The organism is Gemmatimonadaceae bacterium (genome assembly GCA_016720905.1).
In the GTDB taxonomy this organism is placed as follows: domain Bacteria; phylum Gemmatimonadota; class Gemmatimonadetes; order Gemmatimonadales; family Gemmatimonadaceae; genus Gemmatimonas.
In genome coordinates this window covers 1-57671 of sequence record JADKJT010000020.1, presented here as the reverse complement: position 1 = coordinate 57671, position 57671 = coordinate 1, and the positions used below count along the sequence as shown (strand labels likewise).

53 protein-coding genes and 1 pseudogene (1 of these 54 running past the window's edge) are annotated in these 57671 nt (G+C 64.9%); 23 read left to right on the top strand and 31 right to left on the bottom strand.

Annotation, left to right across the window (positions count from 1 at the left end; genetic code table 11):
- From IPP90_15350 to IPP90_15340, 3 genes are all read left to right on the top strand, one after another.
- Positions 1-185 carry the 3' end of a diacylglycerol kinase gene (locus IPP90_15350; GenBank protein ID MBL0172067.1) on the top strand. It extends 244 nt beyond the left edge of the window, so 185 of the gene's 429 nt are visible here — the last part of the coding sequence; its start codon lies off the left edge, out of view; its stop codon occupies positions 183-185.
- A 33-nt stretch (positions 186-218) separates the two neighbouring features.
- On the top strand, positions 219-1463 hold the full coding sequence (locus tag IPP90_15345) for a DUF3472 domain-containing protein (GenBank protein ID MBL0172066.1): 1245 nt from the start codon (positions 219-221) through the stop codon (positions 1461-1463).
- A gap of 157 nt (positions 1464-1620) precedes the next feature.
- Complete coding sequence (locus IPP90_15340; protein MBL0172065.1) at positions 1621-2886, top strand: FecR domain-containing protein; 1266 nt, start codon at positions 1621-1623, stop codon at positions 2884-2886.
- Positions 2887-2980: 94 nt separating this feature from the next.
- Here IPP90_15340 and hypE read toward each other — a convergent pair whose 3' ends face one another.
- The 24 genes and pseudogenes from hypE to IPP90_15220 form a co-directional block, all read right to left on the bottom strand.
- Positions 2981-4060, bottom strand: a complete 1080-nt coding sequence (gene hypE / locus IPP90_15335; GenBank protein MBL0172064.1) for a hydrogenase expression/formation protein HypE — start codon at positions 4058-4060, stop codon at positions 2981-2983.
- A complete protein-coding gene (gene hypD / locus IPP90_15330) occupies positions 4057-5199 on the bottom strand; it encodes a hydrogenase formation protein HypD (protein MBL0172063.1) in 1143 nt (380 codons plus the stop codon). The genes hypE and hypD overlap by 4 nt, the downstream gene beginning before the upstream one ends.
- Positions 5196-5519: a HypC/HybG/HupF family hydrogenase formation chaperone gene (locus IPP90_15325; GenBank protein ID MBL0172062.1), complete on the bottom strand. Its 324-nt coding sequence runs from the start codon at positions 5517-5519 to the stop codon at positions 5196-5198. The genes hypD and IPP90_15325 overlap by 4 nt, the downstream gene beginning before the upstream one ends.
- Positions 5520-5521: 2 nt before the next feature.
- Complete coding sequence (hypF, locus tag IPP90_15320; GenBank protein ID MBL0172061.1) at positions 5522-7927, bottom strand: carbamoyltransferase HypF; 2406 nt, start codon at positions 7925-7927, stop codon at positions 5522-5524.
- A 2-nt stretch (positions 7928-7929) separates the two neighbouring features.
- The gene (hypB, locus tag IPP90_15315; protein ID MBL0172060.1) at positions 7930-8622 is read right to left on the bottom strand and encodes a hydrogenase nickel incorporation protein HypB; all 693 of its coding nucleotides are present in this window, start codon (positions 8620-8622) and stop codon (positions 7930-7932) included.
- A complete protein-coding gene (locus IPP90_15310; protein MBL0172059.1) occupies positions 8603-8863 on the bottom strand; it encodes a hydrogenase maturation nickel metallochaperone HypA in 261 nt (86 codons plus the stop codon). Before IPP90_15310 ends, hypB begins: the two co-directional genes overlap by 20 nt.
- Positions 8851-9429 (bottom strand): HyaD/HybD family hydrogenase maturation endopeptidase, encoded by a 579-nt coding sequence (locus IPP90_15305; GenBank protein ID MBL0172058.1) that lies wholly within the window; start codon positions 9427-9429, stop codon positions 8851-8853. The genes IPP90_15310 and IPP90_15305 overlap by 13 nt, the downstream gene beginning before the upstream one ends.
- Positions 9416-10231 carry a Ni/Fe-hydrogenase, b-type cytochrome subunit gene (gene cybH, locus IPP90_15300; GenBank protein MBL0172057.1) on the bottom strand — a complete coding sequence of 272 codons (816 nt, stop codon included), beginning with the start codon at positions 10229-10231 and terminating at the stop codon, positions 9416-9418. The genes IPP90_15305 and cybH overlap by 14 nt, the downstream gene beginning before the upstream one ends.
- Positions 10228-11937 carry a nickel-dependent hydrogenase large subunit gene (locus tag IPP90_15295; GenBank protein MBL0172056.1) on the bottom strand — a complete coding sequence of 570 codons (1710 nt, stop codon included), beginning with the start codon at positions 11935-11937 and terminating at the stop codon, positions 10228-10230. The genes cybH and IPP90_15295 overlap by 4 nt, the downstream gene beginning before the upstream one ends.
- Positions 11938-11955: 18 nt before the next feature.
- Positions 11956-13110: a hydrogenase small subunit gene (locus IPP90_15290; GenBank protein ID MBL0172055.1), complete on the bottom strand. Its 1155-nt coding sequence runs from the start codon at positions 13108-13110 to the stop codon at positions 11956-11958.
- A gap of 211 nt (positions 13111-13321) precedes the next feature.
- A complete protein-coding gene (locus IPP90_15285; protein ID MBL0172054.1) occupies positions 13322-13909 on the bottom strand; it encodes a hypothetical protein in 588 nt (195 codons plus the stop codon).
- A 38-nt stretch (positions 13910-13947) separates the two neighbouring features.
- Positions 13948-15510 carry a cytochrome c3 family protein gene (locus IPP90_15280; GenBank protein MBL0172053.1) on the bottom strand — a complete coding sequence of 521 codons (1563 nt, stop codon included), beginning with the start codon at positions 15508-15510 and terminating at the stop codon, positions 13948-13950.
- Positions 15507-17087: a hypothetical protein gene (locus tag IPP90_15275; GenBank protein MBL0172052.1), complete on the bottom strand. Its 1581-nt coding sequence runs from the start codon at positions 17085-17087 to the stop codon at positions 15507-15509. The genes IPP90_15280 and IPP90_15275 overlap by 4 nt, the downstream gene beginning before the upstream one ends.
- 1 nt (position 17088) lies before the next feature.
- Positions 17089-19056, bottom strand: a complete 1968-nt coding sequence (locus tag IPP90_15270) for a hypothetical protein (GenBank protein ID MBL0172051.1) — start codon at positions 19054-19056, stop codon at positions 17089-17091.
- Positions 19057-19156: 100 nt separating this feature from the next.
- Entirely contained in the window at positions 19157-20653 is a 1497-nt protein-coding gene (locus IPP90_15265) for a hypothetical protein (GenBank protein ID MBL0172050.1), read from the bottom strand.
- A gap of 370 nt (positions 20654-21023) precedes the next feature.
- Entirely contained in the window at positions 21024-21554 is a 531-nt protein-coding gene (locus IPP90_15260) for a cytochrome c-type biogenesis protein CcmH (GenBank protein MBL0172049.1), read from the bottom strand.
- Positions 21551-22186, bottom strand: coding sequence for a redoxin domain-containing protein (locus IPP90_15255; GenBank protein MBL0172048.1), 636 nt, complete (start codon positions 22184-22186; stop codon positions 21551-21553). The genes IPP90_15260 and IPP90_15255 overlap by 4 nt, the downstream gene beginning before the upstream one ends.
- 10 nt (positions 22187-22196) lie before the next feature.
- Complete coding sequence (locus IPP90_15250; GenBank protein MBL0172047.1) at positions 22197-24263, bottom strand: heme lyase CcmF/NrfE family subunit; 2067 nt, start codon at positions 24261-24263, stop codon at positions 22197-22199.
- Positions 24260-24767, bottom strand: a pseudogene (locus tag IPP90_15245) (cytochrome c maturation protein CcmE). Before IPP90_15245 ends, IPP90_15250 begins: the two are co-directional and overlap by 4 nt.
- Positions 24764-24910, bottom strand: a complete 147-nt coding sequence (locus tag IPP90_15240) for a CcmD family protein (GenBank protein ID MBL0172046.1) — start codon at positions 24908-24910, stop codon at positions 24764-24766. The pseudogene IPP90_15245 and the gene IPP90_15240 overlap by 4 nt, the downstream one beginning before the upstream one ends.
- Positions 24907-25662 carry a cytochrome c biogenesis protein CcsA gene (gene ccsA, locus IPP90_15235; protein MBL0172045.1) on the bottom strand — a complete coding sequence of 252 codons (756 nt, stop codon included), beginning with the start codon at positions 25660-25662 and terminating at the stop codon, positions 24907-24909. Before ccsA ends, IPP90_15240 begins: the two co-directional genes overlap by 4 nt.
- 12 nt (positions 25663-25674) lie before the next feature.
- The gene (locus tag IPP90_15230; protein MBL0172044.1) at positions 25675-26382 is read right to left on the bottom strand and encodes a heme exporter protein CcmB; all 708 of its coding nucleotides are present in this window, start codon (positions 26380-26382) and stop codon (positions 25675-25677) included.
- Positions 26382-26570, bottom strand: coding sequence for a hypothetical protein (locus IPP90_15225; protein MBL0172043.1), 189 nt, complete (start codon positions 26568-26570; stop codon positions 26382-26384). The genes IPP90_15230 and IPP90_15225 overlap by 1 nt, the downstream gene beginning before the upstream one ends.
- A 72-nt stretch (positions 26571-26642) precedes the next feature.
- Positions 26643-27032, bottom strand: coding sequence for an ATP-binding cassette domain-containing protein (locus IPP90_15220; protein MBL0172042.1), 390 nt, complete (start codon positions 27030-27032; stop codon positions 26643-26645).
- A 175-nt stretch (positions 27033-27207) separates the two neighbouring features.
- Between IPP90_15220 and IPP90_15215 the strand changes: the two genes are divergently transcribed.
- Positions 27208-27834 carry a hypothetical protein gene (locus tag IPP90_15215; GenBank protein ID MBL0172041.1) on the top strand — a complete coding sequence of 209 codons (627 nt, stop codon included), beginning with the start codon at positions 27208-27210 and terminating at the stop codon, positions 27832-27834.
- 121 nt (positions 27835-27955) lie between these two features.
- Here the strand turns inward: IPP90_15215 and IPP90_15210 are convergent, their stop codons facing one another.
- The gene (locus IPP90_15210) at positions 27956-30343 is read right to left on the bottom strand and encodes a TonB-dependent receptor (protein ID MBL0172040.1); all 2388 of its coding nucleotides are present in this window, start codon (positions 30341-30343) and stop codon (positions 27956-27958) included.
- A gap of 67 nt (positions 30344-30410) precedes the next feature.
- Positions 30411-31373 (bottom strand): prenyltransferase, encoded by a 963-nt coding sequence (locus IPP90_15205; GenBank protein MBL0172039.1) that lies wholly within the window; start codon positions 31371-31373, stop codon positions 30411-30413.
- A gap of 198 nt (positions 31374-31571) precedes the next feature.
- On the opposite strand from IPP90_15205, the gene IPP90_15200 reads away from it, so the two are divergent.
- The 10 genes from IPP90_15200 to IPP90_15155 all read left to right on the top strand — a co-directional run bounded on the left by IPP90_15200 (position 31572) and on the right by IPP90_15155 (position 40635).
- A complete protein-coding gene (locus tag IPP90_15200; protein ID MBL0172038.1) occupies positions 31572-31952 on the top strand; it encodes a hypothetical protein in 381 nt (126 codons plus the stop codon).
- Positions 31949-33832: a hypothetical protein gene (locus IPP90_15195; GenBank protein MBL0172037.1), complete on the top strand. Its 1884-nt coding sequence runs from the start codon at positions 31949-31951 to the stop codon at positions 33830-33832. Before IPP90_15200 ends, IPP90_15195 begins: the two co-directional genes overlap by 4 nt.
- A 15-nt stretch (positions 33833-33847) precedes the next feature.
- On the top strand, positions 33848-34072 hold the full coding sequence (locus IPP90_15190) for an ATPase (GenBank protein MBL0172036.1): 225 nt from the start codon (positions 33848-33850) through the stop codon (positions 34070-34072).
- Positions 34069-34671, top strand: a complete 603-nt coding sequence (locus IPP90_15185) for a hypothetical protein (protein MBL0172035.1) — start codon at positions 34069-34071, stop codon at positions 34669-34671. The genes IPP90_15190 and IPP90_15185 overlap by 4 nt, the downstream gene beginning before the upstream one ends.
- Positions 34668-35690, top strand: coding sequence for a V-type ATPase subunit (locus IPP90_15180; protein MBL0172034.1), 1023 nt, complete (start codon positions 34668-34670; stop codon positions 35688-35690). Before IPP90_15185 ends, IPP90_15180 begins: the two co-directional genes overlap by 4 nt.
- Positions 35687-36025: a V-type ATP synthase subunit F gene (locus IPP90_15175; protein MBL0172033.1), complete on the top strand. Its 339-nt coding sequence runs from the start codon at positions 35687-35689 to the stop codon at positions 36023-36025. The genes IPP90_15180 and IPP90_15175 overlap by 4 nt, the downstream gene beginning before the upstream one ends.
- Positions 36022-37722: a V-type ATP synthase subunit A gene (locus IPP90_15170; GenBank protein MBL0172032.1), complete on the top strand. Its 1701-nt coding sequence runs from the start codon at positions 36022-36024 to the stop codon at positions 37720-37722. Before IPP90_15175 ends, IPP90_15170 begins: the two co-directional genes overlap by 4 nt.
- Before the next feature lie 2 nt (positions 37723-37724).
- The gene (locus IPP90_15165; GenBank protein ID MBL0172031.1) at positions 37725-39131 is read left to right on the top strand and encodes a V-type ATP synthase subunit B; all 1407 of its coding nucleotides are present in this window, start codon (positions 37725-37727) and stop codon (positions 39129-39131) included.
- Complete coding sequence (locus IPP90_15160) at positions 39128-39751, top strand: V-type ATP synthase subunit D (GenBank protein ID MBL0172030.1); 624 nt, start codon at positions 39128-39130, stop codon at positions 39749-39751. Before IPP90_15165 ends, IPP90_15160 begins: the two co-directional genes overlap by 4 nt.
- A gap of 62 nt (positions 39752-39813) precedes the next feature.
- Positions 39814-40635 carry a zinc ribbon domain-containing protein gene (locus IPP90_15155; protein MBL0172029.1) on the top strand — a complete coding sequence of 274 codons (822 nt, stop codon included), beginning with the start codon at positions 39814-39816 and terminating at the stop codon, positions 40633-40635.
- 28 nt (positions 40636-40663) lie between these two features.
- Here the strand turns inward: IPP90_15155 and IPP90_15150 are convergent, their stop codons facing one another.
- Complete coding sequence (locus tag IPP90_15150; GenBank protein ID MBL0172028.1) at positions 40664-40885, bottom strand: DNA-binding protein; 222 nt, start codon at positions 40883-40885, stop codon at positions 40664-40666.
- Between the two features lie 180 nt (positions 40886-41065).
- Here IPP90_15150 and IPP90_15145 point away from each other — a divergent pair, with 180 nt between their 5' ends.
- From IPP90_15145 to IPP90_15120, 6 genes are all read left to right on the top strand, one after another.
- Positions 41066-43717, top strand: a complete 2652-nt coding sequence (locus tag IPP90_15145) for a hypothetical protein (protein ID MBL0172027.1) — start codon at positions 41066-41068, stop codon at positions 43715-43717.
- Positions 43714-44577 (top strand): flap endonuclease, encoded by an 864-nt coding sequence (locus IPP90_15140; GenBank protein ID MBL0172026.1) that lies wholly within the window; start codon positions 43714-43716, stop codon positions 44575-44577. Before IPP90_15145 ends, IPP90_15140 begins: the two co-directional genes overlap by 4 nt.
- 73 nt (positions 44578-44650) lie before the next feature.
- Positions 44651-45217, top strand: coding sequence for a hypothetical protein (locus IPP90_15135; GenBank protein ID MBL0172025.1), 567 nt, complete (start codon positions 44651-44653; stop codon positions 45215-45217).
- On the top strand, positions 45144-46169 hold the full coding sequence (locus IPP90_15130; protein ID MBL0172024.1) for a hypothetical protein: 1026 nt from the start codon (positions 45144-45146) through the stop codon (positions 46167-46169). The genes IPP90_15135 and IPP90_15130 overlap by 74 nt, the downstream gene beginning before the upstream one ends.
- 61 nt (positions 46170-46230) lie before the next feature.
- On the top strand, positions 46231-48360 hold the full coding sequence (locus tag IPP90_15125; protein MBL0172023.1) for a S9 family peptidase: 2130 nt from the start codon (positions 46231-46233) through the stop codon (positions 48358-48360).
- An 11-nt stretch (positions 48361-48371) separates the two neighbouring features.
- Positions 48372-49358, top strand: coding sequence for an ankyrin repeat domain-containing protein (locus IPP90_15120; GenBank protein MBL0172022.1), 987 nt, complete (start codon positions 48372-48374; stop codon positions 49356-49358).
- Between the two features lie 25 nt (positions 49359-49383).
- On the opposite strand, the gene IPP90_15115 is transcribed toward IPP90_15120, so the two are convergent.
- From IPP90_15115 to IPP90_15105, 3 genes are all read right to left on the bottom strand, one after another.
- A complete protein-coding gene (locus IPP90_15115) occupies positions 49384-50796 on the bottom strand; it encodes an aspartate aminotransferase family protein (GenBank protein MBL0172021.1) in 1413 nt (470 codons plus the stop codon).
- Between the two features lie 9 nt (positions 50797-50805).
- Positions 50806-51978 carry an aminotransferase class I/II-fold pyridoxal phosphate-dependent enzyme gene (locus IPP90_15110; protein MBL0172020.1) on the bottom strand — a complete coding sequence of 391 codons (1173 nt, stop codon included), beginning with the start codon at positions 51976-51978 and terminating at the stop codon, positions 50806-50808.
- Between the two features lie 150 nt (positions 51979-52128).
- Entirely contained in the window at positions 52129-52734 is a 606-nt protein-coding gene (locus IPP90_15105; GenBank protein ID MBL0172019.1) for an MBL fold metallo-hydrolase, read from the bottom strand.
- 63 nt (positions 52735-52797) lie between these two features.
- Here IPP90_15105 and trxA point away from each other — a divergent pair, with 63 nt between their 5' ends.
- Entirely contained in the window at positions 52798-53607 is an 810-nt protein-coding gene (gene trxA, locus IPP90_15100; GenBank protein ID MBL0172018.1) for a thioredoxin, read from the top strand.
- A 57-nt stretch (positions 53608-53664) separates the two neighbouring features.
- Here trxA and IPP90_15095 read toward each other — a convergent pair whose 3' ends face one another.
- On the bottom strand, positions 53665-54930 hold the full coding sequence (locus IPP90_15095; GenBank protein MBL0172017.1) for a hypothetical protein: 1266 nt from the start codon (positions 54928-54930) through the stop codon (positions 53665-53667).
- 125 nt (positions 54931-55055) lie between these two features.
- Here IPP90_15095 and katG point away from each other — a divergent pair, with 125 nt between their 5' ends.
- Both katG and IPP90_15085 read left to right on the top strand, forming a co-directional pair.
- Positions 55056-57257: a catalase/peroxidase HPI gene (katG, locus tag IPP90_15090; GenBank protein ID MBL0172016.1), complete on the top strand. Its 2202-nt coding sequence runs from the start codon at positions 55056-55058 to the stop codon at positions 57255-57257.
- A 76-nt stretch (positions 57258-57333) separates the two neighbouring features.
- Positions 57334-57671: folate hydrolase (locus IPP90_15085; GenBank protein MBL0172015.1), on the top strand; the 338-nt coding region annotated here is incomplete at its 3' end.

Below are 57671 nucleotides of genomic sequence, written 5' to 3'. Positions count from 1 at the left end.
TTCTGGTGGAGTTGCTGAACACCGCCATCGAGGCGACGGTGGATCGCATCTCGCTGGAACTCCATCCGCTGGCCGGCATGGCGAAAGACCTGGGCAGCGCGTCAGTGTTGACGGCGCTGGTGATGACCGGAATCTGCTGGGTGATGATTGCGGGGCCGGTCGTGCTGCACTGGTGGCGTGGATAGCAGTCGCCGCCTCATCCTCTTCCCGTAGGCGACATGAAGGCTCCTGTGCTGTTCGCGGCCCTCGCGATGTTCGTGGCGCTCCCGCGTGCCGAACTGCGTGTGCCGGCGTTCACGGCGTACTTGATCCCGGACGCCGATGCCGTCCGAATTTCGGCGACTCGACCGGTGATGCCATTCGTGCGTGCCGGAGCGAGTCTTGCCTGGTTCGGTCAGATCATCACTCGGGGTGCCATTGAACCGTCGGTGGCCGTGCAGCTTCCCCGCGGCGACACGGCGCGACTGCGCTTGACCGTCGGCGCCGAGCATCGTGACGCGATGGCCATTGGAGGTGACGGCGAGCGTCGTGTCTCGTTCGGGACGTTTGCGATTGCCGACACCGGGTACCGGCGCTTCGAACTGGCAATCGCCGACAGCCGAGCGGCGCCGACGCTTGAGGTGCGGGCGTTGGTGCTGGACGGTCCCGCGTCGGCCGCTGCGCACTTCAACCTGGACCCGCGACGCAACGCGGCCAGCGTGCACCTGCGGTACCCCACCGATTCGAACACGCTGGTGACCGGTTTTTACAACGAAGTCACCGCCGTGGATGATCCGGTCACGACGTACTACATGGCCTGCGGGTTCGCCCGCGGGTATTTCGGTATGCAGGTGAACTCGCTCACGGAGCGACGCATCATCTTTTCCGTGTGGGACGCGGCCAGCGGTACGACCGCCAACGACCGGAGCACGGTGGCGTCGGAGAACTACACGCAGCTGGTGGCGAAGGGGGACGGCGTGGTGGCTGATGTCTTCGGCAACGAAGGCACCGGTGGTCACTCGCACCTGGTGTATCCGTGGAAAACGGGCTCGACGCAACGGTTCTTTGTCACCGCCACGCCCGACGGCGAGGCCACCGTGTACAGCGGGTACTGGTTTCATCCGGAGCGGCGCGCGTGGCAGTTGATTGCCTCCTTTCGCGCGGCAAAGGACGGCAAGGGGCTGCGGCGCCTGTATTCATTCAGCGAGAACTTCGGCGGCACCACCGGCCATCTGAGACGGAAGGCGCTGTACGGCTCGCAGTGGATTCAACTTGGCGACAGGAGTTGGCAGGAGCTGACCACGGCGACATTCAGCCATGACGCGACGGGGAAGGAGAATCGACTCGACCGTTTCATGGGTGTCGAAAACGGCCGGTTCTTCCTGAGTCACGGCGGCTTCGCCCCGGGTTTCACGACCAGCGGGACCGCCTTCACGAGGCCGCCCGCGGGAGCGCCGCCATCGATTGACCTGCCTCGGCACTAGGCGGCATCAGGGGAGATCCCGACGCGGCTGTCCGGTGACCCCTGTTTGCGACTTGCGTGACCGAGCCGCAGATTCCGGCGTAGCGTTGACTCAGAGCGCTCACGACGCGCGTCGCGCGCCGGTTAAGGCACCCATGTCTTTTCGATAGGAAGGACCGATGGCCGACCAGTTGCAGCCCCTCGACTCCGCGCAGTTCACCGCCTTCAAGGGCGGCGACGAAAAAGCGCTGACCGGAGTCTTCCGTTCACAGTACGACACGCTGGTGGCGCAGGCGCGAGAGGCGCTGGGCCCGGAACTCGCGCACTTCGGCGGACGCGTGGCGCAGCAAGCCATGCTTGGCACGTGGGCGCGTCGCGCCGAGTTCGACAGCGCGGCCGGGCTGATGTCGGCACTGCAGGAGGCCATCGTCGGGGAATCCGGGCAGCAACGCCGTCGCCATGCGGCGCTGCATACACGACAGGGCGGTGCCTCGCACGCACCGCATGTGTCCGCGATGAGCGCTGACGAAGCCGCGGCGAAGCTGATGGAGGCGCTGCATCCGGCACCGGTGGACCACGCGAAGGCGGTGGACGAAGTGGCGGCCGCACGCAAACATCACGCGGCGCAGCATGTCAACAAAGTGGGCAAGGGACGCGGATGGAAAGGACCGACGGCGCTCATCGCCGTACTGGGCGTCGTCATCGTGTACGGGATGAAGATGCTGAACGAAGGCGGCGTCGATATCGCGGTCACCAAGGCGCTGGCGGCTGATGACGCTCGCACGCTGAGTTCGCAGCGCGGTCAGCGCGGTACGGTCGATCTCAGCGACGGGTCGAAGGCCAAGATCGGATCCGATTCGAAACTCCGGTTGCCGGTGGAGTTTGGCGGCACGATGCGCACGCTGCAATTGACCGGAACGGCATCGTTCACGGTGGCCGCCGGACAACCGCTGCCGTTCACCGTGCGTGCGGCCAACGTGATCATCACGGCGACCGGGACACAATTCACCGTGCTCGCGTATGAAGAGGACAGCGCAGTCGTGGTGAGTGTCGACGAGGGGAGCGTGTCGGTGCGTACCAAGGACGTCAACGGCGAGACGTCAGTGGCCGCGGGCAAGGCGGTTCGCGTGGCGATGGATGGCAGCGTGAAGGACCTGGACGATGCCACCCGCTCGCAGACCTTTGCCTGGGTGCGCGACACGTTGTCGTTCACCAATACGCCAGTGAAGGTCGTCCTTCCCCAACTGGGCCGCTGGTTCGATGTCAAGGCCTCGCTGGCCGATGCGGCGCTTGGCGAGCGCCCGGTGACGATGGTGCTCGGGATGCAGTCGTCCGGTGAGGCGCTCAAGATGATGGCCACGGCGGCCAATCTCGTGATCGCCTTTGACAAGGACGACAAGGTGGTGCTGCGCGACGCGGGTCCGGCGCCGGCAAAAAAGAAGTAAAACCACATTTGAACCGCCAAGTACGCGAAGTTCGCTAAGTCACCCTCTGTGGGACTTGGCGAACTTTGCGTACTTGGCGGTTCAGGTGTTCAGTTCAGCAAATCCGCGGCAGCTGGTCACCCGGCAGCATGTCGACGATACGCGTCCCGCCTACGTGCGTGCGCATGACCACCATGCGCGGATGCTGCGCGACCACGTGACCGATGCGCACGGCATTGGCGCCCACAGGATGCGCGCGCAACGCGGCCAGCGCCACATCGGCGTGCTCGGGTGGCACGATGGCCACGAGCACCCCTTCATTGGCCACGTACATGGGGTCGAGCCCCAGCATCTCGCAGGCGGCCAGCACGTCGGGCGGTACCGGAATGCTGGCTTCATCCAGCATCATGCCCGTGTTCGAGGCCGCGGCAATTTCATTGAGCGCGCTGGCGACGCCGCCGCGCGTCGGATCGCGCAAGACATGCACGTGTCCGGCGGTTGCGCCACGCAGGGCATCCACCAACGGCCAGAGCGCGGCCGTGTCACTGGTGATCGTGGTGTCGAACCCGATGGCTTCGCGCGCCGACATGATGGCCATGCCGTGGCGACCGATCGGGCCGCTGAGCAGAATCACGTCGTCGGGCCGGGCTTGATCGGCCGATGGGGCGAAGTCCGCGTCCAGCAGGCCGATGCCGGCCGTGTTGATGAACAGGCCGTCGCCCTTGCCCCGCTCCACCACCTTGGTGTCACCCGCCACAATGGTCACGCCCTGTTCGCGCGCGGCCGCAGCCATGGACGCAATCACGCGATCGAGCACGTCCATCGGCAACCCCTCTTCGATCACGAAGCCGGTGGTGAGATAGAGCGGTCGGGCGCCCATCATGGCGATGTCGTTCACGGTGCCGTGTACGGCCAGCGTGCCGATGTCGCCACCGGGAAACTCCAGCGGTTGCACGACAAACGTGTCGGTGGACATGGCCAGTCGCGAGTTGCCCACGGTGAGCACGGCCGCATCGCCCTGTTGCCGCAACACGGAGTTGTCGAAGTGCGGCAGAAAGCGCTCACGGAAGAGCTGCGCGGAGAGTTTCCCGCCGGAACCGTGACCCAACACGACACAATCGTGCGTGGAATGCGGCGTAGGGCAGTTGAGCCCAACGCTGGCAATCGACGGTGTGGGGGCCGACGTGGTGGTCATGTGGTCGCCAGGATTGGCAGGGTCATGGCGGGGTTCGCCAGCGGCGACCCCTGACGAAAACGTCCGTAGTTGTAGTACGCGGCGCAGGCGCCTTCACTGGATACCATTGGCGCGCCCATGGGGTGTTCCGGCGTGCAACGGCTGCCGAACGACGGGCAGTCGAAGGGCTTCATCTGTCCGCGCAGTACTTCACCCGCGTGACAATCAGCCGGTTCGTTGGCCACGATGCCGGCGAGATCGAATTTCACTTCGGCGTCCCACGCGGCGTACTCCGGGCGGATGCCCAACCCGCTGCCGGGGATCATGCCGATGCCGCGCCATTGGCGATCGCGCAACTCGAACACCTTGTTCACGGTGTCCTGCGCGGCCTGGTTGCCGTCACGCTTGACGGCGCGCGCATATTGGTTGTCCACGCGATACTCGCCGCGTTCGAGTTGCTCAACCACCATGAGCATGCCCTCGAGAATATCAAGCGGCTCAAAGCCGGTGACCACAATGGGCACCCGATAGCGGCGCGCGATGGGCTCGTACTCGGTCCATCCCATGATGGTGCAGACATGTCCCGCGGCGAGAAATCCCTGCACGCGATTGTCGGCCGCCGAGAGAATCGCCTCCATGGCGGGCGGCACGGTGACGTGCGACACGAGCACGCTGAAGTTGCGCAATCCGCGTCGGGCGGCCTCGGCGACCGCCATCGCGTTGGCTGGGGCGGTGGTCTCAAATCCCACCGCGAAGAACACCACTTCCTTGTCGGGGTGACGTTCGGCCAGCGTCAGCGCGTCGAGCGGCGAGTACACGACCTTCACGGCGCCGCCACGTGCCCGCACCTGCTGCAGATCGCAGTCGCTGCCGGGGACGCGCAGCATGTCGCCAAACGACGTGAAGATCACGTCGGGGCGGCCCGCGAGATGCACGGCACGGTCGATCTGCTCCAGTGGTGTGACGCACACCGGGCAGCCCGGACCATGAATCATCTCGATGGACCCTTCCAGCAGCTCATCGATTCCCTGTCGCACAATCGTGTGCGTCTGACCGCCACACACTTCCATCAGCGTCCATCGGCGCGTGGCGGTGAGTCGGATCTTTCGCGCCAGCGTTTGGGCCAGCTGCGGGTCGCGGTATTCGCTGAGGTATTTCACGCGAGGCGTCCGGTTGGCGGGGGACCGGCTGACGGCAGGTTCTCAAGGTCAACCAGCGATTCGGCGCCGTTTCGAATGAGTTCGAGATCGCCAAGCTCGCTCATGGCTTCCAGCACGGCATAGGTCTTTCGCGCCTCTTCTTCGTCGATCTTCGAGATGGCAAAGCCGACGTGCACGACCACGTAGTCGCCAACGGCCACCTGGCCGTCGACATAGGCAAGGCACACGTCACGCTGTGCGCCGCCAAAGTCGACCACCCCCGTGGCGAGTGCAGTGCCTTCGCGCAGGGCAATGATCTTGCCGGGGATTCCCAGACACATGGTTAGACTCCGTGGGCGCGTGCGAGCGCCCGTCGCTGATCGAATTCCGCGCCGACGAACGCCGGTGCGAACCCCGCGGTGATACCTGCAGCATCGTTGGCCAGTCGTGCGGCGGCAATGGCTGCTTGTCCAAAGGACACGCCGCCGTCGTTGGCCGGCAGGCGACGGGCCGTGAGCACCGACAGTCCGGCGGCGCGGATCTGCCGCCCCATGCCTGTCAGCAGTCGGGCGTTTTGAAAACAGCCGCCACCGAGCGCAACGGAATACACCTGATGCGTGTCGGCGAGGCGTGTGGTGAGGGCGACGGAACCGCGTATCAGACTTTCATGGAAATCCGCGGCCAACTGCTGCACCGACACGCCGCGCGCCTGTCGTTCGCACAGCGCGACCAGCAACGGCACCGGATCGAGCACCGGACCATCACTCGTCGCGCAATCCACGACCGGGAACGGCAGGGCGACTCCCGGACCGTACCCGGCGCATGCCTCGAGTTGCATGGCCGCCTCGCCTTCGAAGCGCGCTACCTGACACACCCCCAACAGTGACGCAACGGCATCGAAGAGTCGTCCGGCCGAAGACGCCAGCGGCGCATTGACGGACTGGTCGATCTGCTGTTGCACGACGCGCGCCTCCAACGCCGTGACAGGCGGAGTCGACAGGGCGCAGGACGCGAAGGCGTCTCGATCGAGCGACAGGAACCCGGCCAGCGCGCGCCACGGAGCGCGAACGGCTGCGTCGCCGCCGGGCAGTGGTGCCGGCCGCAAGTGAGCGACACGTTGGAAATCGAGAAGATCGGCGAGCAGAAACTCCATGCCCCACACAGTGCCATCGGTTCCGGCGCCAGTGCCGTCGAATGCCAGACCCAACACGCGATCGGTGACGCCGTGCTCGGCCGCCACCGCGGCCACGTGCGCATGATGGTGTTGCACGCGAAGCACCGTGCGCAGTCCGGCCGCGGTCGCCGCTTCTTCGGCAGCGCGGGTGGAGAGATAGCCATCATGCAGATCGGCGACGATGGCGCCCGGTGTGATACGGAACAGGGACTGGTAGCGCCCGCGCACAGCCTGCCAGTGACTCAGCGCTTCCATGGAGTCGAGGTCGCCAATGTGCGGACTGACGAACGCCTGATTCCCATGGACGAGCGTGAAGGTGTTCTTGAGATGCGCCCCCACGGCGAGGATTGGAACGGGCGACGCGACGGGTATCGACAGCGGCAGCGGCGCGTAGCCGCGCGCGCGACGGATCACAATGGGACTGGCCCCGGCGAGTCGGATAACCGAGTCATCGATGCGCGCCACGATCTCCCGATCGTGCAGCAACAAGCCGTCGGCGATGTGCAGGAGACGCTGCATGGCCTCGTCGTTGCCGGCAGCGAGCGGTTCGTCCGCCAGATTGCCACTGGTCATGACCAGCGGCCGATCCACCATCTCGAGCAACAGATGATGCAGTGGCGTGGATGGCAGCATGAGGCCGACGCGATCCAATCCTGGCGCCAGACCCGGCGCCAGTGTCAGGGCGTCCGCACCCTCGACACCGTGGCGTCGCGCGAGCAGCACGATAGGTCGTTCGCGCGACGTGATCCACTCCAACTCGATGTCAGTGGGAGCAGTCCAACGCCGGACGTCGTCGACGGTGCGCACCATGCAGGCGAGCGGCTTGGCGTCGCGGCGCTTGCGGACGCGCAAGCGTGACACCGCCAGCTCGTCGGTGGCGTCCACCGCCAGATGGAATCCCCCCAGTCCGCGCACCGCGACAATTTCACCAGCCCGAAGGGCATTGGCGGCCGCGCGCAGTGCCTGGTCGTCTCCCGTGATCGGGTTGTCCACGCTGTTGACGGCCACGTAGCGCAAGTGCGGTCCGCAGTCGGGGCAGGCGGTGCTCTCGGCGTGAAAGCGACGATCGGCTGGCGACTCGTATTCCTGCTGGCAGCGTGCGCACAATGGAAATGCGCGCAGGCTCGTCCGCTCGCGGTCGTAGGGCAGCGATTCAATCACGGTGTAGCGCGGACCGCAGTCGGTGCAGGTCGTGAACGGATACCGGTATCGACGGCTGGCGGGATCAAACACTTCGGCCGCGCACGCATCGCACGTCACGACATCCGGGGGCACCGGAAGTCGCGCGTCGGGCGCATCGCGGCTGGCAATGATACGAAATCCGTCGGCACCGTCCACGTCATCCACGGCGGACGACAGGGTCTCGATACGCGCCAGAGTCGGAAGCTGCGCCGGCAGCGCCGAGGAGAAGGCGCGCAACGCCGAGGGTTCGCCCTCTACGTGAATCTCCACCTGTCCCGACAGATTGCGGACCCACCCTGCCAGTTCATGCTGCACGGCCAGGCGATGCACGAACGGACGGAAGCCGACGCCCTGCACGACTCCGGTGATCGTCAGGCGCGCTGCGGCTCTCATGATCAGGACCCGACGGCCTCGGTCGCCCGCGCCCGCGCCGCGCCAACGGCCTGCTGCAGATATTCATACCACGCGCTCATTCCTTCGCCCGACATGGCGCTGGTGCGAAGTATGGTGGCGTCGGGATTGATGGTGCGCACGTTGCGCTCGAGCAGGTCGACGTCGAAGCGCAGATAGGGGAGCAGATCGACCTTGGTCAGCAGCACCAGGTCGGCCTTGGCAAACGCCTTGGGGTACTTGAGCGGTTTGTCTTCGCCCTCGGTCACCGAGCAGAGTGTGACGCGATGCCGCTCGCCCAGATCCCAACTGGCGGGGCACACGAGATTGCCGACATTCTCGAGAATCAGCACGTCGGTATCATCGAGCGCGACCGCCTCGAGCGCCGTCGTGACCTGCAGCGCGTCCAGATGGCATCCCCCGTTGGTCACGACGGCCTGTACCAGTCGCGAGGTGTGGGCGGCCAGGCGGTCGGCGTCATTCTCGGTCTGGACATCGCCGGTGACAATCGCCAGGCGCAACGTCGCCCCGATATCATCGAGCGTCCGCTCCAACAGCATCGTTTTTCCGGCGCCGGGTGAGGACACGAGATTGAGTGCGGCCACGCCGGCCTCGTCGAGGCGCGTGCGCACGGTTGCCGCGATCTCGTCGTTGCGGGCCATCACCCGCTCGCGCACATCAATGCGTCGGACGCTCATCATCGATCTCCAGGTAACTCACGCGCGTATCGCCGCCATCGCCGCGCGCGATGACCACGGTCGCGCCCGCGAACGGCGGATGGGCCAGCAGGGTGTCCAGGCAGAACTGCAGGTTGGCGACCTCGATGGTGGTGTCTTCGCCCACGTCGAGGCCAAGTTCAACGAGTTGCGGCAGCTGTTCAGGACGCAGCCGCTCCTCGACTACACGGCAGATTTCGAGGGCAATGCTCAACTCGTGCACACGACACCCGAGATCCCGCCATTGGCCGCGGCCGGACGCATCCGGCCCGCCTCGTCGGGCTCGCGTGGCACGCAGACATGACCCCAGACTCGCAACTGTGCGACCGCCGCCTCGACCACCTCATCCACCTTGGATGCCACGATACGCGACAACGCCACCTGCGTGGCGAGTGTCTCCGGTTGCACGCCCACGGCAACGGCACTGTGCGGAAACGTCCCCCGCAACATGGTCACGGCGAGCACCTCGCGCAGGTCGATCTGGTGCGGAGAGACCATCTGCGCGAGCGTGGCGGGGATTTCCGTGCCCTCCAGGCGAATGAACGTGCCCGGGACCTCATTGCGGTCGATGGCATCGAGGAAGAGCACGTTTGTGGCATCCTCGATGGTGGGGAGGAGGGACATTCCCCAGGTGCCGCCGTCGTGCAGCGACACCTCGTCGGGCATGGTGTAGTGATTCTGCAGCCGCTCCAGGGCGACGAGGCCGAGCGCGTCGTCGCCCAAGAGTGGGTTGCCGAGTCCGATCACCGCCGCCGTGGTGGCCACCGCCTCGCCGTCAGTCTTCCGCATCCGCGAAGTCCTCGTCGATCGGCACGAACTTGCCGCCGTTGATCATCTGCGAGACGCCGCCACCGCGCTCGATGACATCGGCACGCATGGCGAGATACACATGCACGGGGATGAACATGACGAAGAACCACGTGACGATGTGGTGCAACAGCCGCACGCTCTGCAACCCGCCAAGGATCGTGGTAACGGGATAGAACATCCCGTACATCCACCCGTTGGGATGTGTGGTGGTGTACAGCGCGAACCCGGTGATGACCATCAGGGCACCGGCCAGATACAGCAAGGTGTACGACAGCTGCGCCATCGGGTTGTGTCCGATGTAGGACGGCATGTCCTTGGGGGGCATGAACATGTAGAAGCGCATCTGCTTGAACAGATTGCGGATGTCACGCGAGCGCACGGGAAAGAGCGCCTTGAAGCGTTCGAATCGGTTACCCGCCACCAACCAGTAGATGCGCACCAGTGCGGTGACACTCAGCAGCATGCCGGCGGTGAAGTGGATCAGGCGCGCCCATTGTGTGCCAAACGTGCTGGTGCTTTGCGCCGCGCCCATGAAGAACGGACGGCCAATCCACCAGCCGGTCAGCACGAGCAGCACGATGCTGAAGGCGGCGATCCAGTGCATCAGGCGCAGCGGGAACTGCCACAGATACATCCACTCGTACTCGCCCCTGGCGGGCGGCACGGGATGCTGCAACAGTCGACCACGCGGCGAGCGCGGGGTGACCGGTGGCTCGATAACACGGCGTGGGCCGGCATGCGGATGCAGCGCCGCATCGCCAGCCGAGGACGGGGTGGTCATTGCACTTTCACCTCCATGATCTCGCGTCCGCTGGCGTCGAGGATGTGCACGCCACAGGCGAGACACGGATCAAACGAATGGATGGTGCGCAGGATCTCGATGGGCCGCTCGGGATCGAGCAGCGGATGATTGTCCACCAGCGCTGCTTCGTACGGCCCCATGACGCCATCCTTGTCACGCGGCGAACAGTTCCACGTGCTGGGCACGACCGCCTGGTAGTTCTCGATCTTGCCGTCCTTGATGTTCACCCAGTGTCCCAGCGCACCGCGCGGCGCTTCCATGAATCCGAAGCCCTTGGCTTCAGCCGGCCAGGTGGACGGATCCCACTTGTCACCGTTGTGCGTGGCCGTGTCGCCGCCCTTGATGCGGGCCACCAGATCGTCGTACCAGGTGGACATGAGTCGCGCCCACAGGATCGACTCCATGCCGCGTGCCGCCGTTCGACCCAGCGTGGAGAAGAGCGCTTCCGGCCCCACCTTGAGTGCGCCCAATGTCTGGCCAACGAGATCCTTGATCTCCTTGTGACCGGACGCGTAGCCCACCAGCATGCGCGCCAACGGGCCGACTTCCATCGGCTTGCCATTGTAGCGCGGCGCCTTCATCCACGTGTACTTCTTCTCGTCCTGCAGGTACGTCCACGGGGCCGCGGGACCGGTGTACGATGCCTTGGTTTCGCCTTCCCACGGGTGCAGCGCCTTGTCGTTGCCGCCTTCGTACTCGTACCACGCGCTGTGGATCTGCTCGGTCACGCCGGCCTGATCGAATGGCACGACCTTCGAGAGATCCTTGTTGAGGACGACGCCGCGCGGGAAATAGAAATCGGTGCCGCCGTTCGTCTTCGGGATATCGCCATACGAGAGGTAGTTGCCCGTGCCGCCACCAATGGCAGCCCAATCCTTGTAGAAGCCCGCAATGGCCACCAGGTCGGGCCAGTACACGCGCTCCACGAAGTCCTGCGCCTTCATGATGAGACTCTTTACATCGGTGAGGCTGTCGGCATTGATCGTGGCGCGCGCATCGAGATTGATGGGCGACGCCATGCCACCCACGATGAAGTTGGGGTGGGGATTCTTGCCACCGAAGATGGCGTGCAGACGGGCCACATCGCGCTGCCAGTCGAGTGCTTCGAGATAGTGCGAGACCGCAATCAGGTTCACTTCCGGCGGCAGCTTGTATGCGGGATGTCCCCAGTAGCCGTTGGTGAAGATGCCCAACTGGCCACTCGACACGAATGTCTTGACCCGCTCCTGCACTTCGCGGAAACGCGCCGCGTTGTTGTTCGGCCACGTGGAGATGCCCTGGGCGATCTTCTCCGCCGCGACCGGGTCGGCCTTGAGCGCACTGACCACGTCCACCCAGTCCAGTGCGTGCAGATGGTAGAAGTGCACCACATGATCGTGGATGTACTGCATCCCGACCATCAGGTTGCGAATCAGGTTGGCCTGCGCCGGGATCTTGATGGCGAGCGCGTCTTCCACGGCGCGCAGCGACGCGACCGCATGCACCACCGTGCACACACCACAAATGCGTTGCGCGAAGGCCCACGCGTCACGCGGATCGCGACCCTTGAGTACCAGCTCCAGTCCGCGGAATTGCGTCGCGCTGGCCCAGGCGTTGGCAATGCGTCCGTCCTCGGCCAGCACTTCAATGCGGAGATGACCTTCGATTCGGGTGATCGGGTCGACGACGACCTTTGTCCGTGCCATGATGAATTCTCCTCTGGATCAGGTCGTGGGACCGGTCGGCGGTGGCGGGGTGCGCCCCGACTGTTCAAGAATGGGCAGTTCGCGCCGCGCCTTCATGCGCGAGATGGTGGTTGCGGTGGCGTGTACGGCGATGCCGGCCACGGCGCCGACGGCCAGTGCACCACCGATGAAGTCCGCCGTGCGTTCAACGGGAATACCCGCTGTGTTGGGCAGGCGATTGTAGAACGGGGTCATGGTGTCCCAGAAGTGCGGCTCGGTGCATCCGATGCACGGATGCCCGGCGCCAATCGGCCAACTGGTATGCGAGTTCCACTGCGTGATGGGGCAGGGCGAGAATGTCTCCGGACCTTTGCAGCCGACGTGATACAGGCAGTAGCCCTCACGCGCGGCGGCATCGTCGAAGTGCTCGACGAACTGCCCGGCGTCGTAGTTGGCGCGACGCGAGCACTGGTCGTGGATCTTCGCCCCGTAAGCAAACTTCGGTCGACCTTCGCGGTCGAGCTCGGGGATCTTGCCGAACGTCAACACATGCACGACGGTGGCGGTGACCACATCGGCGATGGGCGGGCAGCCGGCGATGTTCACCACCGGCTTGTCGGTGACGATATCGCGCACACCCACCGCGCCAGTGGGGTTGGGGCGCGCCGCCTGAACGTTGCCCCAGTGCGCGCAGGCACCCACGGCGATGACGGCCGACGCGCCGGCTGCGGCTTCCTTGAGAATCTCCTCGGCCGTGCGACCGCCGATCATCGTGTAGATCCCGTTCTCCTTGGTGGGGATCGACCCGGTGACGACGAGGATATAGTTCCCCTTGTTCGCGGTCATCGAATCGTGCATGGCCTTTTCGGCCGCGGTGCCCGCGGCGGCCATCAGATTCTCCTGGAAATCCAGGGAGATGACGTCAAGCAGCAGATCACCAATGGTTGGCGTGGCACTGCGCAACACGCTTTCCACGCATCCCGTGCATTCCTGCAGCGAGAGCCATATCACCGAGGGGCGCTTGAGCGCCGCCAGTGCTTTCACGATGCGCGGCGTGACCATCGATGCGGCACCCAGCATCACGGTCATTTCAGCGCAGAACGCCATGAAAGCCCGCCGTGACACCCCGGTCTTCTCGAGGTAATCAACCAGCGGTTCATTCGTGCGCCAAGGAATCTGATTCGGGTTGAACATGTGGTAGTCTCCCAAGCGGGGGGAGTCGACCGTCGACGACAGCAACAACGCCCAGCATGACCGGAGTGGTCTGGCTGGGCGTCAGTTCAGTCGGCGGAGCGGGGGACGGAGCGTTGCATGCAGCAACGGTGTCGATTGGCATGAACCCCGTCCATACGGGAAAGTTGCTGGTCACGTGAGGTGTTGCCTGACGCGACCGCGCCCTCCGGCCTCAGCCGTTTGTCATGCCCGACCGCGCCCGACTGCGTCCGACGGAGTCGGCCGATTTGCGCGGGGTCAACGGCGCGATCGTGGACGGATGTCCTGAAGGCAGCGGTTGGGTGGAGGGATGACCGGCCGGCAGGTTCGGCGAGGCCGCAGACGGGTGCCCTGACCCGCCTGCTCCCGTTGTCATCTCCGACGTCACCTTCGCGTGGGCGCCCAACGCGGAGGGATCGGCCGAGAGGGATTTCACGTGACCCATCGCGCTGTCGGCCAAGGCCGTGTTCTTCATTTCGCTGGCCACCATGTACATGCCAAACCACGGCGCGGCGTGCGCCGGCGCCGCGACGGCGGCCTCACGATAGCTGGCAAGCGCCACGTCAAACTGCTTGGCGCGATAGGCGGTGTTGCCGGCGTTCAGCGCGTTCAGGGCGGCAAGCGGAAGCTTTGGGCCGCTCGCGTCAGTGGGCTCGGCGGATGCGGCGTCTGACACCGAGCCGATCGGCTGACGGCCAGCCGTGTCGGACGTGCCACAGGCGACCATCGAGATGAGCGCGAGTGCCGTGGTGGCCGTGGTGAAGCGTGAAGAGCGCGACATGCAGATGTTGGGAGAATGTTGAAGGGAGGCACGCGACGTCAGCGGCCTTCAAACGGGTCTTTGAAATGGCACCGCAGGCAGGTCAGGCGATTCGCCTTCCACATGCGCTTTGCGTCGAAGTTCGCACCGTGCGGATTGATGCCTCGTCCGCCCTGTGCATGACACTGCATGCAGTCTTTCTGGGTGTGGCAACTGGTACACGTCTGCAATCCCTGTCGCGCGGCTTGACCGTGTTGCAAAGTCCAGAGCGGGACCGCTGAATGATAGCCGACGTTGGTGCGGCCTTTGGCGCTCAGGCCAACCTGCACATGGCAGGCTCGGCAGAACACCTCGGGATTGTGGCACTGCTGGCAGTCTGTTTCGCGTCCCCAGGCTTCCGGCGCATGTCGGGCCGCGAAGTTGGCCACGTGAAAGCGTCGCTTGCTTTCGCCACCGTGACAGTCGGCGCAGTAGCTCTTGCTGTGACAGCCTTCACAATTCAACTGCGAGGACGCGGCCGAGGCACCGTGCGTGCGTGAGAAACCCGGCGCATGCACTTGCGCCTTGCGCGGTTCGGCACCGGTGACGGCCTTCTGCACATTCGTGGCGGGGCCCAGGGCGATGCGACCGGTGAGCGTAGTGGCCTCCGTGAGGCCATTCCACGGCATCACATTGGTCTTGATCTGCACGCCGGCGGCATCGCCGCGTTCGGCAACCGGAAGCAAGGCGATCACGTCGGCCGCCGTCTTGCCCGTGTGACACGCCTGACAGCTCGCCTGCGCGTGGCAATTGGCACACGTCAACGCGAACTCACGGGCCATCGGTCCATGGGTTTCCAGGAATCCTGCACCACGGTGGGAGGTGGGTGCCGTGTACGACGCGGGTTTGCCGGCCACGAGGCCGGCCACCCGCGTGTCCGACGCCAGCCGGTACACCGTGGCGATGCGGGTCGCGTTCACGTGACAGCGCGCGCAGCTTTCCCGCGCGTGACAGACTGCGCACTGGGCTTGCGCCAAGGCACCGGTGGCATCATGGCGCCGTGCGAAGTCGGCCTGATCGTGCGACGGCGGCTTGGGAAATGCGGCGATACGCGCGACGCTCAACGTCTTTGCTTGCGTCAGCGGCACGTGACAGCTGGCGCAGCGGTTGTCCGCCGCCAGATGGGCGCTGGCACGATGGGTGTGACATGCGAGACACTGCGCGGGCTTGGCGCGATCGACCTGCATCCACTTCGCATCGGGTGTGGCGTGACAGGTGATACACGCGGCACCCTCCGCGTCGGTCAAGCCGAGATGATCGACATGCGTGAAGCGCAGGTTACTGGCCGCGCGAGTCGGCCCGGACCATTCGACCTTCTTGCGATCGCGATTGTTATGGCACTCGCCGCATGTTGCGGTGTCCGGAAAGGAGGTTGCCAGCGTTCCTGTGGGGATGCCCGCGTGGCAGCCACTGCACTGCGGGAAGAGCTTCTGGTGCTTCTCGTGAGAGAAGCGTGGCGCAGCCTGCCGCGCGACGACACGCGAGACGGGCACCATGGCCGCGACGACCAGACCGGTTGCCAGCAGCCAGAACAGCCGTGATCGGCCTGTCAGCCCGGCCAACTTTGAGAATGCGCGTTTCATGGCCGAATCTCCGGTGCGCCGGAAGACGCCGGCAAGCGGCTGCTGTGCGCCGAAGCGAGACGCGCCAACTCCGCGTTGCCGCGCGCGCGTGCTTCGGCTTTGCGCGTGGCGGCACTCACCGTGCGGGCTCCGGGATCGGATCCCACCATCCACTCGAATCGGGCGGTGGCGCGACGCTGGGTCCAGTCGGTGGACGGCGCACTATTGCGCGCCAACTGCTGATAGGCCGAGAAATCTCCAACGAGTCGCAGGTCAGGACTGATCTGCCAACCCGCGTCGAGGCCGGCGCCCAGCACGCGTCCGGTGCCGATGCGCAACTCGTAGATGCTTTGGAACGCCGACGCCGTGGCGCCGAGGAATAGCTGACCATGTTCCCAATGAACACCCACGTCGCCTTCGCTGCGCGCGGCACCGAATCCCACATCCGCGCTGTATCCGGCGTTGGTGTGCCAGTTGGTGGCGACCCGCCACGTGACGTTGCCGCCGACGCGCCACCCGTCGGCGCGCAGCGCCTCGAAGTCGAGGCCGGCTTCGGTGTCTTCCCAGCGACGCTTCGCCCCATGCACATCGACCGACAGCGACTGGGCCGTGTTGCGCCACGACGCCTGCACGCGGGCCTCATCGAACCCCACCGGCGCAAACGCGCCCCAGATGGTCCAGAGTTGGAAGAATGGCCGGAAGTGGCGTGCTTCCAGCGAGACGACCGTTTGCTGAATAGGTGGCAACCGGAATCGGGCGCGCAGTTCGTTGAACTCGTTGGTGGACAGATCCCGCTGCATCGACCCCTCGAGGCCCGCCCGACCGAATCGCCACGTGCCATCGACCGCAATGCGTTCACTGTACAGGGCCGACCGGTTGTCGCGCACTTCGCGCTGATACAGCGCGCTCAGCGAACTCCGATCAGTGGGTCGCAGGCGCACCTGGGCACCCACCAGCAGGGCATTCCGGTCGGGCGGCAACTCATCAACCGCGCCGATCTCGCTGGTGGTGACCTGCTCGTTCAGCCCCTGCGCCAGACTCCATCCGCCAAAGCCTTCCAGCGTGACGCGACGATTGGGGCGGTAGGTCAGCGAGGCGCCATCGTAGTTGTAGAATCCCAACCCCGAGGTGGCGTACTGGCGACCGGCGCGTGCGGTAACCTGCGCGCGATCAAGTTCCACGTACGCTGTGAGGGCGTCAAACGCATCTTCGGCGCGCGGCCAGAGCGCGGGCTGCGATCCCATCGCGTTGCGCATCCGCACATCGGCATGCAGGCTGATCCCGCGGCCAAGGCCCCACGCGGTCATCTGCAGATCCTGTGTGAGCGGCAACGCATTGGCCGTCGAGCCGGCGCGCTTGAACCGGCAGAACGCATCACCCTCCACGCAACGGACCACGAGTCCGTCCGCCGTCTGTCGGTAGTCGATCGCGCCGGGCAGTGTGGTGCCCACGGCCACCGAATCGTCGATGAACGGGCGCAGCTCGAGAAACCGCACGCTGGTGACGCCGCGAATACGCACGCCCTGGGCGTCCATCACTCGCGGCATCGCGGCCAGAGCCACGACGGCGAGCGCAACCATCAATACTGGCGGGCGCATATCAACGCGGCTTGGCGGCGGCGGTGCCCCACGTCACGGCGTGGCACTCGGCGCATTCGCGCTTGGGCTTGTGATTGAGTTGCTCGGCATGACACGTCAGGCACGTCGAGCGCGACGGCGGCAACGCCAGCACGGTCGCGTTCGTGTGGCATCCGGCGCCCGCGCACCCATCATGCGCGGCGCGCTGATGCGATGCTTTCGCCGGCTGGTGACAGGTGATACAGGCGCGATCGGCCGTGTGATGTTCGGTGTGACATGAGGTGCAGTCACGCGTCACGCCCAACAGGATGCCCGACGTATGGCACCCCTTGCACTCGAGATCGCGGTGCTGCTTGTGCACGAACGGCAGACTGCGCTGCTTGGCGGGGGTGTTGGCGCTGGTGCGCATGGTTACTGTGCGCATGATGGTCTTCGCCAATTGCGTGCGGGCGTCATGACAGCCTTCGCACGTGACGCTGCGTTCGGCCGAGTGATGGCACGCGGCGCATTCGGACTTGGTGCGGACCTTCAATGCGCCGGGCGCGAGCTTCTGGTCGTGGCAACCGGCACAGGCCAGCACCTTATGTGTCTTGTGCGAGAACGTCGGCGAGTCCTTGGGCGGTGCGGGTGCGGGTGGCTGCGTGGCGGCGACGCTCTGCTGAAAGGCCACCCGACGAAGCCGTGATGGATCGGGAACGGTTGGCGCGTGGAACGCGTGACGCACCCGCTGCAGGCGCGACGGATGACGGCCGCGGGCGCTGCCACTACCCGTCTCGGGTCGGCGATAGCCGATGGGTCGAGCCGTTGGTTTCGTGCCGAACATGTTGGTGTGGCAGTCGATGCACTCGCGTCCCTTCGGTTTCCACTCGTGCGGCTCATGGCATTCCCCGCACTTGCTGGAGGCATGGCCTTTGTTGCCCGCGTGGAACGGACTCTTCTTCTTCAGATCGACGTGGCAGCCGCTGGACGCGCACGATTCGTATGCCTGCTTGGGTTCGGTCTGCTTGTGCGGGTTGTGGCAAGTGCCGCACACGCCATTGTGGCCGCGGTCGTTCTTCGCTTCGAAGCCTTTCAGCTTGCTCTTCATTTCATGACAGCCGAAGCAGCTTTCCGGGCTGCCATTGGCAATCAGGTATTTCCGGGTGGAGTCCATCGAAATGTTTTCCGGCACCACGCGGGTGAACGTGTGGCAGCCGGTGCAATGCTGCGAGGTTTGCCCCGCCATCTTGCCCAGATTGATCTTGGTGTCCTTGGTGGCGTGGCAGTTGGTCTGCCCACACGTCTTGTCGACCGGCACGAAGCGATGCACTTCCTGTCCGTGACAGGTCACGCACGCCACGCCCTTGAGGGCCGACGAGTCGCTGTTCATGTGCAGCCGATGTCCGGCAGTGGCCACAATGCGCTTCCAACTGCTGTCGCTGGCGCTCTGCGCGTGGCACTCCTTGCAGACATTGGTGGGCACCTTGGAGTGCTTGGGAATGTCTTGCGGCTTCTCGGCCACCCAGGAGACCAACTGCTTGGCACTCACCAGCATGGATTGCCGGTGGCAATCGTGACACTGGAGTTTGCGGTGCTCCGAGCGCTGAAACGCCGTCCAGGCATCGCCCATGACGTGGCAGCCGACGCAGAAATCATTGTCGTGCTGCATGTAGTGGTTGCCGGCATAGCCCACGCCACCGGCACCCAGCAACATGAAGCCCGCGATACCGGCCAGCCCCGCCTTGTACCCGGAGGACTGCTGGCCAAGCCACGCGAATCCGATTTCGCGGCGCCGGTACAACCAGACCAGCACGGCGAGTCCAATCGCCGCGCCAATGACTGCGCCACCAACTTGCAGCCAGGTTGGCAGGTTGAAGGCGAGCTGAAAGGCCCTGCCCACAAATCCCGGTACCGGGTTCTTCACCACGACTTCGGCCGCGGTGCCGTGGACGGCCGTTTGCACCGCCTGCGAATCGGCCACGACAGCCGCTTGCCACGCCATTCCGACCATCAGCTGGTTCTCCTTGCGTCAACATTCGATCGACGAAAAACACACGCGCCGAGGAGCAGTATGATGCACTCCCCGGCGCGCGATGCCTACCGCTCCTCGACTACTTGCTCGAGGGCTTGTTCAGGTACGTGTTTTCCAGATTGATACCGGCCGTGATGGACAGCAGGTAGTCCTTCTTGAGCTGGGCGATGCTCGCCGTGAGCAGCGCTTCCATCAGGTAGGGGTTGTGCACCGTGTTGCCGGTCATGGCGCCCGTGGTCGGGTTGTACGCCGCCGCCGAATTGAAGGCCGAGCCTTCGCCCGTCGTGATCTTGTTGTCGGTGATGCTGAACTCGGTGGGGCGAGCGACCTTGGCCAATGCCACCAGGCGATTGACTTCGATGGCCAGATTCTTGATACGGAGTTCCGCCACATCCTTTGCCGTGCGCGCGGCCGACTGGCTACCATGGCATCCGCTGGCGGCGCAGGTCTTGAAGCTCTTCGACGTTTCGGCGCACGTCTGGGATACCGTAGGCGCTCCGTTCGCGTCAACGCATGGCGTCGGCAGGAAGCGGTGACCCGTGACGTTCTGCACGAAGGCACCGGTGGCATCGCTCACCGAGTACTTGGCCACGTGACAGCCGGCGCACAGTCGCGGATTTGCCGTGGAGCCGTGGGTGGTTTGAATACGCGCCTGGCCACCGGGGATTTCCATGCCCGGTGGCACCCAACCGGCTTCACCGGTAATGAACGCGCCCTCGGCCGAGTGCGGTCCGCGAGTGGACGTCGGATCCGGCACACTGCGCCGGTTGTGGCACTTCATGCACAGATTCTGTTCGGTGTTGTTGACGCTGATGGAGTAGCGCAACTGCGCCGGGTTGTTCTTGGCGTGCGGGTCGTGACAGATGGCGCAGGTGATGGTGAGCGTGTCGCCCGGGCCTTTGCCCTTCTCTTTGTAATTGGTGCGTTCGGCGATGCCCCAGTTCTTGAGGGCACCCTGACCGGTGTGACAGCCTTGGCAGTAGGCCGAGTCGGCCGAAACGCGCCACGCAGACGCCTTGGACAACGCCAGCGTGCCGTGACCAGAGAGCTTCCATTCATCGATGAACGGGTTGTGCACGCCGGAGTGACAGGCGCCGCAACCGTTGCTGAAGCCTGAACCCGGCTTCAACGACACGAGCGGGACGTTGGCCTTGGTGGGGTTGGAAATGTGCGTGAGGCCGGCGCCGTGGCAGGCTTCACATTGCACATCCTGATAGCGCGCCGACTTGGTGGTATTCCAGCCAGCCAGCGTATCGGCGGCACCGTTGCCGCGATTGTTTACCGAGTGACACGCCTCGCAATAGCCCTTCTTGCCGGCATTGGCCTGCAATGTGGCCCATGCATTGGCGTGCTTGGTTTCCTTCCACTCGCCGGCGACTTCCACGTGGCACGAGCCGCACGTGGTCTGCTTGGTGGTTTCGGATTGATAGCCGACAAAACCAGCCGCCGCGGAAACGGGTTCCGTGAACAGTGGCTTGTCCCGGTAGACGATCTTTTCGTCGGTACATCCACTGAGCGCGGCAACCGCGATCAATGTCACCAGCGAATGGCCTATCCAACGACTCGTATCACGCATTGTCCCCGCTCCGGTGTTTGTCGCTTCGTCAAATCGTGCGATGCAACCGTCATGGTTGAACACCCACGCCTATCCGTTGCCGTATTAGTACGGAGGACAATGGGAGTTGCGCAATAGGGATTCAATCAGGGATTCTCTCACACCCGCGAGTGAGAAACCGCTACAAAACGCCGGGATTTCACAAGCGTATTACCGGAGCGGAATACGTACGCAGGCCGACGTGACTTGGACGCGGGACGAAGCGCGAACACCCACCGCATCAGTCCGTCAAAAACTCACACGAAAGTATGAGATATGTCAGCAATGCGTGCGAGAATCGGGACCTGCATGAACGGCACACGCGGACCATGCGGTCCGAACGACGCGACGTTTACGGTGCCGTGGGGGGCGCGGTGGGCGCGAGCGGTTCGGTTGCGGTGGACTCGACTGCAACCGGTCGCGTCCACTTTCGTACCGCCATGGCAATGCCGCCGCCGCCGATGACGATGAAGAACACCGGCAGCCAATAGACCAGCAAATTGATGCCCTCGGCCTTGGGCTCAAGCAGAATCCACTGCCCGTACTTCTGCAGGAAGTAGTCGAGCACCTCCTGTTCACTCTTGCCGTTGTACAGCTGTTCGCGGACCAAGGTTCGCATTTGTGCCGACAGTTCAGCCGGCGAATCCTGGATGGACTCACCCTGACACACCGGGCACCGCAGTCGCGATGACACCATCTTGACCCGTGCGTCCAACACGGTGTCGACCCCGGGCGCTGGTGCGGAACTTGTTTGTAACGATTTCGCACTGTCGACCACGGTACCCTGCGCGTGCGTGGGACGCAGCGCCGCGCCGAGTGCCACGATACCAAGCAGGGTCCCGAGCGCGAGACGTCGCACGCGGTGGAACCGGGCGGTGGTCATGGCTTGGTCCCGGTGGGCGGCAGGGCGCGCGTCACCGGGACGTCGGTGGCCGGTGATGCAACGGCATCCGAATTGGCAGTCGTGAGCGAGTCGAGCAACTTGCTCAGCTCCATCACGCCGACGGGACCGGTGTACTTGTGGGCCACGCGGCCAGTTTGATCGATGACAAACGTCTCTGGAACACCGTACAATCCGTAGTCGATTGCGGCCCGTGCACCCGGGTCGGACAGTGCCGGATAGGCCTGTCCGCCCATGTCCTCGATCCACTTGATGCCGTTCTTCTCAAAGTCGTTGTAGAGCAACCCGTAAAAGCGCACACCCTTGGCACCGTAGCGATTGGCCACCAGGGACAAGGCCTCGTGTTCGTCGCGACAGGCGAGGCACCAGGACGCCCAGAAATTCACGATCACGACGTGTCCGCGCTGTTCCGCGAGGCGCACGGAGTCGCCCACCGTCATCCGCAGCACGGTGTCATTGCCCGGCGCAAACACGGCACGCGTAAAGACGGGTGCTTCACGGCCGGGCAGTGGCGACGGGATATTGCGCGGATCTCGCGTCATGCCGTACGACAGCAACGCAATAACCGGCACGCCGACACCGGCCGTCATGTAGAACGCACGTTTCCAGTTCATGAGCGGCGTCTCAACTTGTCACGGTGGGCAGGGGTTGGGCCTGCGTCGACGACATGGCGGTACCCGCGAATCCCACGCCCGCCGCGGGTGTCGGACTGGGAGCGGCGAATCCCACGCGCCGCGCAGAACGGCGCGATACCGGCCACGCCGACACAAATGCGCCCAGCGCCACGATGAGGCCTCCGAGCCAGATCCACGGGACGAACGGCTCGAGAATCACTCGCAACGTGGCCGACTGCCCATCAGGCGTGAACGCCATGAGGTTGATGTAGACGTCACCCGACGGTCGGCTGCGCACGGCCGGCGTGGGGACGGGCTGATCTTGCGAGCGATAGAAGTTCATGCGAGGGTCGAGCATGCCGACTACCGCGCCACCGCGCAGGATCTCCACGTCGGCGCCCACCACTTCACGTTGGGGTTCCTGCTTGCCCCAGAGCGACTTGAGGCGCACCGACAAATTGCCCTTGACCGGCATCACCTGACCGGGTTTGAGCGTGGCTTCACGTTCGAAGCGGAAGCTGGACGATGCCGTCACGCCAATCGCCACGGTGATGATACCGATGTGGGCGAGGAATCCACCGTATCGTCGCCGATTGGCTCCGACGAGTCGCACCAGAGCAACCGGCACGGCTTCTCCATGCGCGCGAACCCGCGCCATCGTGCCAATGCGATACTCACGCAGGTTGCACACGAGGGCAAAGCCCGCAAAGGCGAACGCCGCGATGCCGTACACGTCCCGCATGCCGAACACGAGCGCCAGCACGATGATGGACACCGCCACGACCGCCGGCCACACGAACAACTGCCGCAGTTGCTCGCGCGACGCGGCCTTCCACGGCAGCGACGGGCCGACACCCATGAGGAACAGCAAGCTGACCATGATCGGGATGGTCATCTTGTTGAAGAACGGCGCGCCCACGGTGACCTTCACGCCCTTGAACGCTTCCGCCACCAGCGGGAACAGCGTCCCCAGCACCACCACGAAGGTGAAGCCGGTGAGGAACAGATTGTTGAACAGGAACACGGTCTCGCGTGACGCCGCCGAATCCAGATGGCCATCGCTGCGCAGCTTCTCGCTGTTGCCCGCCACCAGGATCAGCGACGCGATCAGACACAGCGCGATGAAGGCGAGGAAGAAGTAGCCGATCGTACCGGTCGTGAACGCATGGACCGACGAAATAATGCCCGACCGCGTGAGGAACGTGCCGAGGATGGTGAGCAGGAACGTGGACACGATGAGGTTGACGTTCCATAGCTTCAACATCCCGCGTCGCTCCTGCACCATGACAGAATGCAGGAACGCGGTGGCCGTCAGCCACGGCATGAACGACGCATTCTCCACCGGATCCCACGCCCAGTAACCACCCCACCCCAGCACTTCGTACGACCACCACATGCCGGCAATGATGGCCATGGACAGAAAGGACCATGCGCTCAGCGTCCAGCGGCGCGTGAGCTTGATCCAGTCGTCGGAGTGAATTTCCCCTGACAACAGCGCGCCCACAGCGAAGGCGAACGGCACCGACATGCCGACGTAGCCCAGATACAGCAACGGCGGATGCACACCCATGAGGATGTGATTCTGCAGCAGCGGATTGGGACCGGGGCCGTCGGCGGGGGTCGGGCTGATCAGGTGCCAGGGATTGGCCGGACCCACCAACAGGATGTAGAAGAACAGGCAGATGGTGAGCAGGGCGACGGTGGACCATGGCACCAGATCGCCGATGCGCTTGCGATTGGTCCACACCACCACCGCACTGTACATCGCCAGCACCCAACCCCAGAACAGAATCGAGCCTTCAAGCGCGCCCCACAACGAAATCACCGTATAGAACACGGGCGTTGACCGGCTGCCCACCTGCGCCACGTAGCCGACGCTGAAGTCATGCGTGACGAGCGCGTACACCATGGCCGCGGTGGCTATGGTGAGCAGCACGAAATTGACGTACACCGCCTGCATCGCGCCAACCACCAGCGCCGGTTTCTTTCGAGTGAGGCCGATGATCGCCGAGGCGATGCCGTAGACCGACATCGCCAGCGCGATCCAAATCGTCGCCAGTCCAAGAATGCGGGTCACGCGCCGGAACTCCGGATCAACGTCTTGTCGAGCCGCGCCGGATGCTGGCCATCCGCCTTGGTGGGCGCGCGATACTCATTGGAGTGCTTGACCATCAGGCTGTGCGACTCGAATACGCCGCTGCGATTGTACTTGCCTTCCACCACCACGCCGATGCCGGCGCGAAACATCTGTGGCGGCGCACCGGTGGAATGCACCAGCACTTCCTTGGCGCCGTCGGTCACGCGAAAGCGCAGGTCAAGGGCGTCGGCATTCCACTGCACCGAACCGGGAACCACCTGGCCGCCCAAGCGTACCGGGCGGTCGAGTGCCTTCTCGCCTTTGGCCACGAGTTCGTTGGGCGTAAGGAAGTAGACCAGGTTCTCTTTCGACACCGCCGTACGCCAGGTAACCGAAGGCGCCCACCATGACCACCACGGCCGCGATGGCCAGTGGCTTCCGCGACGGATTGCGAGTGGGGGACACGGGGCCAGTGTCCAGGCCGGGTTCTGTGGTCGGGCTCATGAGTTGGATACCGAGTGAGTACGAGAAGCGCTGTTGCGACGGGCCATCAACACAAGACGAATGGTGTAGCCCACGATGACCACCCACGTGACGGAATAGGCCGCAATTACATACGGCCAGGAATTGGCTGCCATGCCGTTCATGAGCGGCCCCTCCTATTCAATGCGGCTTCGTCGAGCTGGCGTTCCAGCACGCGCTCGGCCAGCAGTCCGCGGTAGCGATACGAAATGAACACGATCAACATGAAGAGAAACGCGAAGGCGTTGGCGCGAAGGCCCATGGTATAAACCGGATCGAGCGTGCTGGGGGCCGATTGCATCTGGTGCAGCGTGCGCCACCACTTCACCGACATGTAGACGATGGGCACGTTGAGTGCGCCCAGGATGCCCACCGCGGCACTCCAACGGGCCCGTCGTTCGGGATCGTCGGTGAGACCGCGCAATGCCAGATACCCGACATACACCAGAAAGAGCACGGCGGTCGATGTCAGACGCGCATCCCACGTCCACCAGACGCCCCATGTGGGGCGACCCCAAATAGAACCCAGCGCGAGGGTGAGCCCGGTCAGCACGGCGCCTACTTCAGCGCCAGCGGCGGCCTGCAGGTCGGCGCGTTCATCTCGCTTCCATAGGTAGCGTACGCTCTGGATGAACACCCAGAGAAACGCGAGGAAGGCGTTCCAGGCGGCGGGCACGTGCACGTACATGATTTTCTGCAAGTGCCCCATGTCACGGTCAGGTGCCGAGGCCATGATGAAGTAGGCCTGCGAGGCAACGAGGGCGATCGGGGTCAGCCACGTCAGCGCCACCAGCCAGGTCGACCGGGGGGTGAGTACAAGCGGTGCGTGCGCTGTACGCGCCGCCGCACTGGAATTTCGCAGGGTTGTCTCAGACATAAGCGTCGTTTCTCATCCTTCGATGACGAATTGAAATGCCCACGTGGCGGCTACGATGAATATGACATCGAACGTCGCCAGCAGCCGGATGTACGCGCCACTGTCGCCCATGACGTCGCCAACCAGCAACGCGGCGGTCGCGCCGCTGGCTGAAATCAAGACCGGGACCAACATGGGAAAGAGCAGCAATGGCAGCAGCACTTCCCGCGACCGACTGCGGCTGGCCATGGCGGCGTACAGGGTGCCAAGCGCCACAAACCCGGTCGTGCCCAGAATCAGCACGCCCAGGACGGCCAGCCAGCGCTCCGGAAAGACCACATGATACAGCACGCCCGTCAAAGGAAGTGTGACCAACTCCACCATGAAGACGAAAGCGAGGTTGGCCAGTAGCTTGCCGACGTAGATGGCCCAGCGTTCGCCCGGGTACAGCAGCAATTGCTCAAGGGCGCCCGCTTCCAGCTCGAGTTGGTACGACCGATTGAAGGCCAGCACGCCGCTGAAGAGGATGGTCAGCCAGAGCACACCGGCGGCGGCGTTGCGGAGTCCTTCGGCATCAGGTCCGAGCGCGAATCCGAAGAACAGCAGGATCAGTCCGGCCATGGCGACCACGGCATTGAAATTGGACTTGGTCCGGCGTTCGGCCGTGATGTCTTTCCAGGCCACGGCGCGCACGCGATTCCAGTCGGCGAGGAGCGAGGCTGTGAGGGTGGAATTCGCCATTACTGGACACCCCCCAGCAAGCCATCGTGCATTTCGACGGTGCGATCGGGCAGTCCTTCGCCGCGCGACAGGTCGTGGGCCACCAGCAGGACGCTGCCGCCCCGGTCGCGGGTTTCCCGAATGAGCTCGTTCACCAGGCCGGCGCCCTGCGGATCGAGCGAATTGTAGGGCTCGTCAAGCAGGAGCACCTGCGGTTGAGGAGCAATCGTGCGATGGACAGTCGGCGCTGCATCCCCGACGACATGTTGCGGGCGCGTTCGTTATCCTTCGCGCCCCAGTCCCACGCGGTCGAGGGCGCGCTGCAGGGCGTGGGAGTCGGCGGAGGTGCCCAACATGCGGGCCGCGAATCGGAGATTTTCGGTGGCCGTGAGGTCGCCGTACACGCCGGGCTCGGTGGAGAGCAAGGCCACCATCGATCGAACGGCCTGCGGGTCCTTCACGATGTCCCGCCCGAACACCGCGCCGGTGCCACGGGTCGGGCGAACGGAGGTGGAGGCTACGCGCAGCAGCGTGCTCTTGCCGCTGCCATTGTGTCCGATGATCGCGAGAATCTCCCCCTGCGCCACAGAGATCGAAACGCCACGAAGCGCCCACCGTCGACCGAATCGATGGGCTATGTCGTCCAGTACTATCGCGGGTACGTCACTCAATGCAGCGGCATCCGGCGTGGAAGGGGTTCAGGCGTTCAGGTCGGATCGTACGACGGAAACCCGAGTGCGTCTATCAGGGATGTTTGAAGCGCCCGTCGGGGAAACCCGCCTAGCGACAATCAGATGCGGAAACTATACGTCGGGCACGATGGAAGCCCACGGGTGGATCCCAGTGATGGTCGGCTTCGGTCTGGGGATGAAGCATGCCCTGGAGCCGGATCATCTGGTGGCCGTCAGCACCCTGATGCGCGGGGAGTCGCGGCGGGGCCGACTGATGCAGCTGGGTGCGCTCTGGGGCGCTGGGCATTTGAGCACGGTGGCGCTTGGGGTGGGGATCCTGACGGCGCTGCGCATCACCTTGGTGGCTGATCATCTGGTGCTGTTTGAGGTGCCGGTGGCGGCCATGCTGATCGGGCTTGGACTTTGGACACTGGTGGGCGCCGCAGGCCAATCGGGGAATGACCCGAATAGAAGCCGACATGAAAACGCCGTGCGCAGCTCGCCGCGGCCGGCGTGGTGGAGCTATGCCGTGGGGTCGGTACACGGCCTCGCCGGCACCGGCGCGTTGGTGATCTTCGTAGCCGCGACATTCCCCGACGTTCCCACGGCCATCACATATGTCGTGCTGTTCGGGGTGGGCGCCATGCTGGGGATGGCCCTCATTACCTCGACGCTGGCCTATCCGCTGCGCGCGCTGGAGGGTCGGCCAACGCTCTATCGCATGGTGACCGCCGGTGCGGGCGGGCTGAGCGTACTGCTGGGCGTGTCGATTGTGATTGAGCTGGTGCGGATGCGGGGGTAGGGGGAGGGGGAGACGGGAGACGGGAAGACGGGAGACGGGAGACGTCCAGCCGGCTGAGTGTCTCCCGTCTTGCCGTCTCCCGTCTCCCGTCTTCACCCCACCGATCTTCCCGCTGCCACCGTCACCAACTCACCCCCACTGACGCGCGTACCCAGCGTCCCATTGTCGCGCCGCCTGGCAATTCAATGTGCCGGTTGTTGAACGCATTGAACACGTTCAGCTGCGCGCGGGTGTCGGCGCGCAGGATGCGCCGGGGGATTGGTGCGCTGACGTTCAGATCGACCACCGTATAGGTGGGTACGATGCCTTGCAGGTATGCCGGGGTGCTCTGGAAGAAAAATTTGCTCACGGAGATGGCCGACAGTTCGAGCGCCGATCCGGCGCGCCACCATTCGCGCCACTGTACGGCGCCCTTGTACTTGTGCGCGGGCGCATTGATCTGCGGTTCGTCGAGTCCCGTGAGTGCCCGCTGGAAGGCACCCGGCATCTGATACGAGGCGCTGGCCGTCGTTTGCCACCGCGCGTTGGGGGTCCACTCCAGTTGCAGGTCGGCCCCTTGTACCGGCAGACGGCCGTAATTGGTGTACGAAAAGGTGATCTCGGTGAGCGGGCGCTGGGTGAGCGGATCGATCGCGAAGATGCCGCGTGCGGGGTCGTTGATCCGCGTCTGACGCGAGATGTAGTTGGTGAATGTCGACGCATACACCGTGACGTCGGTCGTCACCGTGCGATGTGGCGTGCCGCGCCAACCCACTTCCACGCTGCGCACTTCCAGTGGGCGCAACGGTTCGAGTGCGGCGGTCACCGCGCCCGACGTGGGGGCCGTGAACTGCCACCCCAGCCGGTTGCCGCGAATGACCAACGGCAGCGTGCCTGCGCGCCCGATGGGCGACCGTGCGTACAGCAAGTACGTGTTCGGACTGTTGAACGCCTGATTGTACGACACGCGTAACACATTGCCGCGCGGCAACGTGAACGACAGGGAGGCCTTGGGACTCACCCGGGACTCCAGATCGCTGTGCGAGTCGTATCGACCCACGACCGTGAGTCGCACGTTGTGGATGGACAGGTTGTCGTATCCCAGATACGCGCCCGTCTCGCGGATGCGCACAGGGGCATCGGTTCCCGCGCTGTTCACGCTGTCCGTGAGGTATGTGCCGCCCGAGTAGGGTCGAGCCACCCGCGACATGGCGCCCGCCGTGAAGAAGTGGCGGCTCCCGACGTGCGCGGTGTACTGCGCCTCGGCGTCGAATCGATCACCGCGATCGACGAACAGCGCACCGGCCATCGCCCGGTTATACGTCAACGGGGGCTGGCTCCCAGGCTGTTGCTGCTTGCCGCGCGCCATGTTGTCGAGATAGTACGAGTCGCCCGCGTCGTTCGCGGTGTAGTTGCCCTGCACGAACAACGATCCGCCCAGCACATTGCCCAACTGGGCCCGCAGCTGCTGGTAGTGATTGCGCCAGCCTTTCACCTGGATGCGCCCGGCCACGGACACATTGATGTAGTTGGACTCCTGCAGTCCGGTGGAGAACGCCACGGAGCGTCCGGTGCGCGGGTACCAGTAGAATGTGGCCCCCGTGGAAAGCGTCGACACCTGCGGCTCCGGATCGTCATACGCGCTGTCCGGTGCGACCAGGCCGGCAATCTTGATGCGCGTGGTGAAGTCGTTGGCCTGGAAGGATTCGGCGCTGATTTTGTAGCCAAACTGCTGACCCAGCATACCGGCCAATCGCGCGTCGATGCGCGCCGACGTGCGGTCACCGAACGCCATGGAGACGGATTGTCCGGGGTACTGACGCGGATCTTTCGTGACCACGTTGATCACGCCTTGGGCGGCGTTGGCACCATACAACGCTGACGCGGCGCCGGTGATGACCTCGATCTGCGCGACGTCGTTCTGCGTGACGGGGACCATGCCGGGCAGCGTCGTGCCAAGACCGGGCAGTGTGGCCAGACGTCCATCGATGAGGAACAGCATGTTGGTGGCGAACGCATTCGGCCAGCCGCGCGCATTGGGTTGTTGCTGGCCCAACCCGGTGCTGAAGAAATCGAGCCCGGGCACTTGTCGCAGCGCGCCAAACACCGTGGACTCGGCGCGTCGCTGAATCTGCTCCGCCGGAATGACGGACGCGCTCACGTCGGAATCGGCCGCGCGCTCCAGACGACGCGAACCGGACACCACGATGACGTCGGCTTTCGCGGCGAGAAGAGCCAGCGACAGATCGAGCGTGAGCGTCTGGTCGCTGACGACCTGCACCACGGGCACATTGGCGGTCGCGTAGCCGATGCGGCTGGCTTCGAGGGCATAGCGACCCGCCGGCACGTGGGTGAGCGCATACACGCCGTCCGCGTCGGCGGCGACACCGGCGGCGACGCGCCCCTGGTCGTCACGCAACACCACATGCGCAAACCCCACGCCCTCGTGCGTGCGCGCGTCGCTGACGCGCCCCGCACGCTTCCGCCCTGCTGGGCGCCGGCCAACGAATACGGGATGACGAGCGCGCACATCAGCAAAGCCATCCGACGCAACACCATATGGTACATGGAATACTCCCAAGAGGAACGGGACGTGGTCAACGTGAAGCACGCAGGGCGTGCGCCAGGGCCAGCCCGCCAATGAACAGCAGACCGAATTGCGTGTGGATTTGGACGCTCAGGAACCAGGCGCCGTTCAGCACCACCGGATCGCGCTCGCGAATCACCGTGCGCGTTTGCGCAATGGCCCTGGGCACGGTGATAAGCGTGAGCAGCACCGGCCATGGCAGCAACGAGCGCGCGACGCCAACCACCACCGCGAGATACGCAGTGGCATCCATGGCCACCAGCAACCACCCCGCGCGCTGTCGACCGAGGGCGATGCTCAGCGTGCGCTTGCCATGCGCCACGTCGCTGGCGAAATCGCGAATATCGTTGACATGCATGATGCTGGCGGCCAGCAATCCGATGGGCAGCGATGCCAGCACGGCGTTCGTCGACACGGACCCGCTTTGTACCCAATACGTGCCGATCACCATGACAGGCCCCATGAACAGAAACACCGTGATCACGCCAAGACCCAGATAAGCCAGTCGCACTGGCGGCGCGCCATAGAAGTACCCGGCGAGCAAGCCGGGCACGCCCATGGCCAGAATGCGCCATCCGAACATCGCCGTGAGCGCGATACCTGCCACCAGACCAACCGCAAAACAGGCCAGCGCCGCCGAGTGCACCGACGCTGGCGCGAGGTGCCCAAGTCGTACCGGAGCTGCGGATCCCTGTGGATCGAACGGGGTGCCGCCGGAGCGCGGGCTTGTCGATTTGTAGTTGTAGAACACATTGGTCAGGTTGGTCCCCGCTTGCACGGAGACCGCGCCCAGCCACGCGAAGCACAAGCCGGCGAGATTGACATGCCCTTGCCACAGCGCGACGGCGCCACCCGCGAGCACGCAGATCGATGAAATCCAGAGCGATTTGACGCGCATCGCCTGCAAATACAGTGCGGCTCGTCCCACGGTGCCTACCGACGCGCCAAGCGGCGCGGTACGCGAATTCTCCATGCTACCGAAGATCCGGTGCGGTCGACGCCCGATCCAGCAGGGCATCGGGCGACTTGTGTAGGGCAAGACCTGACTCTCGGCCGGTGCGGCATTCCCCTACGAGAGGTCGCGAAGCCCCTGAGCGCATTCGATGCCGACCACGCGCATGGTTCATTGCAGGTACTCGCGGATCCCGTTGAGTGTGGCCCAAGCGACATCATGCCCAAACGCGCACATCAGCACGAGGAACAACGGTCAGAGTCGGCGCTTGAGGCGTTGCTGCACGTCGAGAGTGCGGTCGCTGCACGGTTGGAGCGTGCCCGCGCCGACGCCGCGAGCGTGCTGGCTGACGCGGCGGTCGCCGTTGCGGACTGCGCGCAACAGGCGGAGGCCGCGTTGGCGCTTGAACTCGCGGCGTTGGACGCCGCCCACGCGCAGGCGCTGACTGCGATCGCGCGCGAGGTTGCACAATCGGCCGCCGATCAGGTGGTCCGCTATCGCAGCGTATCCGCCGATGACACCGCGCGCCTGGCTGCGGTGGTGTTGGCGGATGTCACCGGACTCACCGCGCCGAATCGCGCAGCGTCAACGGTTCCATGATCATCCCCATGGCGCGCATCCGTGTGCTCGGACCACGCGACGAACTGGACTCCACGCTCGCGGTCGTGCAGAACGCCGATGTGTTGCATCTGGCCCAGGTGGCCGTTCAGCCGGGCATCCACCCCGCACGGCTGGACGCGCGACGTGAGCGGCGTCGGCAGCAATTGCTGCGTGTGATCGGTGATGTGTCGGCGGTACTGCAGGGCGATGACGCAGTGGCCAGTCGCGGTGCCCGCGAGCCACCATCCACGGCGCAGCTGGCGACCTGGGCCCGCGAAGCGAATCGCGTTCGACGGGATGTGCAGCGATTGACGGATCGCGAGCGGGCGCTGGACGAAGAGCAGGCGCTGGTCTCGCGATACCGCGGATTCCTTACGGCCGTACAGCCGATGGTGCGCCGCATCGCGCTGACGCCCCGGCTCACCTCGCGCATTGTGGTGGTTCCGGCGGCCTTGCGCGGAACCATCGACACACTGGCCGACCTGCTGCGCGCCGAGATTGGCGAGGAGTTTGCGCTCGACATGCGTCCGCTGGCCGACGGTGACCTGGCGGTGCTGCTGGCGTTGCCGCGCGACTTCAGTGAGCGGCTTGACGCGCGTCTGGCGGAGGCGCGCGTGCCGGAAGTATCGCTCCCCGATGCGTATCGCGGCTTGCCGCTGGAACAGGCCATTCCGCGCATGATCGCGCGTGGCAGCGAGATCTCGCAGTTGATTGCAGACGCCGGTCGCGAACGCGAGCAGCGTGTCAACGCGAGTCGCCCCATGTTGCGTCAGGCGCGACAGTCCATCCATGACTGGCTTCGCGAGACCGAGGCGCACGAAAAGTGCGCGGTCACACCACACGCGTTTGCCATCGAAGGCTGGATACCCGAGCACCGCACCGCCGCGCTGGTGCGGTACCTGGCACGGGCCGGCGGCCCCGCCGTGACGGTGGAGACGATCGGGCGCGAGGCGTGGTCGGCTGACGACGCGCCGGTCATGCTGTCGAATCCGCGCTTCTTTCGACCGTTCGAGGCGCTGATCGCCCTCATGCCACTGCCCGCGTATGGATCAATCGATCCCACGCCGTACGTGGCGGTGCTCTTCCCGATGATCTTCGGCATGATGCTGGGCGACGTGGGGTACGGCGTGCTACTGGCCATGCTGGCGTTTGTGCTGCACCGGCGCTCAAAACCCGGATCGGTGCAACGCACGCTGGCGGAAGTGGCCGGCCCGTGCGCGGCGTTTGCGATCATCTTCGGCGTTCTGTTCGGCGAGTACTTCGGCGATGCGGCGCACCGGTTGTTTGGCGTGCAGCCCGTGCTGTTCGATCGCGCGGAGGCCGTGCTGGCGGCGCTGGCGGTCGCTATCGGGCTGGGCGTGGTGCATGTGGTGCTCGGCCTCATCCTCGGTGCCGTCAGCAAAGTGCGTCATGAACCGCGACATGCCGTGGGCAAGGGCGTATCGGCACTGATGGTGCTGCTGGTGGTCGGCGCCTTGCTGGCGGCCTTCGAAGTATTGCCCGTGGCGTTGTTCACGCCGGCGGTGATAGCCCTGTTGGTGGCGTTCCCCATGCTGATCGCGACGGAGGGGCTGATTGCGCCGGTGGAGTTTCTGGCCACCCTCGGCAACGTGCTGTCCTACGCGCGCATCATGGCGGTGGGAACGGCCTCGGTGATGCTGGCGGTGGTGGCCAACCAGATGATCGGCACGTTGGGCAGTACGGCGGTCGGGCTGGTGTTCGCGCTGCTGTTTCATCTGGTGAACTTCGCGATCGGGTTGTTCACACCGGCCATTCATGCGTTGCGTCTGCACTATGTGGAGTTTTTCGGGAAGTTCTACAGCCCCGGTGGCCATCCGTACGAACCGTTCGGTCGCTGGACACCTTCACCGGGGCAATGACCCCACGGAGATGTTATGAACGTGATGTGGAGTGTTATCAGCGCAGCAGCGGTGTTGAGTATCGCGGCCCTGGCCACCGCGTGGGCCCAATCCAAAATCGGAGCGGCGGGAGCCGCGACGTTGGCGGAAAAGCCGCAGTTGGCCACCACGATCATCATTATGCTGGCGATTCCCGAGACGATGGTGATTCTCGGATTCGTGGTGGCGGTGCTGATCATCCTGCGCGGCACCGGCGGATGACCCATCCGGTTGGGGAGGATCTGCTGTCACGATTGCAGCGAGAGGCGGACGCGGCGGTGGCGGCGTGTGCCATGACCGCCGACGCCCAGGCCGTCGCACTTCGCGAGGCGGCCGAGCGTGACGCTGAGATTCGTCGACACGCCGCGCTGACGATACGGGCACAGGCGCACGAGCACGCACAGGCGGCCGCGAAAGCCGTTGCGCAACAGGCCGCCGTGCGCGACACGCTGCAGGCGCGCGAGGAAGCGGTGACGCGTGTACTGGACGCGGTCGTGGTGGCATCCAACGCTCTGAGCACCCACCCCGATCTGGCCGGTCTGCTGCACGCCGATATCACGCGTGCCATACCGTGCCTCCCCGACGGTCCGGTGACCGTGCGCTGCCCGCCGTCCATCGAGCGGGTAACGCGCGAGGCCGCCGCGCAGATCGACGCGGTGCGGACGACGGTGATGGTCGATCCGTCCATGACGCTCGGGATCATCGCACAGTCGAGCGACGGTCGGGTGGAAGTGAACGCCACGATGGCGCGACGGATCAGCAGTGAGCGCCCGCGTCTGGCGATACGCATTGCACGCCTGCTCGCGGAGTCGTTTGCATGACGGACTACAGCGACCTCGTGGCGCGCGCGCGCGGGTTGTCCGGGCATCTGTTGCCTGCCGAACAGCTGGTGTCGCTGTGCAGTTGTCCGGCTACGCAGCTTCCCGCGCAACTGGCGACGCTCGGTGCCATTGCGCCGGACGCCATGGTGCGCGAATCCGATGGTCGGCAGGATGTACACGGCCTCGAACGCGCGCTGCGCGATCGCGAGGCGCAGCGATTGCAGATTCTGGCGCGCTGGAGCGGGACACGGTACGACACGCTGGCGGTGCTGTTCGACGAAGAGGACATGCGGTCGCTGCGCGCACTGGTGCGGGCGATCGTCTCGGGTGTCGCCCCGGAAGACCGCGCCACCGGGCTGATCGCCACACCGGGGTTGCCGACCCGTGCCCTGCATGCGCTGGCATCGAGCGGTGACGTGGCCAATGTCGCGTCGCTCTTGGTGGCGTGGCAGAACCCATACGGGTCGGCCATGGCGGTGGAGGCGGCGCGGGCACGCCCCGAATTGCTGCGGTACGATGTGGCGTTGGCGCGGGTGTTTGCCGATCGCGCACGCAAGGCCTCGCGTCACAACAGCATGCTGCGGCACTATGCGGAGCGCGTGATCGACCTGGCAAACCTGTGGACCGCGCTGGTGCTGGCCGATCACAGCACGGATGTCGATGTGGCGTCGTTGTTCGTGGAAGGCGGAACGCTTGTGCGTGCGTCTGATCTGGCGCTTGCCGTGAGTGCGGCGCGACGGGAGCCGCTGGTGACGCGTTTACTCCCGCGTGTGGCGGGCACGCCACTGGCGTCGGCACTTGCTGTGGATGATGGACGCGACGCCGAAGACTGCGCGCTCGAGGCACTGGTTGTCGAGTTCCGCGCACTGGCCCGACGTGAACCCACCAGTGTGGCGCCGGTGATCGCGTTCGTGCTGCAACAGCGCGCGGAACTGCGCACGCTGCTGCGCATCGTGTGGAGCGTGTCGCTAGGCGTCCCATCGGCGATGATTCGTCGTTCGGCTGGAGTGGCCGCATGAAACTCCTTGTGCGCGCCGCCACGTCGCCGGCACTCGCCCCGGGCCTTCGACTGGCCGGGTTGCTGGTCGACGAGATAAGTCCCGGTGATGAGGCGACGACCGTGGGGGAGCGGCTCGAACTGGCCGCCAATCGTGCAGATACCGGAATTCTTCTCATCGAGCACACCGTGTTTGACGCGGCGCCCGACGTGATCAAACGTGCGCTGGAGAAGCGCGCCCTGCCGATCATCGTGCCCATACCGGGTGCGGCCTTTGTGCCAGCGGAGCGGGGTGCAGAAGACTACATCCTCGACCTGCTGCGACGGGCAATCGGTTATCGGGTGCGACTGCAATGACGACGCACGCGGCTTCAACGCCTGTCGCGCCCGCGCGTATTGTGCGCGCCGCCGGCTCGCTGGTGGAGGCATCGCCCATGCAGGCGGCGCTGTTTGAAATCGCGTTCGTGGGCGAACGGCGGCTGCTGGGCGAAGTGGTTCGGCAACGCGGCGATGTGACCACGCTGCAGGTGTACGAGGACACGACGGGTCTGGCCATCGGTGAACCGGTGGAAGCCGCCAACGTGTCGCTCACGGCGCAACTCGGGCCCGGATTGCTGGGAGCTGTGCTGGATGGCGTCGGGCGTCCGTTGGCCCGGGTGGCCGATGCCACCGGTGATTTCATCGCCCCGGGCGCGCGGGCCGACATGCTTGATCGCGATCGGCGCTGGCATTTCGATGCCGCACGGCATGTCGGCGACGTTGTGCGTGCTGGTGACGTGCTGGGCACGGTCGCCGAGGGCACGATGACGCATCACATTCTGGTGCCACCGGGCGTGTCCGGTACCATCGCGGCGCTCGACTCCGGCGACTACCGCGTGATCGATCCCCTTGGGACGTTGACCGACGGCACCGCGTTGCGCCTCTCGCACGCGTGGCCGGTGCGGACGCCGCGTCCGGTCATCGAGCGACTGCCGTCGTCTCGGCCATTTGTCACTGGACAACGCGTGTTCGACCTGTTCTTTCCGGTTGCCGAGGGCGGCAGTGCCGCCGTGCCTGGGGGATTCGGCACTGGCAAGACCATCATCGAGCAGTCGCTGGCCAAATACGCCGAAGCCGATGTGGTGGTGTATGTCGGATGCGGAGAGCGCGGCAACGAGATGACCGACGTGCTCACCGAGTTTCCCGAGCTGATCGATCCGCGCACCGGGCAACATGTGATGGACCGGGCGGTGTTGGTGGTGAATACGTCAAACATGCCGGTCGCCGCGCGCGAGGCGTCGATCTACCTCGGCGTGACCATTGCCGAGTATTTCCGCGATCAGGGGCAGCGCGTGGCGCTGATGATCGACTCGACGTCACGCTGGGCGGAGGCGTTGCGCGAGATGGGCGCGCGTCAGCAGGAGATGCCGGGTGAGGAGGGCTATCCCACCTATCTCGCCAGTCGACTGGGACAGTTCTTTGAACGCGCCGGCTGTGCCCGTGTGCTGGGCACGCCAGCGCGCGAAGGAGCCGTCACGATTCTTGCGGCCATTTCGCCGCCCAGCGGCGACTTCTCCGAGCCCGTGACGCAGGCGGCCTTACGGGTGACCGGCGCGTTGTGGGCGCTCGATCCCGCGTTGGCGCATCAGCGTCATTATCCGGCGGTGGATTGGGACACGAGCTTCTCGTTGTACGCGAACTCGGTGTCGGCGTGGTTTGACGAACACGGGGGCGCGGGTTGGGCGCGGATGCGCGGCGAACTGCTGGCGTTGCTCCAACAGGAGCGCGAACTACGGGATATCGCGGGGCTGGTGGGTCCGGATGCGCTGGAGGATCACGATCATCTGGTGATGGATACGGCGGCGATGGTGCGCGAGGTGCTGTTGCGACAGAATGTGTTCAACACGGCGGATGCGATCTCCTCGCCGCAGAAGACGTGGCAGATGGCGCAGGCCGCACTGGAGACGTTGCGCGCCGGTGAAGCGCATCTGGCGGGCGGCAAGCCCTTTGCGCAGTTCGACCTCGTGCCGGCGCGACGCGCGCTGATTGCGCTGCGCGATGGAGCAACCGTATGACCATGCGCACCGAAGTCACGCATCGCGGCGCAGCCGGCGCTGGCGGGCCGCTGCTGTTTCTGGAACAGACACGTCGTGTCGCGCTTGGCGAATCGGTGATCGTGCGGCAGCCCGGCCAACTCGATCGGCGCGGGCAAGTGATCGACGCGGGTGAACGCACCACCGTGATTCAGCTGCTGGATGCCACGGTGGGTCTCGCGCCCGATCGTGTGGAAGTGGTGCTCACCGGTGAAAGCGCCACGGCGGTGGTGGGGCGCGAGCTGCTGGGTCGGGCACTGGACGGCCACGGCGCACCAGTGGATGGCTTGCCTGCCCCCATCGGCGACGCCTTGCGGCCGATCGACGGCGCACCCATCAATCCCGTGCGGCGCGCGCGTCCGCGCGACTTCATCGAAACCGGCATCAGCGCGATCGACGCGATGAACACGTTGGTGCGCGGGCAGAAGCTGCCGGTGTTTTCCGGTCCCGGTCTCCCCGGTCTGGAAATCGCGGCGCGCATTGTGGAGTGGGCCCGGGCGCCGCACGACGAACCGTTCGCGGTGGTGTTCGCCGCCATCGGCATCACGGCGCGCGAGACGCAGGAGTTCCTGGAACGGGTGCGAGCGAGTGGTGCATTACCGCGCACGGTGCTGTACCTCAATCAGGCGGCGCACCCGGCGGTGGAGCGCCTGCACGCCCCGCGCCTGGCGCTGACCTGTGCGGAATATCTGGCGTTCGAATGCGGCATGCACGTGTTGGTGGTGATGGCCGACATGACGCACTATTGCGAAGCGCTGCGTGAAATCGCCACCGCACGGGAAGAGATCCCCGGGCGTCGCGGCTATCCGGGCTACATGTACACCGATCTGGCCTCGTTGTACGAACGCGCCGGCATCATTCAAGGCAAACCGGGGTCGATCACGCAGATCCCGATTCTGACCATGCCCGACGATGACATCACGCACCCGATTCCCGATCTCACGGGGTACATCACCGAAGGGCAGATCGTGCTCAGTCGCGAGTTGCATCGACGCGGTGTCGTGCCGCCGATCGACGTGCTGCCGTCGCTGTCACGCCTGATGAGTGGCGGCATCGGCAGCGATCGCACGCGTGCCGAGCATCGCGAATGGAGCGATCAGCTGTATGCCTCGTACGCGCGCGGGCGGGAGGCACGCGAGATGGCGGCCATTGTCGGCGAGTCGGGATTGCCGCCCAGCGATCGACGCGCGCTGGTATTTGCCGAGGCCTTTGAGCGCGAGTTCATTGGTCAGGACGCGCGTCGCTCGCTGGACGAGACGTTCACTGTGGGCTGGCGTCTGCTGGACGCGTTGCCGCGCGACGATCTGCTGCGGCTGTCTGACGCCACATGGAAGGCGCATCACGCGTCGCGGCCAGCGACAGTGACGCCAATCACCGAGTCGACCGCATGACCTCCCGCCGTCTGGCACCCACCCGCATGAATCTGTTGCGCGCTCGGCGCGAACTGGCGCGCGTGCATCGGGGCGTGGCGCTGACGCGTCGCAAACGCGAGGCGCTGGTCATCGAACTGTTTGCGGCGGCACGGCCAGCGGTGGCCTTTCGCTCGGAAATGACGGAAGCGATCACGCAGGCCAGCCTGTCGCTGGCCGATGCGTTGGCCATCCACGGAGCGCACGGGCTTCGGGTGATGGCCATGCCACGCCACGAACCGCAGGTCGAGCTCCGCACGGCGGTGGTGTGGGGTATTGCCGTCGACGATGTGATCGACCGGTCACCGGTGACGCGATCCATCGATGCGCGGGGTCTGGCGCCGGCCATCACGGGTCCCTCGGCCGCCGACACGGCGGAGCGCTTCGAACGATTGGTGGAGCTGCTGATCGACGCCGCGCCGCGGGAGCAGCGGATGCGCCGCCTGGGCGAAGCCCTGGCGCAGGCCAATCGGCGGTTGCGCACCTTGGAACAGCGGGTGGCCCCCTCGTTGACCGCGAGCATCAGCGCCGTCCGCCGTCAATTGGAGGAGCGGGAGCGCGAGGAGCAGCTGCGATTGCGGCACGTGCTCCGCAAGGGCTGATTTTCACGCACGCGTCCCCCGGCGGGGTGTACAAGCACGCGGGTGTTGAGCAACTTGTCCGAATGACAAATCGCAATCCGGCCTCGACCCCATGCCCCTCGTGTGGCGCTCGCGCCTCGGGCAAGTTCTGCAATCAGTGCGGTGCCGCACTCTCCGTTGGTGGCTGTGGGAATTGTGGTGCCGCGTTGACGGCGGGCGCACGATTCTGCAATGAGTGCGGGACGGCGGTTGGCGGCCCTCCGGGTAGTGCGTTGTCATCCAGCGCCGCGCCGAGTTCTACCGGTCGACTGTCCATGTACGCCCCATGGGGTGTCGCCGCACTGATCCTGGTGTCGGTGGTCGGCTATTTCGTCGGTAAGGGTGCCGAACCGTCTGCCCCTGCCGGCGGGTCGGCGGGTGCGTCACCACTGGTGGCACCGTTTGCCAACGGTGGTGGTGGCGGTGCCGCACCGGATATCAGCAACATGACGCCGCGTGAGCGCGCCAGTCGGTTGTACGATCGCATCATGCGCTACGTCGAAGAAGGCAAGAAGGACAGCGCGCAGTTCTTCGCGCCGATGGCGCTCACCAGCTTCGAGCAATTGGGCGCCGAACTGGATACCGATGCGCGTTACGACTACGGCCGTGTGGCGTCGGAAACCGGGAACCTCGATATCGCGAAAGCGCAGGCTGACACGATTTTGCAAAAATCACCCAATCACTTGCTCGGGCTGGCCCTCTCGGCGCGCACCGCGACGTTGCGCGGTGAAGCCGCTGTGGCAGCCAAAGCGTGGAAAACGTTCCTGAGTGCCAAGGACGCTGAGCTGAAGAAGGCGCTGCCGGAATATCAGTTCCATGCCACCGATATTGAGCAGGCGACGCGGTTGGCGCAGGCTGCGAAGTAGCCGCATCGCAGCACGGCGTCAGTTCGCGTCACGCGGTTTCCTCGGGATCGGCGAGGAACCACTCAATCCGTCCGCAATTGGTGCACGTCAAGGTCGCAGCCGAACGATTCGCCCAGTCCAGATTGAGAAAGGTCATGCCCGCCGTGTTGAGTTGCGCGCGCCCTTCCACGAAACGGTCGTGTGAGCAATGGGCGCACGTCACCGCCATGCCGGCAACGGCGTAGCGCTCTCCGTCTGGTTCGTCGCCCATTGACTGCAGCCCGCGCTGCAAACCACTGAAGTACTTGCTCATCCTGGCTCCGCACTGAGGTGAGTCCGCCCGTTTGCGCCCTGGCGGTGGACGTTCAACATATGGCGCCGCGTGAGTGCGCGCACCATACTCGGACAACGCGGTCAGGCACCGCGAACTTCACCAGGGAGTGCGTGCGGCATGCGCGAGGGCAACGTGCTGAAACAATCGGTTTGGATGATGTGTGCGGCGGCGCTGCTGCCCGTCGCCCTTTCGGCGCAGCCCACCAGCGCCGCCGAGCGCGCTGCGGCCTGGACGGCGCACAAGACGCTGGCGCAGAATTCGTGGTATCGCGGACTTGCCTGGCGTGCGGCCGGCCCCGTCAAGATCGGCGCGCGCGTGGAGGCGATTGCCATTCCGCCCGGCAACACCGGCACGATTTACGCTGGTGTCGGGTCAGGCAATCTGTGGAAGACGGTCAACAACGGACTCACCTGGCGGCCGATCTTCGAGCACGAGAGCTCGTTCGCGATCGGTGATGTCGCGGTCTCCCGCAGTCATCCGAATACCGTGTGGGTGGGCACGGGTGAGGCGCAGCCGCGCTTCTCCGGCTATGCGTATCCGGGCACAGGTGTCTTCAAGTCCACCAATGGCGGCGACTCGTGGACCCACATGGGACTCGGCGAGACGCATCACATCGCCAAGGTGCTGATCCATCCCACCAATCCCAACATCGTGTACGTCGCGGCCATGGGGCGGCAGTGGACTGCCAACAAGGAACGCGGCGTGTTTCGCACGGTGGATGGCGGAGTGCATTGGACGCACGTGTTGTTCGTTGACGACAGCACCGGTGTGGTGGACCTGGCGATGGATCCGTCGGATCCCAACACGCTTTACGCGTGGGCCTGGCAGATTGAGGCCGGCACGCGAGGCGGGTTGTTCAAATCGCGCGACGGCGGCGCCACCTGGCGGCACATCACGTCAGGATTGCCAACGGGCGTGGTGGGGCGATCGGGCGTTGACGTGACACCGGGCGCGCCCAACGTGCTGTACCTGTTCCTCGACAATCGGGCGCCCACCACCGTGAAGGACCGGCCATACGTGGGCGGCGAGGTGTATCGGTCGGCCGACCTGGGCGAGCATTGGCGCAAGGTGAACACCGACGACTTGTATGAGGTGTTCGGTGTGTACGGCTGGAAGTTCACCGATGTGCGCGTGGACCCGCGCAATGCACAGCACGTGTACATCATGGGCAATCGGGGGTTCGAGTCGTTTGATGGCGGCGCCACCTGGCGGCGACTGGGTGATCGCATTTTGCGGCTGCACGACACCGAGGGTCGATCGTTGCATCTCGACCATCATGAGCTGGTGATCGACCCGACCAACCCCGACCGCCTGCTGCTGGGAAATGACGGCGGGTTGTTCATGTCGTACGACGCCGGCGCCAGCTGGCTGCACCTCAACAACATCCCGGTGTCGCAGATGTATTTCGTGGCCACGGATGACAAGACGCCCTATCGCATATTCGCCGGCACGCAGGACGACGCGGCGCTGTTTGGACCCAGTACCGCGTCGCTGGATGATGCCGTCCCCGATCCGTGGCGCAGTGTGTATCTCGATCGCTGGACCGGCGGTGACAGCTACGTGACGCTGCCCGATCCCACCGACGATCGGTTCGTGTACTACGAGCACCAGAACGGCGCGATGATGCGCATGGACATCACGGGCGCGTCCATTCTGAGCGGCGGGCCCTCGAGTGAGAACATTCGTCCGCAGTTGCCACGCGGGGCGCCGCCGCTGCGATTCAGCTGGTACACGCCGTTCTTCATTTCTCCGCACAATCCGCGCACGTTGTATGCGGGCGGCAACCGCGTGCTGAAAACCACTGATCGCGGCACCACGTGGACGGCGGTCAGTCCGCAGCTGGGTGATTCGGCCGGCGTTGATCGTTCCGTGGTGCCAACGGGCGCCCTCACCATGCTCACGGAATCGCCGCTGGTGCCGGGGATGTTGGCGGGCGGCACGGAAAGCGGTCGTCTGTGGCTCACGATGGATGATGGTGCCAACTGGCGGCGCATCGACGCGGGGCTGCCGAGAAAGTGGGTGAGTCGTGTGATCACGTCGGCGAAGAGCGCGGCCACGCTCTATGTGAGCTTCACAGGATTCCGTGAGGACGATACACGACCTTACCTGTTCGTGTCGAACGACACGGGACACACGTGGCGTTCGATTGCCGGCAACCTGCCGCAGGAATCGGTCAACGTCATCAAGGAAGATCCCGCCAACGCCGACCTGTTGTATGTGGGGACCGATCTCGGCGTGTACGTCTCGTTCGATCGCGGTGGGTGGTGGGAATCGCTGAGCGGCACATTGCCGTCAACGCCGGTGCAGGATCTCACCGTGCCGACGCGTGACAACGAATTGGTGATTGGCACGTACGGGCGCGGCGCGTGGATTCTCGACCTCGTGCCCATTCGCGATCGGACGACCGTGACGCCAACGATGCCGTTGCACGTGTTCCCGACTCGCAGCGTGATCAGTGACTATTTCCCGTGGGAGACGGTGCCAGGTGATCGGCGTGGTCGCAACGTCGCGAGGGTGCAGATTGCCACCGTCGTCGCCGGCACGGCGAACGTGAGCGTCAGTGATTCAACCGGTCGCGTGGTACGGCAGTGGCAAGCGCCGGTGATGGCAGGCGTGAACACGCTGGTGTGGGATCTGCAGGCGGAGCGGGCGACGGGAGTGCTCGATGATGCGCGGGCCGGGCGATACAGCATCGAGGTTGGCGTGGGCTCCGCACGGGCCAGCAGTATGGTGGACGTGCGGGCCGATCCCATCCTCAAGCGACCATGATCGTCCATCTCATAGACGGGACGTACGAGCTCTACCGCCATTTCTACGGCCTCCGACGAGGAGCCCAGGGCGAAGACTCACAGGTTGGCGCCGCGCGTGGTGTGCTCAATACGGTGCTGCAAATGCTCGAGACCGGTGCGACACATATCGGTGTCGCGACCGACCACATCATCGAGTCGTTCCGCAATGACCTGTGGCCGGGGTACAAGACGGGCGAGGGCATCGACCCGGCGCTGTGGGCGCAACTCCATCCACTGGAAGACGCACTCGGCGCCATGGGCGTCGCGGTCTGGCCCATGGTGGAATTGGAAGCGGACGATGCACTCGCCTCGGCGGCACACCTGGCCGCGCTGGACCCGCGCGTGGAGCGCGTGAACATCTGGACGCCGGACAAGGATCTCTCCCAGTGCGTGCGCGGCACGCGGGTGGTGCAAGTCGATCGCAAGAGCGGAAACGTGCGCGATGAAGCCGGTGTCCTGGAGAAATTCGGTGTTCCTCCCATGTTGATCCCGGACTACCTGGCGTTGGTTGGCGACTCAGCCGATGGATATCCCGGAATCCCGGGCATCGGTGCGAAAACGGCGGCGCGACTGCTCATGCGGCACGGCCCGATCGAGTCGTTCGCGCCCGATATTCTCGGCGCGCATCAGCACGACGCGTTGTTGTTCAAGCAGTTGGCCACGCTGCGCATTGACGCACCGCTATTTGGAGAGGTCGAAGCCTTGCGGTGGCGAGGGCCGATGCCGGAATTCGAGGCCACCGCGCAAACGCTTGGCGACGCGCGACTGTTCGGGCGAAGTCGGCGGATTTCGGACGACGGTGTCCGAGGTGACTCCAAACCCGCTTCCGAGGTTTCTTAGGGTATAAGCAACGAGCGACGCCACTGCGTACCGTGGTATTGTCGGTCTACACTGAACAGGCGGGAGACATTCAATGCGTCAGCTTCGTTGGCACCGTATTCGCGACTCCCATTCCTTCGCAGTCGTCCTCGTCGCCCTGTCGCTGGTGACCAACGTCGGCGTTGTCGGCGAATTGGCGGCACAGACAATCTCTCCGCGCACCGTTCCGGTCCAGATGGGCCAACAGTTCGACATCATCCCGTCCGATCGGGCGGCGATGGGTGGCGTGCGGATCGCGCTGGATGATGCGCTGCTGGACCCGTTTGTGAATCCTGCCAAGGCCATGCGGCTCAAAGCCGGGATGCTGTCGGTCGCGCCGTATTTCCACAATCAGTCTGATGCGCGTGGCGGCGGGCGCACGCTCCCAATCAGTGGCATCGGCTCCAGCGGGAAGTGGGCGTATGGCGGCCTGTTTGCCATGCAGCAACTGGACCGCACCCAACTAACGTGGAATGCGCCGCTCAGCGAACGCACGGCGTCCAATCAATATGTCACCGGCGTGATCGCGCGCGCGCTCGACAAGGGATTTGCCGTCGGCGTCGGCGTATGTCGCGACGCTCGAGGCCGAGCAGGGCGTCGACCAGCTGTACTCCGGCAGTGATCGTATTCTGCAGAACGGCTCGGCGTCAGACATGCGAGTGGGCCTCACCAGAGAATGGGGCGAGGGGCGGAACTTCGAGGCGATGATCCTGCGCAGTCGATTCGACATGACCCACGATGTGCACTGGCCGGGCTTCAGGCGTTTCGCGCCGCCAAACACCTTCACCGACGTTGCCGAACGCAGTGAGCACAACCGCGACTACACCTCCATGTGGGGCGCGCACAGCGAGTATTCCCGGCCCGTCGGCGTGGAGGGGTGGAAACTGGGTGTGCTGGGCACGGTGAATCGACTCTCACATCCCAAGATTCCCGACTATCAAATCAACAACGTCATCACCGTGCCGCGGGATCCGGGGCACACGTGGGCCTACAACGCCGGTGTCGGCATGTCGCGCGCGTTTCGCAACGCCACCTTCGGATTTGACGTGATCATGGAGCCGATGTTCAGCACGACATGGGCCGAGGCGGCCCGTGATACGGTGACGGTGCGCGGCGCGCGGATTCCGCAGGGCGGGCACACGGTGGACAATGAATTCCAGTTCTCGAACTCGCTCATGCGATTCGGGTTTGAGCACATGGCGCCGCCCACCGATTCGGCCACGCACTTCGGTTTTCAGTTCGGACTGGGTGTGTATTCCATCCGGTACCGGCTTGGTCAGACCGATCAGGTGCGCGATTCGAGTCGGGTGCAGCACGAGCACTGGATGGAATGGACACCAAGCATCGGGTTCAAGGTGCGCAGCGCCGGCTACGAGATTCGCTACGCCCTGAGCATGACCTGTGGTGCCGGGGGGTCGTGCGCGCCCTGTCCGTTTGCCTGCGGCAGTGACGATGTGACCGTTGTGGCTTCTCCCAGCAGCGGCGGGGTGATCGCTGCGCCCACCGACGTGTTGCGGTTCAACGGCGGTCGGGTGACGACGCAGCGGCTCACGATTTCGCTTCGCATCAGGTAGGGCGGGCCGGCAACGACACTGGACTCGCGGTAGATTCCGGTCTCCCCCTCCCGGATTCGTCATGCGTCGACTTGCCCTGTTCGTTTTCTGCGCGTGCGCCGTGGCGCGCGTGTCCGCCGCGCAGCCCACCCGCCCCGACACCGCTGCCGACCCGTATCGCTGGCTGGAAGACGTCAGCGGCGACCGGGCCATGGCGTGGGTGAAGGCAGAAAACGCCAAGTCAGCCGGCGTGCTGGAAAAAGACCAGCGCTTTGCCGGCATCTACAAATCCGCGCTCACCATGGCGCAGGCGAAAGATCGCATCCCCAACGCGTCGTTCATGGCCGGTGCGCTGTACAACTTCTGGCAGGACGCGGCGCATGTGCGCGGCATCTGGCGCAAGACCACACTGGAGAGCTACCGCACCGCGTCGCCGGTATGGACCACGGTGTTGGATCTCGATGCACTGGCGAAAACGGAAAAAGCGAATTGGGTGTGGCACGGCGCCGATTGTGTGCGCCCCGCCGAGACACGGTGCCTGTTGATGCTCTCTGACGGCGGTGAAGACGCGGTGACGGTGCGCGAGTTTGATGTTGCCACGCGCACCTTCGTGAAGAACGGTTTCTCCCTTCCCAAGGGCAAGCAGGACGTGGCGTGGATGGGACGTGACACGCTGCTGGTATCGCGGGAATGGAAGACGGGCGAAGTGACTGCGTCGGGCTACCCGTACATCGTGAAGCGCCTGGCGCGCGGACAATCGCTGTCCAGCGCCCTCGAGATTTTCCGTGGTGTCCCGAAAGACGTCAGCGTGAGTCCGTTCACGGCGGTGGACGGGGCCGGCCATCGCGTGAGCTTCATTCGTCGCGGTGTCAGCTTCTTCGAGTCCGAGCACTACGTGGTGCGCGCGAAAGATGTGGCGCGGTTGAACATGCCCGCGAAGGCGTCACCGGTGGATCTTGTCGACGGCCAGGCGGTGGTCCGACTGTCGGAAGCGTGGACAGCGGGCGCGACCACCATCCGCGCTGGTTCACTGGCTTCATTCGATGTGGCCAATGCCATGAAAACGCCGACTGCGCTGTCACCGGTGGCGATTTACGAGCCGGGGCCGCGTGAATCGGTGGATGGTGCCTCGGCGACGCGCACGCGATTGCTGGTTGGCGTCACGCAGAATGTGAAGGGTCGTGTGATGGTGTTCACGCGCACCCCTCAGGGCACGTGGACGCATTCTGCCATGACGCTCCCCGACAATGTGGCCACCGATATCGGAAGCGCCGACATCCGCAGCGATCGCGCGTTCATCAGCGTGGCCGGTTACCTGACCCCCAACAGCGTGTGGCTGGCCGATGCCGCGCAGTCATCGGCGGTGCAGGTGAAGACGCTGGCACCGCGGTTCGACGCGTCACGCAGTGTGGTGGAGCAGTATGAAGCGACGTCGAAGGATGGCACGAAGGTGCCGTACTTCATCACGCACCCCAAGGGGATGAAGCTGGACGGCTCGAACCCCACCATTCTCACTGCGTACGGCGGCTTTGAAGTGTCGCTTACGCCGCACTACGATGCGAACGCCGGCAAGCTGTGGGTTGAGCAAGGCGGCGTGTATGTCGTGGCCAACATTCGCGGCGGCGGCGAGTTTGGTCCGGCGTGGCATGAGGCGGGGCTCAAGACCAAACGGCAGGTGATCTACGACGACTTTGCCGCCGTGGGGCAGGACCTGATCGCGCGCAAGATCACCAGTCCCCGGCGACTTGGCATCGTGGGTGGATCGAACGGCGGTTTGCTGATGGGCGTCGAGATGAACCAGCATCCGGAGCTGTGGAATGCGGTACAAATCGCGGTGCCACTGCTGGACATGATGCGCTATGAGCAGATTGCCGCCGGCGCGTCGTGGGTCGGCGAGTACGGCAGTGTGTCCATTCCCGCCGAGCGCGCGTTTCTGGCTGGCATCTCGCCGCTGCAGAATCTCAAGGCGGGCGTGAAGTACCCCACGCCGTTCATCTGGACCACCACGAAGGACGACCGGGTGGGGCCGCAGCACGCGCGCAAGTTTGCCGCGAAGATGGCCGACCTTGGGTTGCCGTATCTGTTTTACGAGGTGATTGAAGGCGGCCACGGCGCGGGCGCCAACGCCGAGCAGCAGGCGCATACCACGGCACTGGGGTACACGTATTTTGCGCGGCAGCTGATGGACAAGAGCGCGACGATCGTGCCGTGAGTCTTGACGACATGCCCGTTCGCACGCTTCTGATCATCGGTTGGGGCTGTGTTGCCGTCGAGCTCCTGTTCGTGATCGGGCTGCTCACCTCGCGCAACGTGGGTGACGATGCGGCTGGGCGCGGACTTGGTACGGCGTTTGGCGCCGTGCTCGCGCCGGTTGTGCTGCTGATTGGCGGTACGTTGTTGTGGGGCACACTGACGCACTCGCGTGCCACGATTGTCGCCGGTTCGCTGCTTGCGACTCTGCCATTTCTGGTCATGCTCGGCATGTTGGCGCGCGGCACGCTACGCAAGGGCATGCGGGCCATCGCCCGACGCGGCCAGGGTGCGTTTCAGAGTTCCGCCATCACCCGTATCGCCCGCGCCATCGATCGCGGCGACCCCGTCAAGGTGATGGCGCTGGTGCGCGGTGCCGAGCTCGATTGTTCTGCGCGCGACAAGTATGGCCGCACGCTCCTGGGTCACGCCGTCCACAAGGCCATGGGGATGTACGCCAGGCCAGCGGATGTCGCCATCGTTCGCGGTCTGCTGGACAACGGTGTCCCGTATGCCGCCGATGCCGTAGAATCAGGCGGCGACTGGGCGGCGACAATTGCCAGCAATGCCGGCGATCATCAGAACGTCCTGCTGGAGACGGCCCTGAGCCACGGCGCCGACGCCAACGCGCGCGACTGGGCCGATGACCAGCCCGCGTTGTTCAGCGTGAACATGACCGTCGCCAAAGCCGAGTTGCTGTTGGCGCATGGCGCTGATGTGAACAAGCGCGCGGCGCGTGCCGATCGGCGAGGCTGGACGGCGTTGATGAGTGCCGCCTACGAGGGCCAGTGGGAGATGGCGCGCTGGTTCCTCGCGCACGGTGTCGATCCCGAGGTTACGGCGCCGGACGGGAAAAGCCTGCGCACGCTGGTTGACGATTTCAATGCTCGCGCCCGCAGTCAGGGCTACCAACAGCATGACGAGGCCACGTCGTTGCTGCAGGCGATTGGGGCGGGATAGTTGATAGCTGTCGGACGCGGCTGGGCTATTGCCCGGGCCGTGATCCCAATTCGATGGCCTGCTGCACGGCGGCGATCGTGCGCGCCACCGCCACGGCATCAGTCTGCCAGTTCACCACGCACACACGCATCGCCCGCCGCCCATGCCAGGTCACCGGGCCAAACATGGCCTCGCCACCGCGGTTGATCAGCGTGATGACATAATCGGTGTGCGCGTCATGGTCTTCCTCGGTGGCCCCCATCCGCGGGTCGAGGAAGCGCACGAGTCCCTGGTTGAGGCGGGCCGGTGACACGATTTCGGCACCGGGCAGCGCGCCGATGCCATGCACCAATGCTGCACACTGATCGCAGCATCGATCGATCATGGCACCCACGCCATCGCGGCCCAGTTCACGCAGCGCGGCATACGTGGCAAAACCGCGCGCGCGACGCGACCACTCGGGCGACCAATCGATTTCATCGCGCGCTTCCTTCTCCGCCACGAAGTAGGAATCGTGGATGGTAAAGGCTCGGCGGTGCGCGTCGGCGTGCCGCACGGCGGAAAAGCCGCAGTCCTGCGGCACATTGAGCCACTTGTGGCAGTCGGTGGCCCAGCTGTCCGCCAATTCGATGCCGTCCACCAGCTCGGCATACTGGGCGCTCGAGCGCGCGAACAATCCGAAGGCACCGTCCACGTGCACCCAGGCATTATGGGACTGCGCCAGCGGCACCAACTCGCGAAAGTTGTCAAACGCGGCGGTGTTCAGGTCGGCCGCATTGAGACCCACAATGGTCGGTCCGCTCCCTGATTTGAGCGCTGCTTCGAGTACGGCGGGCGTGGTGGCGCCGTTGGTGTCTGCCGGCAACACTACCAGCTGTTGCGCGCCGATACCCGCGTATCGCAACGCACGGTCAAGCGAGACGTGGCGAATCGCACTCACGAGAACGCGAATGGGTGGCGAGCCAGCAAGTCCCTGAGTCCCGACATCCCATCCGGCGGAGCGCAGCACGTGGTCCCGCGCCGACAGCATGCCCACGAAGTGCGCCATCTGACAGCCGGTTGTGAATGCGAACGACGCCGTCGCGGGCAAGCCGAACAGGTCAAGGAGCCACTTGCCGGCCACCTCTTCCACCACCGAGGCGGCGGGCGAGGTGGCATAGATGGCCGCATTCTGATCCCAGGCGGTGAGGAGCCACTCGGCCGCGAGCGCCGAGGGCAGCGTGCCACCCATCACCCAGGCGTAGAATCGTGCGCCGGTATTGTTGACCAGCCCGCCCTCGGCGGCCCGTGCGAGGTCGTCGATGACTTGCGCCGCCGGGATCCCCGTACGACCGAGCGGAATGTCGAAGCGCGCGAGGAGCGTGTCGCGCGAAACGACCGGCGCGACCGGGAGGGAGTCGAGGCGATCAAGATGGAGTCGGGCGTGATACTGCGCGCGTTCGAGCGCGGGGTGTGTCATTCGTCGGTATTAAGCGAACAACCCCGGCAACGCCGCGCAGAACTGCTTCATCTCATCGGGCGTGCCGACGCTGACCCGGCACCAGTCGTTGTACGGCGGAAACGCGCGACCCACCACAAATCCCTTGGCCAGGAAGTACTGCTGCACCGGCCGGATCTCCTTGCCCGTGTGGAAGAACACGAAGTTGGTTTGCGACGGTGCCACCTTGCGGCCCAGCGTGGCCAGCGTGTCCAGCAACATGGTCCGTCCTTCGCGGTTCTTCTGCTTGATGAACGTCTGATACTCCACGTCCTGCAAGGACGCGTTGGCCGCCAGTTGCCCGAATACGTTGGGATCGCCGCTCACATACTGTTGCAACCGCGCGATGATGTCGGGGCGCGCGATGGCGAAGCCACAGCGCAATCCGGCCAATCCGTGGATCTTGCTGGCCGTACGCGACACCACCACCGACTCGCCCTTGAGCACGAGATCGACCATCGACTTGTGGCCGGGCCGGTCCACAAAATCGATGTACGCTTCATCGACCACCACGGTGGTGCGCTTGGCGGCACTCGACACGAAGTCACGCAGCGACGTGTCCTCGGTGAGGTTGGACGTCGGATTGTTGGGATTGCAGACGAACACGAGCTTGGTGCCGCTGCCAACCTTCGCGTCCATGGCGTACAGGTCGTGATCTAGGTACTGGTTGAGCGGCACGCGATGGACCTTGGCCTTGAGCGTGTCGCCCCAGCGCGGCAGATCCTCGAACGTCGGCCACGGCGCGACGATCTCGCCGCCTTCCATGTTGTACGCCAACGCCAGCACGCTCAGCACTTCGCTGGACCCCTGAGTGACCAGCACGTGATCGGCGGGCACGCCCACATGTTTCGCAAAGGTGTGTTGCACTTCCTCATGAATGGGCGGCACATACCACGCGTGCTGCGTCCAGCTCCCCATCAGCGCGTCTTTCGCCTTGGGCGACATGCCGAACGGATTCTCGTTGTACATCAGCCGAATGGGCCCCGCCGCCCGGCGCGCCGTGTTCACGTCGCGCTCCATTTGGGCCAGCAGGTCGGTGTAGGCCACGTTGCCGCCCAGTACCCTCGCCATCTCCGAGGCCGGCAGGAGTCCGGGGAGCGCGACGCTCGCGCCGAGTCCAAGTCCGGTGTTGCGCAGCCAGTCACGACGAGACAGAACACTCACGGGAGACCTCATGGGCGGGAGGGGAGGCGGGCGACGACCGGGAAAGCTACGGTGAAACCCGCGTGGTGGCGACAGGTCAGATGGCGGCATATCCGGTCGATCGGGCCCTGACGGGCAATCGTTGGCACGCTCGAAGGAAAATCGCCGAGATCAGAGGGTCGGAAACGGCCGCACCGGTCCATGCCCCGCGTACACCGTCGTTGCGCCGCGTGCGCGCAGGGCCTGCCAACTGGCGTTTGTCACCTCGGCCTCCGCGTCCGTGATGAACGCCGGATGCGTCAGATCGCCCGTGAACACATCACCGCTATCAAGCAAGACACTCACGCTGTCGTCGGAGTGCCCTGGCGTGTGCACGAACTCTCCGCTCAGCCCCAGTTGGGACAGAAACGCGCGGCTGTCCGGCAGCGCCACGACCATGTTGTCGGTCAGCCGTATGTCGGTGTACGATTCGGTCGGTTTCACAAACTGTTTCATGCCGTCGATGAAAGGCACCTGCTCCGGCGTGACGATCAATCGCATGCCGCGGTTCTTGAGATCCTGGGCGGCGCCGGCGTGGTCGATGTGAAAATGCGTCGCAAACCCGTGCGAGATTTCTGCCAGCGGCACGCCCTTGCGTTTGAGCTCCGCCTCGAGCGCGCCGAACTGTCCCGGCCAGCCGAGGTCGATCAAGAAGCGCGTGGCGCGGGTCGACACCACCCAGAAGTTCGTGGAGCGATAGCCGACATTCACGATCGAAACAGGCGATTGACTGGCCATGAAGGAGACGCTTTGGCGGCTTGAGGTGATGACAGCGCTCAGGGGCTCATGTAGAATGCATGCATGACCGCACACGCGAACAGCGCCCACGTAAGGGATGTCACGACGGCGGAGTTTCTGTCGGCTGTCGTGGAACGTTCCCGCGAAACGCCAGTGCTGGTGGATTTCTGGGCCGCGTGGTGCGGTCCGTGTCGCGCGCTGGGCCCCATTCTGGAAAAGCTGGCGACAGAGTATTCCGGCGGTTTTGAATTGGTCAAGATCGATACGGAAAAGGAGCCGGCACTCGCCACGCAGTTCCAGATTCGTTCAATCCCGACGGTGACGCTGTTCAAGGACGGGGCGGCCCTCACGGGATTCCAAGGGGCGCTGCCGGAGGGACGGATCCGGGCGTTTCTGGCGCAGCACGGCATTGAGGTGGGCGGCGCGACGCAGACAGTGCTGTCTGATGATCCGGTCGAGCGTGTGGCGCAGTTGCGGGCCGCCATGTCGGCAACGCCGACACGTGACTCGCTGAAGCTGGAGTTGGCATTGGCGCTGCTGGCAACGGGAGCGCTCGATGAGGCGGCGCGTATGCTGGAGGTGCTTCCGTCAACGATGTACCTCGACCCGAAGGCGGTGCGGGCCCGCGCTCGACTGGCGCTGCAGCGTCGAGCCGATGGCGAGACCAATGATGCGCGACACGCCGCTGCCGTGCGTATGGTGCTGGACGGCGACCGGGTGGCGGGGCTGGAACAATTGCTGGAGCTGCTGCGGGAGGAAAGGCACGACGAGGAAAGCCCGGCGCGGGCAGCGCTGGTGGAGGCGTTTCAGGTGATCGAAGATGATGCGCTGGTGCGGGACTGGCGACGGCGAATGGCGGCGGTGCTGTTCTAGCCGTACAACGCCGTGCCCGCCATTGCGGCGCGAAACTCCACCGCGCGAACCGAACGCCTAAAAGGGGAAACCCACACGCGCCGGTGGGATGCCGTGCAGTTCGCGCAGCACCACGCCGATGTTGCTGGCGAGTCCGGCGTCGAGGGGCGCAACCCGACGCTGCAATTTCGGTAACGCCGACAGCATCGCGTCGGTGGTGATCTGATGATCCGCGATCACCACCAGCAATTCTTCAACGCGCATGCCGCTCGCGATACGACCGGGCACATGCGGCATCAGTTCGAGCGACAGGCCGTTCATGATCTCGACCAGCACGTCCGGCAGTCGTGGGTCCATCGGCCGCGCGGCCTGCGCCATGGCGGCACCGGCGCTCTGCCATACCACGTCAGCGCTGCGTAACGCCGCCACCATCACCTCGAACGCATCAGTGCGCTGCAACAAGCGCGAGACGGCCAGCGCGCTCGCCGGATTGCGCGGCTCGGCCGATGCCATCAGTTGCGAGAGCTCGCTGGCGGGCGTGAGTCGGAGTGCAGTGGCAAACTGCGCGAAGGCCTGCATCGTGGTCGGGAGATTGTCGGGCGGACGCTGAGTGGGGAAATCGGGCTCGTGCCCCCGCCAGGCGTTTTCCAGCTCGGTCACCTCGGCCGCTGTGGCGCAGCGCGCGTCGGCGGGGAGGTAGATGATGTCGTGTTGGCTCAGTCCGGCGGGCGTTGGCCAGCGATTCACAAGGCGGTGTCGGACCGTGACGCGCGGCCATCGCGATAGCCAGTCGAGCAGCGGGCCCGACACGGCGTCGGCAATGTAGGCGTGCCACGAATCGCCGGTGTGCCGACCGTCGTCGCCGATGCTGTGCGTGCACGTGACCGTGCCGCAACGCAGGCAGGCGTTGACGCCCGCACCTTCGACCAACACCGGCCGGTGCAGCGCGGCATCGCAGTCGCAGGCTACGGCGGATGGTCCCAGGTTGGTTCCGGCGGTCGGATGGCGGCCGGCGAATGGCTGTGGGCGTGGTGCCGGCTCGACTGCCCGCTGTGGCGCTGGCGGAGGCACCGGCACCTCGCCGGGATCGACGTCGCCAAGTTCGAAATACTCGCGCATCCGTCCGTTGCCTGGACCGATGGTGGAGCTCAGCGCGAAACGCATCCGATCGAGCGCGCCATTGTGCTCCCACTCAATCCAGATCTCCATGTGCGCCGTATCCAGGCCCATTCCGCGAATGATGCCTGTTTCACCGGCGCGGTGCGGTGTTCCGCGCGCGTCGGTGAAATCGCGGAGCACCCGCACGGCGTGGTCAGATCGGAGATGATCGATGGTGGCAGCCATGAATCGCGCTAGGTGTCGTGCGGCGAGGTCGCCATCAGGGTCTGAAAGCGGATCGACATTCGGTAGATTTATCGTCAGTTGTCGTCACGGCGGTTTCAACAAAGTAGCCAATATCGGAGATCTCGATGAACGCAAATACTGGTGGGAATGAGGGCAAGTGCCCGGTCATGCAGGGCGCCTCCAAGGCGGCGATTGCCGGGGGCAGGTCAAACCGTGACTGGTGGCCGAATCAGTTGAACCTGGGGATCCTCCACCAGCATTCACCGGTGTCCGATCCAATGGGCGGGGCCTTCGACTACGCGGCAGCGTTCAAAACGCTCGACCTCGAGGCCCTTCGACAAGATCTGACCGCGCTGATGACCGATTCGCAGGAGTGGTGGCCGGCCGACTACGGGCACTACGGCCCGCTTTTCATCCGGATGGCGTGGCATAGCGCCGGCACGTATCGCACGGCAGATGGCCGCGGCGGCGCCTCGTCGGGCACACAGCGCTTCGCGCCACTCAACAGCTGGCCCGACAACGGGAATCTGGACAAGGCCCGCCGGTTGCTGTGGCCACTCAAGCAGAAGTACGGTAAAAAGATTTCGTGGGCCGACCTCATGATCCTCGCCGGCAACGTCGCGATGGAGTCGATGGGATTCACAACGTTCGGTTTCGCCGGCGGTCGCGCGGACGTCTTTGAACCCGAGCAGGACATCTATTGGGGTTCCGAGGCCGAGTGGCTTGGGGACAAGCGATACGCCGGTGAACGGGAACTCGAGAATCCGTTGGCTGCGGTCCAGATGGGGCTGATTTACGTGAACCCGGAAGGGCCGAACGGTAAACCGGATCCGCTGGCATCGGCCAAGGATATCCGTGAGACCTTCGCGCGCATGGCCATGAACGACGAGGAGACTGTCGCGCTCGTCGCCGGCGGACACACGTTCGGCAAAATGCATGGTGCTGGCGACCCAGCCCTCGTTGGTCCTGAGCCCGAAGGTGCGCCAATAGAAGAGCAGGGGCTCGGCTGGAAGAACGCGTATGGCAGCGGCAAGGGCGAGCACACCACCACCTCCGGCCTCGAAGGCGCGTGGACGCCGAATCCGATCACGTGGGATACCGGGTACTTCGACACCCTCTTCGGCTGGGAGTGGGAGCTGGTGAAGAGCCCCGCCGGTGCCTGGATCTGGGAGCCCACCGACAAAGAGAAGGCGGCGATCGTCCCTGATGCACATCGGCCAGGCAAGAAGGTTCTGCCGGCGATGTCAACCGCAGACATGGCGATGCGTATGGACCCGGTCTACAGCGAGATCTCCACGCGCTTTCACCGGGACCCTGCGCTTCTGGCTGATGCGTATGCTCGCGCCTGGTTCAAGCTGACGCACCGCGACATGGGCCCCCGCACGCGCTACCTCGGCGCGCTGGTTCCCGCAGAAGAGTTGATCTGGCAGGATCCCATTCCCGCTGTTGATCATGCCCTGATCGATGCCAAGGACATCAGCGCACTCAAGGGGAAGATCCTGGCGTCGGGGTTGTCCATTTCCCAGCTGGTGTCCACCGCCTGGGCGTCTGCGTCGACGTTTCGTGGTTCCGACAAGCGCGGTGGCGCCAACGGGGCGCGCATTCGTCTCTTGCCGGCGAAGAACTGGGACGTGAATCAGCCGAGCAAGCTGGCACGCGCGCTGGAGACTTTCGAGACCATCCAGAAGGAGTTCAACACTGCCCAGACCGGGGGCAAGAAAGTCTCGTTCGCCGATCTGATCGTGCTGGGCGGGTGCGCCGCGATCGAGCAGGCCGCAAAGAAGGCCGGCTTCGACGTGGTGGTGCCGTTCACGCCTGGCCGCATGGATGCGTCGCAGGAACAAACGGATGTGGAGGCGTACGGCGTGCTCGAACCGCAGGCCGACGGGTTCCGCAACTACCAGAAGACGGCGTACACCGCGTCGCCCGAAGCGCTGCTGGTCGACAGGGCGCAGCTCCTGACGCTGACGGCGCCCGAGATGACGGTGCTGGTGGGTGGCTTGCGCGTGCTGAATGCCAACCATGGCCAGTCCAGGCACGGCGTATTCACCGACCGACCGGAGACGCTGACCAACGATTTCTTTGTGCACCTGCTGGACATGCGCACCACATGGAAGCCGATGTCCGAGTCCGGCGATGTGTTCGAGGGACGCGACCGTGTCACAGGCGATGTGAAGTGGACGGGCACGCGGGTGGACCTCGTCTTCGGGTCCAACTCCCAGTTGCGCGCACTCGCGGAGGTGTACGCGAGTGATGATGCACAGCAGAAGTTCGTGCAGGACTTCGTGGCAGCCTGGGCGAAGGTGATGAACGCCGATCGCTTCTGACGCCATGGCGTACCGCGTGGAGCCACGCCATAATCGGAGGGCAGCCAACCCCACTTCCCCATTGCACCATCCCGCCATGCGCCGTCACGCCTTTGCCTTCGCACTGCCCGCCGCGCTGCTGTTCCTTCTCCCCGCGGCGACCCCGCGCGAAGACCCGCCCATGCGCGGCTTCACCACTGCGTCGGCCAAGCCACAGCGGGAATGGGAAACGAAATTCCGTGCCATTCCGGAACCGGCGCGCATGCGCGAGGCCATGCGCCGTTTGTCCGCGCGCCCGCATCATCTGGGGTCACCCTACGGCAAGGACAATGCGGAGTGGTTGCGCGCGCAGTTCGCCTCATACGGATTCGATGCGCGCATCGAGCGATTCGATGTGCTGTTCCCGACGCCCAGAGTGCGCGTGCTGGAACTCGT

Excerpts from the sequence above, each read along its gene's own strand:
- IPP90_15345 (MBL0172066.1), top strand. The coding sequence starts at position 219 with ATGAAGGCTCCTGTGCTGTTCGCGGCCCTCGCGATGTTCGTGGCGCTC.
- IPP90_15340 (MBL0172065.1), top strand. The coding sequence starts at position 1,621 with ATGGCCGACCAGTTGCAGCCCCTCGACTCCGCGCAGTTCACCGCCTTC.
- hypE (MBL0172064.1), bottom strand. The coding sequence starts at position 4,060 with ATGACCACCACGTCGGCCCCCACACCGTCGATTGCCAGCGTTGGGCTC.
- IPP90_15325 (MBL0172062.1), bottom strand. The coding sequence starts at position 5,519 with ATGTGTCTGGGAATCCCCGGCAAGATCATTGCCCTGCGCGAAGGCACT.
- hypF (MBL0172061.1), bottom strand. The coding sequence starts at position 7,927 with ATGAGAGCCGCAGCGCGCCTGACGATCACCGGAGTCGTGCAGGGCGTC.
- hypB (MBL0172060.1), bottom strand. The coding sequence starts at position 8,622 with ATGAGCGTCCGACGCATTGATGTGCGCGAGCGGGTGATGGCCCGCAAC.
- IPP90_15305 (MBL0172058.1), bottom strand. The coding sequence starts at position 9,429 with ATGCGGAAGACTGACGGCGAGGCGGTGGCCACCACGGCGGCGGTGATC.
- cybH (MBL0172057.1), bottom strand. The coding sequence starts at position 10,231 with ATGACCACCCCGTCCTCGGCTGGCGATGCGGCGCTGCATCCGCATGCC.
- IPP90_15295 (MBL0172056.1), bottom strand. The coding sequence starts at position 11,937 with ATGGCACGGACAAAGGTCGTCGTCGACCCGATCACCCGAATCGAAGGT.
- IPP90_15290 (MBL0172055.1), bottom strand. The coding sequence starts at position 13,110 with ATGTTCAACCCGAATCAGATTCCTTGGCGCACGAATGAACCGCTGGTT.
- IPP90_15285 (MBL0172054.1), bottom strand. The coding sequence starts at position 13,909 with ATGTCGCGCTCTTCACGCTTCACCACGGCCACCACGGCACTCGCGCTC.
- IPP90_15280 (MBL0172053.1), bottom strand. The coding sequence starts at position 15,510 with ATGAAACGCGCATTCTCAAAGTTGGCCGGGCTGACAGGCCGATCACGG.
- IPP90_15275 (MBL0172052.1), bottom strand. The coding sequence starts at position 17,087 with ATGCGCCCGCCAGTATTGATGGTTGCGCTCGCCGTCGTGGCTCTGGCC.
- IPP90_15270 (MBL0172051.1), bottom strand. The coding sequence starts at position 19,056 with ATGGTCGGAATGGCGTGGCAAGCGGCTGTCGTGGCCGATTCGCAGGCG.
- IPP90_15265 (MBL0172050.1), bottom strand. The coding sequence starts at position 20,653 with ATGCGTGATACGAGTCGTTGGATAGGCCATTCGCTGGTGACATTGATC.
- IPP90_15260 (MBL0172049.1), bottom strand. The coding sequence starts at position 21,554 with ATGACCACCGCCCGGTTCCACCGCGTGCGACGTCTCGCGCTCGGGACC.
- IPP90_15255 (MBL0172048.1), bottom strand. The coding sequence starts at position 22,186 with ATGAACTGGAAACGTGCGTTCTACATGACGGCCGGTGTCGGCGTGCCG.
- IPP90_15240 (MBL0172046.1), bottom strand. The coding sequence starts at position 24,910 with ATGAACGGCATGGCAGCCAATTCCTGGCCGTATGTAATTGCGGCCTAT.
- ccsA (MBL0172045.1), bottom strand. The coding sequence starts at position 25,662 with ATGTCTGAGACAACCCTGCGAAATTCCAGTGCGGCGGCGCGTACAGCG.
- IPP90_15230 (MBL0172044.1), bottom strand. The coding sequence starts at position 26,382 with ATGGCGAATTCCACCCTCACAGCCTCGCTCCTCGCCGACTGGAATCGC.
- IPP90_15215 (MBL0172041.1), top strand. The coding sequence starts at position 27,208 with ATGGTCGGCTTCGGTCTGGGGATGAAGCATGCCCTGGAGCCGGATCAT.
- IPP90_15205 (MBL0172039.1), bottom strand. The coding sequence starts at position 31,373 with ATGGAGAATTCGCGTACCGCGCCGCTTGGCGCGTCGGTAGGCACCGTG.
- IPP90_15200 (MBL0172038.1), top strand. The coding sequence starts at position 31,572 with ATGCCCAAACGCGCACATCAGCACGAGGAACAACGGTCAGAGTCGGCG.
- IPP90_15195 (MBL0172037.1), top strand. The coding sequence starts at position 31,949 with ATGATCATCCCCATGGCGCGCATCCGTGTGCTCGGACCACGCGACGAA.
- IPP90_15190 (MBL0172036.1), top strand. The coding sequence starts at position 33,848 with ATGAACGTGATGTGGAGTGTTATCAGCGCAGCAGCGGTGTTGAGTATC.
- IPP90_15185 (MBL0172035.1), top strand. The coding sequence starts at position 34,069 with ATGACCCATCCGGTTGGGGAGGATCTGCTGTCACGATTGCAGCGAGAG.
- IPP90_15180 (MBL0172034.1), top strand. The coding sequence starts at position 34,668 with ATGACGGACTACAGCGACCTCGTGGCGCGCGCGCGCGGGTTGTCCGGG.
- IPP90_15175 (MBL0172033.1), top strand. The coding sequence starts at position 35,687 with ATGAAACTCCTTGTGCGCGCCGCCACGTCGCCGGCACTCGCCCCGGGC.
- IPP90_15170 (MBL0172032.1), top strand. The coding sequence starts at position 36,022 with ATGACGACGCACGCGGCTTCAACGCCTGTCGCGCCCGCGCGTATTGTG.
- IPP90_15165 (MBL0172031.1), top strand. The coding sequence starts at position 37,725 with ATGCGCACCGAAGTCACGCATCGCGGCGCAGCCGGCGCTGGCGGGCCG.
- IPP90_15160 (MBL0172030.1), top strand. The coding sequence starts at position 39,128 with ATGACCTCCCGCCGTCTGGCACCCACCCGCATGAATCTGTTGCGCGCT.
- IPP90_15155 (MBL0172029.1), top strand. The coding sequence starts at position 39,814 with ATGACAAATCGCAATCCGGCCTCGACCCCATGCCCCTCGTGTGGCGCT.
- IPP90_15150 (MBL0172028.1), bottom strand. The coding sequence starts at position 40,885 with ATGGGCGACGAACCAGACGGAGAGCGCTACGCCGTTGCCGGCATGGCG.
- IPP90_15145 (MBL0172027.1), top strand. The coding sequence starts at position 41,066 with ATGCGCGAGGGCAACGTGCTGAAACAATCGGTTTGGATGATGTGTGCG.
- IPP90_15140 (MBL0172026.1), top strand. The coding sequence starts at position 43,714 with ATGATCGTCCATCTCATAGACGGGACGTACGAGCTCTACCGCCATTTC.
- IPP90_15135 (MBL0172025.1), top strand. The coding sequence starts at position 44,651 with ATGCGTCAGCTTCGTTGGCACCGTATTCGCGACTCCCATTCCTTCGCA.
- IPP90_15125 (MBL0172023.1), top strand. The coding sequence starts at position 46,231 with ATGCGTCGACTTGCCCTGTTCGTTTTCTGCGCGTGCGCCGTGGCGCGC.
- IPP90_15120 (MBL0172022.1), top strand. The coding sequence starts at position 48,372 with ATGCCCGTTCGCACGCTTCTGATCATCGGTTGGGGCTGTGTTGCCGTC.
- IPP90_15115 (MBL0172021.1), bottom strand. The coding sequence starts at position 50,796 with ATGACACACCCCGCGCTCGAACGCGCGCAGTATCACGCCCGACTCCAT.
- IPP90_15105 (MBL0172019.1), bottom strand. The coding sequence starts at position 52,734 with ATGGCCAGTCAATCGCCTGTTTCGATCGTGAATGTCGGCTATCGCTCC.
- trxA (MBL0172018.1), top strand. The coding sequence starts at position 52,798 with ATGACCGCACACGCGAACAGCGCCCACGTAAGGGATGTCACGACGGCG.
- IPP90_15095 (MBL0172017.1), bottom strand. The coding sequence starts at position 54,930 with ATGGCTGCCACCATCGATCATCTCCGATCTGACCACGCCGTGCGGGTG.
- katG (MBL0172016.1), top strand. The coding sequence starts at position 55,056 with ATGAACGCAAATACTGGTGGGAATGAGGGCAAGTGCCCGGTCATGCAG.